General features: G+C 72.4%; 58 protein-coding genes. 38 read left to right on the top strand and 20 right to left on the bottom strand.

The window, feature by feature from the left end:
- Positions 1 to 114: 114 nt before the first annotated feature.
- Entirely contained in the window at positions 115 to 555 is a 441-nt protein-coding gene (locus tag FS825_RS17135) for an OsmC family peroxiredoxin (protein WP_144715405.1), read from the bottom strand.
- 253 nt (positions 556 to 808) lie between these two features.
- Here FS825_RS17135 and FS825_RS17130 point away from each other — a divergent pair, with 253 nt between their 5' ends.
- Together FS825_RS17130 and FS825_RS17125 are read left to right on the top strand one after the other, a co-directional pair.
- Positions 809 to 1,852: an NAD(P)-dependent alcohol dehydrogenase gene (locus FS825_RS17130; RefSeq protein WP_144715403.1), complete on the top strand. Its 1,044-nt coding sequence runs from the start codon at positions 809 to 811 to the stop codon at positions 1,850 to 1,852.
- A 106-nt stretch (positions 1,853 to 1,958) separates the two neighbouring features.
- The gene (locus FS825_RS17125) at positions 1,959 to 2,300 is read left to right on the top strand and encodes a hypothetical protein (RefSeq protein WP_144715401.1); all 342 of its coding nucleotides are present in this window, start codon (positions 1,959 to 1,961) and stop codon (positions 2,298 to 2,300) included.
- Between the two features lie 70 nt (positions 2,301 to 2,370).
- Here FS825_RS17125 and FS825_RS17120 read toward each other — a convergent pair whose 3' ends face one another.
- Positions 2,371 to 4,239 carry a gamma-glutamyltransferase family protein gene (locus tag FS825_RS17120; RefSeq protein WP_144715399.1) on the bottom strand — a complete coding sequence of 623 codons (1,869 nt, stop codon included), beginning with the start codon at positions 4,237 to 4,239 and terminating at the stop codon, positions 2,371 to 2,373.
- A 105-nt stretch (positions 4,240 to 4,344) separates the two neighbouring features.
- Between FS825_RS17120 and FS825_RS17115 the strand changes: the two genes are divergently transcribed.
- The 5 genes from FS825_RS17115 (at position 4,345) to FS825_RS17095 (ending at position 8,362) form a co-directional block, all read left to right on the top strand.
- Positions 4,345 to 4,710, top strand: a complete 366-nt coding sequence (locus FS825_RS17115; protein ID WP_144715397.1) for an ArsR/SmtB family transcription factor — start codon at positions 4,345 to 4,347, stop codon at positions 4,708 to 4,710.
- A complete protein-coding gene (locus FS825_RS17110; RefSeq protein WP_144715395.1) occupies positions 4,707 to 5,183 on the top strand; it encodes an SRPBCC family protein in 477 nt (158 codons plus the stop codon). The genes FS825_RS17115 and FS825_RS17110 overlap by 4 nt, the downstream gene beginning before the upstream one ends.
- 153 nt (positions 5,184 to 5,336) lie before the next feature.
- Positions 5,337 to 6,530 carry a peptidoglycan DD-metalloendopeptidase family protein gene (locus FS825_RS17105; protein WP_144715393.1) on the top strand — a complete coding sequence of 398 codons (1,194 nt, stop codon included), beginning with the start codon at positions 5,337 to 5,339 and terminating at the stop codon, positions 6,528 to 6,530.
- Positions 6,531 to 6,914: 384 nt separating this feature from the next.
- Positions 6,915 to 7,718 (top strand): sulfite exporter TauE/SafE family protein, encoded by an 804-nt coding sequence (locus FS825_RS17100; protein ID WP_260981298.1) that lies wholly within the window; start codon positions 6,915 to 6,917, stop codon positions 7,716 to 7,718.
- Positions 7,715 to 8,362: a DNA alkylation repair protein gene (locus tag FS825_RS17095; protein ID WP_186377315.1), complete on the top strand. Its 648-nt coding sequence runs from the start codon at positions 7,715 to 7,717 to the stop codon at positions 8,360 to 8,362. The genes FS825_RS17100 and FS825_RS17095 overlap by 4 nt, the downstream gene beginning before the upstream one ends.
- A gap of 6 nt (positions 8,363 to 8,368) precedes the next feature.
- Here FS825_RS17095 and FS825_RS17090 read toward each other — a convergent pair whose 3' ends face one another.
- Positions 8,369 to 8,749: a nuclear transport factor 2 family protein gene (locus FS825_RS17090; RefSeq protein WP_144715389.1), complete on the bottom strand. Its 381-nt coding sequence runs from the start codon at positions 8,747 to 8,749 to the stop codon at positions 8,369 to 8,371.
- 22 nt (positions 8,750 to 8,771) lie between these two features.
- Between FS825_RS17090 and FS825_RS17085 the strand changes: the two genes are divergently transcribed.
- From FS825_RS17085 to FS825_RS17060, 6 genes are all read left to right on the top strand, one after another.
- Complete coding sequence (locus FS825_RS17085; protein WP_144715387.1) at positions 8,772 to 9,671, top strand: aminoglycoside phosphotransferase family protein; 900 nt, start codon at positions 8,772 to 8,774, stop codon at positions 9,669 to 9,671.
- 137 nt (positions 9,672 to 9,808) lie between these two features.
- Positions 9,809 to 10,999, top strand: coding sequence for a zinc-dependent alcohol dehydrogenase (locus FS825_RS17080; protein ID WP_144715385.1), 1,191 nt, complete (start codon positions 9,809 to 9,811; stop codon positions 10,997 to 10,999).
- A 16-nt stretch (positions 11,000 to 11,015) separates the two neighbouring features.
- The gene (locus FS825_RS17075) at positions 11,016 to 12,065 is read left to right on the top strand and encodes an NAD-dependent epimerase/dehydratase family protein (protein ID WP_144715383.1); all 1,050 of its coding nucleotides are present in this window, start codon (positions 11,016 to 11,018) and stop codon (positions 12,063 to 12,065) included.
- Between the two features lie 87 nt (positions 12,066 to 12,152).
- A complete protein-coding gene (locus tag FS825_RS17070; RefSeq protein ID WP_144715381.1) occupies positions 12,153 to 12,479 on the top strand; it encodes an SHOCT domain-containing protein in 327 nt (108 codons plus the stop codon).
- A 9-nt stretch (positions 12,480 to 12,488) separates the two neighbouring features.
- A complete protein-coding gene (locus FS825_RS17065) occupies positions 12,489 to 12,908 on the top strand; it encodes a DUF6314 family protein (protein WP_144715379.1) in 420 nt (139 codons plus the stop codon).
- A 4-nt stretch (positions 12,909 to 12,912) separates the two neighbouring features.
- The gene (locus FS825_RS17060) at positions 12,913 to 13,581 is read left to right on the top strand and encodes a pentapeptide repeat-containing protein (RefSeq protein WP_144715377.1); all 669 of its coding nucleotides are present in this window, start codon (positions 12,913 to 12,915) and stop codon (positions 13,579 to 13,581) included.
- Here the strand turns inward: FS825_RS17060 and FS825_RS17055 are convergent.
- Entirely contained in the window at positions 13,566 to 14,561 is a 996-nt protein-coding gene (locus tag FS825_RS17055) for an NAD(P)/FAD-dependent oxidoreductase (RefSeq protein WP_144715375.1), read from the bottom strand. The genes FS825_RS17060 and FS825_RS17055 overlap by 16 nt on opposite strands.
- Before the next feature lie 67 nt (positions 14,562 to 14,628).
- On the opposite strand from FS825_RS17055, the gene FS825_RS17050 reads away from it, so the two are divergent.
- Positions 14,629 to 15,282 (top strand): helix-turn-helix domain-containing protein, encoded by a 654-nt coding sequence (locus tag FS825_RS17050; protein ID WP_144715373.1) that lies wholly within the window; start codon positions 14,629 to 14,631, stop codon positions 15,280 to 15,282.
- A gap of 4 nt (positions 15,283 to 15,286) precedes the next feature.
- Entirely contained in the window at positions 15,287 to 16,234 is a 948-nt protein-coding gene (locus FS825_RS17045) for a nucleoside hydrolase (protein WP_144715371.1), read from the top strand.
- Between the two features lie 55 nt (positions 16,235 to 16,289).
- Here the strand turns inward: FS825_RS17045 and FS825_RS17040 are convergent, their stop codons facing one another.
- The gene (locus FS825_RS17040) at positions 16,290 to 17,051 is read right to left on the bottom strand and encodes a glycosyltransferase family 2 protein (protein WP_144715369.1); all 762 of its coding nucleotides are present in this window, start codon (positions 17,049 to 17,051) and stop codon (positions 16,290 to 16,292) included.
- A gap of 148 nt (positions 17,052 to 17,199) precedes the next feature.
- On the opposite strand from FS825_RS17040, the gene FS825_RS17035 reads away from it, so the two are divergent.
- From FS825_RS17035 to FS825_RS17025, 3 genes are read left to right on the top strand one after another with little or no spacing between them, the layout of a single operon-like run.
- Entirely contained in the window at positions 17,200 to 18,048 is an 849-nt protein-coding gene (locus FS825_RS17035) for a hypothetical protein (RefSeq protein ID WP_144715367.1), read from the top strand.
- A complete protein-coding gene (locus FS825_RS17030; RefSeq protein WP_144715365.1) occupies positions 18,045 to 18,488 on the top strand; it encodes a phage holin family protein in 444 nt (147 codons plus the stop codon). The genes FS825_RS17035 and FS825_RS17030 overlap by 4 nt, the downstream gene beginning before the upstream one ends.
- Positions 18,485 to 19,057, top strand: a complete 573-nt coding sequence (locus FS825_RS17025) for a DUF3618 domain-containing protein (protein ID WP_144715363.1) — start codon at positions 18,485 to 18,487, stop codon at positions 19,055 to 19,057. Before FS825_RS17030 ends, FS825_RS17025 begins: the two co-directional genes overlap by 4 nt.
- 70 nt (positions 19,058 to 19,127) lie before the next feature.
- Here the strand turns inward: FS825_RS17025 and FS825_RS17020 are convergent, their stop codons facing one another.
- From FS825_RS17020 to FS825_RS16995, 6 genes are all read right to left on the bottom strand, one after another.
- On the bottom strand, positions 19,128 to 20,318 hold the full coding sequence (locus tag FS825_RS17020; RefSeq protein WP_144715361.1) for an aminotransferase-like domain-containing protein: 1,191 nt from the start codon (positions 20,316 to 20,318) through the stop codon (positions 19,128 to 19,130).
- A 10-nt stretch (positions 20,319 to 20,328) separates the two neighbouring features.
- Positions 20,329 to 21,957, bottom strand: coding sequence for a dipeptide ABC transporter ATP-binding protein (locus FS825_RS17015; RefSeq protein WP_144715359.1), 1,629 nt, complete (start codon positions 21,955 to 21,957; stop codon positions 20,329 to 20,331).
- Positions 21,954 to 22,817 carry an ABC transporter permease gene (locus FS825_RS17010; RefSeq protein WP_144715358.1) on the bottom strand — a complete coding sequence of 288 codons (864 nt, stop codon included), beginning with the start codon at positions 22,815 to 22,817 and terminating at the stop codon, positions 21,954 to 21,956. Before FS825_RS17010 ends, FS825_RS17015 begins: the two co-directional genes overlap by 4 nt.
- Positions 22,814 to 23,794, bottom strand: a complete 981-nt coding sequence (locus FS825_RS17005; RefSeq protein ID WP_260981297.1) for an ABC transporter permease — start codon at positions 23,792 to 23,794, stop codon at positions 22,814 to 22,816. Before FS825_RS17005 ends, FS825_RS17010 begins: the two co-directional genes overlap by 4 nt.
- A gap of 2 nt (positions 23,795 to 23,796) precedes the next feature.
- Positions 23,797 to 25,440: an ABC transporter substrate-binding protein gene (locus FS825_RS17000; protein WP_144715354.1), complete on the bottom strand. Its 1,644-nt coding sequence runs from the start codon at positions 25,438 to 25,440 to the stop codon at positions 23,797 to 23,799.
- Positions 25,441 to 25,509: 69 nt separating this feature from the next.
- Positions 25,510 to 26,928 carry an FAD-binding oxidoreductase gene (locus FS825_RS16995; protein ID WP_144715352.1) on the bottom strand — a complete coding sequence of 473 codons (1,419 nt, stop codon included), beginning with the start codon at positions 26,926 to 26,928 and terminating at the stop codon, positions 25,510 to 25,512.
- Between the two features lie 198 nt (positions 26,929 to 27,126).
- Here FS825_RS16995 and FS825_RS16990 point away from each other — a divergent pair, with 198 nt between their 5' ends.
- Genes FS825_RS16990 through FS825_RS16960 form a run of 7 tightly spaced genes read left to right on the top strand, consistent with a single transcriptional unit; the run spans position 27,127 to position 32,347 of the window.
- Complete coding sequence (locus tag FS825_RS16990; RefSeq protein ID WP_144715350.1) at positions 27,127 to 27,558, top strand: MarR family winged helix-turn-helix transcriptional regulator; 432 nt, start codon at positions 27,127 to 27,129, stop codon at positions 27,556 to 27,558.
- A gap of 58 nt (positions 27,559 to 27,616) precedes the next feature.
- Positions 27,617 to 28,258: an MBL fold metallo-hydrolase gene (locus FS825_RS16985; protein ID WP_144715348.1), complete on the top strand. Its 642-nt coding sequence runs from the start codon at positions 27,617 to 27,619 to the stop codon at positions 28,256 to 28,258.
- A 54-nt stretch (positions 28,259 to 28,312) separates the two neighbouring features.
- Positions 28,313 to 29,002, top strand: coding sequence for an HAD family hydrolase (locus tag FS825_RS16980; RefSeq protein ID WP_144715346.1), 690 nt, complete (start codon positions 28,313 to 28,315; stop codon positions 29,000 to 29,002).
- Positions 28,999 to 29,511, top strand: a complete 513-nt coding sequence (locus FS825_RS16975; protein WP_144715344.1) for a VOC family protein — start codon at positions 28,999 to 29,001, stop codon at positions 29,509 to 29,511. Before FS825_RS16980 ends, FS825_RS16975 begins: the two co-directional genes overlap by 4 nt.
- 14 nt (positions 29,512 to 29,525) lie before the next feature.
- Positions 29,526 to 30,008, top strand: coding sequence for a GNAT family N-acetyltransferase (locus FS825_RS16970; protein ID WP_260981296.1), 483 nt, complete (start codon positions 29,526 to 29,528; stop codon positions 30,006 to 30,008).
- A gap of 51 nt (positions 30,009 to 30,059) precedes the next feature.
- On the top strand, positions 30,060 to 30,680 hold the full coding sequence (locus FS825_RS18865) for a TetR/AcrR family transcriptional regulator (protein ID WP_260981295.1): 621 nt from the start codon (positions 30,060 to 30,062) through the stop codon (positions 30,678 to 30,680).
- Complete coding sequence (locus tag FS825_RS16960; protein WP_144715342.1) at positions 30,677 to 32,347, top strand: MDR family MFS transporter; 1,671 nt, start codon at positions 30,677 to 30,679, stop codon at positions 32,345 to 32,347. The genes FS825_RS18865 and FS825_RS16960 overlap by 4 nt, the downstream gene beginning before the upstream one ends.
- 266 nt (positions 32,348 to 32,613) lie before the next feature.
- Here the strand turns inward: FS825_RS16960 and FS825_RS16955 are convergent, their stop codons facing one another.
- Positions 32,614 to 33,636 (bottom strand): LacI family DNA-binding transcriptional regulator, encoded by a 1,023-nt coding sequence (locus FS825_RS16955; RefSeq protein WP_260981294.1) that lies wholly within the window; start codon positions 33,634 to 33,636, stop codon positions 32,614 to 32,616.
- 175 nt (positions 33,637 to 33,811) lie between these two features.
- On the opposite strand from FS825_RS16955, the gene uriH reads away from it, so the two are divergent.
- From uriH to FS825_RS16915, 8 genes are all read left to right on the top strand, one after another.
- The gene (gene uriH, locus FS825_RS16950) at positions 33,812 to 34,813 is read left to right on the top strand and encodes a uridine-preferring nucleoside hydrolase UriH (RefSeq protein ID WP_144715340.1); all 1,002 of its coding nucleotides are present in this window, start codon (positions 33,812 to 33,814) and stop codon (positions 34,811 to 34,813) included.
- Between the two features lie 6 nt (positions 34,814 to 34,819).
- A complete protein-coding gene (uriT, locus tag FS825_RS16945) occupies positions 34,820 to 36,238 on the top strand; it encodes a uridine transporter UriT (protein ID WP_144715338.1) in 1,419 nt (472 codons plus the stop codon).
- Complete coding sequence (locus FS825_RS16940) at positions 36,235 to 37,092, top strand: ribokinase (protein ID WP_144715336.1); 858 nt, start codon at positions 36,235 to 36,237, stop codon at positions 37,090 to 37,092. Before uriT ends, FS825_RS16940 begins: the two co-directional genes overlap by 4 nt.
- Before the next feature lie 45 nt (positions 37,093 to 37,137).
- Positions 37,138 to 38,079 (top strand): Ppx/GppA family phosphatase, encoded by a 942-nt coding sequence (locus tag FS825_RS16935; RefSeq protein ID WP_144715334.1) that lies wholly within the window; start codon positions 37,138 to 37,140, stop codon positions 38,077 to 38,079.
- A gap of 112 nt (positions 38,080 to 38,191) precedes the next feature.
- The gene (locus FS825_RS16930; RefSeq protein ID WP_144715332.1) at positions 38,192 to 39,721 is read left to right on the top strand and encodes a sugar porter family MFS transporter; all 1,530 of its coding nucleotides are present in this window, start codon (positions 38,192 to 38,194) and stop codon (positions 39,719 to 39,721) included.
- Positions 39,718 to 40,536, top strand: a complete 819-nt coding sequence (locus tag FS825_RS16925) for a DeoR/GlpR family DNA-binding transcription regulator (RefSeq protein WP_222126960.1) — start codon at positions 39,718 to 39,720, stop codon at positions 40,534 to 40,536. The genes FS825_RS16930 and FS825_RS16925 overlap by 4 nt, the downstream gene beginning before the upstream one ends.
- Positions 40,537 to 40,665: 129 nt before the next feature.
- Entirely contained in the window at positions 40,666 to 41,715 is a 1,050-nt protein-coding gene (locus FS825_RS16920) for an SIS domain-containing protein (protein ID WP_144715328.1), read from the top strand.
- Complete coding sequence (locus tag FS825_RS16915) at positions 41,712 to 42,641, top strand: ROK family protein (RefSeq protein ID WP_144715326.1); 930 nt, start codon at positions 41,712 to 41,714, stop codon at positions 42,639 to 42,641. Before FS825_RS16920 ends, FS825_RS16915 begins: the two co-directional genes overlap by 4 nt.
- 3 nt (positions 42,642 to 42,644) lie before the next feature.
- Here FS825_RS16915 and FS825_RS16910 read toward each other — a convergent pair whose 3' ends face one another.
- Positions 42,645 to 43,280 carry an antibiotic biosynthesis monooxygenase gene (locus FS825_RS16910; protein ID WP_144715325.1) on the bottom strand — a complete coding sequence of 212 codons (636 nt, stop codon included), beginning with the start codon at positions 43,278 to 43,280 and terminating at the stop codon, positions 42,645 to 42,647.
- A 100-nt stretch (positions 43,281 to 43,380) separates the two neighbouring features.
- Here FS825_RS16910 and FS825_RS16905 point away from each other — a divergent pair, with 100 nt between their 5' ends.
- Positions 43,381 to 43,872, top strand: a complete 492-nt coding sequence (locus FS825_RS16905; protein WP_144715323.1) for a DUF6328 family protein — start codon at positions 43,381 to 43,383, stop codon at positions 43,870 to 43,872.
- Here FS825_RS16905 and ku read toward each other — a convergent pair.
- Positions 43,869 to 44,867: a non-homologous end joining protein Ku gene (gene ku / locus FS825_RS16900; protein ID WP_144715321.1), complete on the bottom strand. Its 999-nt coding sequence runs from the start codon at positions 44,865 to 44,867 to the stop codon at positions 43,869 to 43,871. The two genes, FS825_RS16905 and ku, sit on opposite strands and share 4 nt — an antisense overlap.
- 112 nt (positions 44,868 to 44,979) lie before the next feature.
- Between ku and FS825_RS16895 the strand changes: the two genes are divergently transcribed.
- The 4 genes from FS825_RS16895 to FS825_RS18790 all read left to right on the top strand — a co-directional run bounded on the left by FS825_RS16895 (position 44,980) and on the right by FS825_RS18790 (position 49,232).
- Complete coding sequence (locus tag FS825_RS16895) at positions 44,980 to 45,498, top strand: hypothetical protein (protein ID WP_144715319.1); 519 nt, start codon at positions 44,980 to 44,982, stop codon at positions 45,496 to 45,498.
- Positions 45,499 to 45,532: 34 nt separating this feature from the next.
- A complete protein-coding gene (locus FS825_RS16890) occupies positions 45,533 to 46,423 on the top strand; it encodes an SDR family oxidoreductase (RefSeq protein WP_144715317.1) in 891 nt (296 codons plus the stop codon).
- Positions 46,420 to 48,942, top strand: coding sequence for an ATP-dependent DNA ligase (locus FS825_RS16885; protein ID WP_144715315.1), 2,523 nt, complete (start codon positions 46,420 to 46,422; stop codon positions 48,940 to 48,942). The genes FS825_RS16890 and FS825_RS16885 overlap by 4 nt, the downstream gene beginning before the upstream one ends.
- A 134-nt stretch (positions 48,943 to 49,076) precedes the next feature.
- Positions 49,077 to 49,232, top strand: coding sequence for a hypothetical protein (locus FS825_RS18790; RefSeq protein ID WP_186377313.1), 156 nt, complete (start codon positions 49,077 to 49,079; stop codon positions 49,230 to 49,232).
- Between the two features lie 445 nt (positions 49,233 to 49,677).
- On the opposite strand, the gene FS825_RS18785 is transcribed toward FS825_RS18790, so the two are convergent.
- From FS825_RS18785 to FS825_RS16860, 6 genes are all read right to left on the bottom strand, one after another.
- Positions 49,678 to 49,854 carry a hypothetical protein gene (locus FS825_RS18785; protein WP_186377312.1) on the bottom strand — a complete coding sequence of 59 codons (177 nt, stop codon included), beginning with the start codon at positions 49,852 to 49,854 and terminating at the stop codon, positions 49,678 to 49,680.
- Positions 49,855 to 49,864: 10 nt separating this feature from the next.
- The gene (locus tag FS825_RS16880; protein WP_186377311.1) at positions 49,865 to 50,827 is read right to left on the bottom strand and encodes a sugar phosphate isomerase/epimerase family protein; all 963 of its coding nucleotides are present in this window, start codon (positions 50,825 to 50,827) and stop codon (positions 49,865 to 49,867) included.
- Between the two features lie 150 nt (positions 50,828 to 50,977).
- Positions 50,978 to 51,670, bottom strand: coding sequence for a fumarylacetoacetate hydrolase family protein (locus FS825_RS16875; RefSeq protein ID WP_144715311.1), 693 nt, complete (start codon positions 51,668 to 51,670; stop codon positions 50,978 to 50,980).
- Positions 51,671 to 51,703: 33 nt separating this feature from the next.
- A complete protein-coding gene (locus FS825_RS16870) occupies positions 51,704 to 51,919 on the bottom strand; it encodes a hypothetical protein (protein ID WP_144715309.1) in 216 nt (71 codons plus the stop codon).
- Positions 51,900 to 52,250: a hypothetical protein gene (locus FS825_RS16865; RefSeq protein WP_144715307.1), complete on the bottom strand. Its 351-nt coding sequence runs from the start codon at positions 52,248 to 52,250 to the stop codon at positions 51,900 to 51,902. Before FS825_RS16865 ends, FS825_RS16870 begins: the two co-directional genes overlap by 20 nt.
- A 99-nt stretch (positions 52,251 to 52,349) precedes the next feature.
- Positions 52,350 to 54,821, bottom strand: coding sequence for a phosphoketolase family protein (locus FS825_RS16860; protein ID WP_144715305.1), 2,472 nt, complete (start codon positions 54,819 to 54,821; stop codon positions 52,350 to 52,352).
- Positions 54,822 to 54,992 lie beyond the last annotated feature (171 nt).

Below are 54,992 nucleotides of genomic sequence, written 5' to 3'. Positions count from 1 at the left end.
GGAGGTGCGAGCCCGGACGTCGGCTGGGCGCGTCAATGCGCGGAGCGTACGTGGAGACGGACTGGAGGCGCGGTGCCAGCCGGCACCGCGCCTCCAGTCCGTCAGGTGGTGCGTCTACTGCTCGAGCGTCGCGTGCAGCGTGATGTCGACGCCGGTGAGCGCCTTGCTGACCGGGCACGTCGCCTTCGCGTCGTCCGCCGCCTTGAGGAAGGTCGCCTCGTCGATACCGGAGACCTCGCCGGTGACGGTGAGCACGATGCCGGTGAGCTTGAAGCCGCCGGCGGTGTCCGGGCCGAGCGAGACGTCGGCCTTGACGTCGAGGGCCTCGACCGTGCCGCCGGCTTCGCCGAGGATCGCGGAGAACTGCATGGCGTAGCACGCGGAGTGGGCGGCGGCGATGAGTTCTTCGGGGCTCGTGGTGCCGTCGGCGTCCTCGGCGGCACGCTTCGGGAACGAGACGTCGTACGTGCCGACCTTCGAGCTGGAGAGTTCGACCTGGCCGGAGCCGTCCTGGAGGCCGCCGTTCCAGGCGGTGCGTGCGGTGCGCGTGGGCATGGCCGCTCCTTTCGTGTGGGGAGAGTGCTCCGGGTGGAGCCGTCTCCGAGTCAAGCGGAGAACGACCGTTCTCGCAACGGGCTCACGGGGAAGTCGCAGGTCGACGAGCGTGCTGTGCCCCGACCCGACTTAGGCAACGGGTGTAGTCTTGCCTTCCGGATCGACCCGATCCGATCGCGACGCCGCACCCCTCCTGACGCCCCGACGAGTCGAGTCGACGGACCACGAGTCAGTGAGAAGGAAGCAGGCCACCATGCGCGCCGTCGTGTTCGAGCAGTACCAGACGTCCCCGTCCCTGACGGACGTCCCGAAGCCCACTCCCGGGCCGGGGGAGGTGTTGCTCAAGGTCGCCGGTGCCGGCGCGTGCCACTCGGACGTCGCCGTGTACCGCGAGTTCCAGGAGGGCCAGCCCGGATCCCTGGCGCCGGGCTTCGTGCTCGGCCACGAGAACTCCGGCTGGGTCGAATCGGTCGGCGACGGCGTCACGGGATTCACCCCGGGCGACGCCTACCTCGTCTACGGCCCGGTCGGGTGCGGCCACTGCACGTACTGCTCGAAGGGGCAGGACACCTACTGCGAGAACGCCGCCACGAACCCGTACCTGGGCATCGGCCTCGGGCGCGACGGCGGCATGGCCGAGTACGTCACCGTCCCCGCACGGAACCTCGTGCCGCTCGGCGACGCCGACCCGATCGCCGCGGCACCGCTCAGCGACGCTGCACTCACGCCGTACCACGCGATCAAGAACGCCCTGCCGAACCTCGCGGGCGGCGGCAAGTACGCCCTCGTCGTGGGGCTCGGCGGCCTCGGCCAGATCGCCGTCCAGATCCTCACCGCACTGACCGGTGCCACGGTCATCGCGACCGACATGAAGCAGGACGCCATGGACCGCGCCGCCGCCCGTGGCGCGATCACGGTCCCCGGCGGACCCGACCAGGTCGCCGCGATCCGGGAGATCACCGGCGGCAAGGGCGTCGACGCCGCGTTCGACTTCGTCGGAGCGAGCCCCACGATCAAGACGGCCCAGGCGTCGATGGCCGTCGGCGGACGGCTCACGGTCGTCGGGATCGCCGGGGGCACCACCGAGTGGAGCTTCTTCTCGACGCCGTACGAGTCGACGCTCACGAACACGTACTGGGGCACGATCGAGGACCTGCACGAGGTCGTCGCGATGTACCGCGCCGGGCAGATCGTCCCCGACGTCGAGCGGTACTCCCTCGACGACGCGCTCGAGGCCTACCGGAAGCTCGAGGCCGGCGAGCTGTCCGGCCGTGCCGTCGTGGTGCCCACCGCCTGATCGTCCCGGCGGTGTAATTCGGTTCGGTAACGGTTCCTTCCGCATCGGGGTCTCCGGCGGTAGCGTCAGGCAACGGGCCCGCCGGGGCACCGGGCTGGAGGGGACCATGACCGGGAACGCCGATCACACCGAAGCCGTCGCGCGGCCGCGCAACTCGGGCGACGGGGGGAACGCGGGCTTCACGATGGGGATCCCGTACGAGGCCCCGGAGCGGGGTGCCGGGGCGTCGGACGCCGCAGCGGTCACCCGGCTCGGGTTGGCGTGGCGGATCGTCGCGTCCCTCGTGCTCGCCGCGGTCGGCATCAACGCCGTCGTCCGCATCGTGCTCATCTTGGCGCAGCCCGACGGCGCGTACGCGGGCGCGCTCGGCATGGCCGTCATCGCGATCATCGCCCTCGCCTACCCCGTCGTGAACGTGGTGCGCTGGGTGCGGGCCTCGCGTCGGTAGACGCGACGGGTGACGGACTGGAGGCGCGGTGCCAGCCGGCACCGCGCCTCCAGTCCGTCACGCGGTCGCGTCAGCGGCCCGCCGCGTACCCCTGCGCGCCCCGGGAGTTCGCCGCCGCGCCGACCACGCCCTGCTCCGGGTCCCGCGTCACGCAGGACAGTCGGCCGAGGGACCAGTCGCCGGCACGCGTGACCACGTGACCGCGGGACTCGAGCCCCGCGATGACGTCGTCGCCGAGTCGGTCCTCGACCACGAGTCCCGCCGGCTCCCACGTCCGCGGCCAGAACGACCCCGGGAACGACGTCGTGTGCATCGCCGGAGCGTCGATCGCCTGCTGCGGGGAGTACCCGCCGACGATCCAGCGCAGTAGGAACAGCAGCTGCCACTGGTCCTGCTGGTCGCCGCCCGGTGACCCGAGGGCGAGCACGGGCACGCCGTCCCGGAGGACGAGCGTCGGCGTGAGGGTCGTGCGCGGACGCTCGCCGGGGCGGAGCGTCGAGGCGGTGCCCTCCTCGAGCCAGGTCATCTGCAGTCGGGTGCCGAGGCAGAACCCCAGCTCGGGGATCGTGGGGGACGACTGCAGCCACCCGCCGGACGGGGTCGCGCTGACGATGTTGCCCCAGCGGTCGACGACGTCGATGTGGACCGTGTCGCCGCGGGTCTCGCCGTTCGGTGCGACGAACGGCTCGCCGCGGTCCTCGACGGGCACGGTGGCGGCAGCGACCTGCACGGTCGGTTCGCCCACCCCCTGCGCACGCGCGGTGCCGGCGGCCTCCGCCTCGGCCGCCGTGCGGACCGGCGGCAGCACGTGCTCGACCCAGCGGACGGTCCCCGGCCGGAGCTCCGCGGAGGCGCGCTCGCCGATGAGGGAACGGCGCTCGTCGGTGTACGCGTCGGAGAGCAGCACGTCGAGGGGGACGTCGCCGTCGCCGTAGAACGCCTCGCGGTCGGCGAGCGCGAGCTTCTGCGCCTCGGCGACGGTGTGCGCACCGACCTCGGTGGACGGGTCGAGCAGGGCGTCGTCGAGCGGTTCGAGGAGCCGGAGGGTCTGCAGGAGCGCTGGGCCCTGCCCCCACGGGCCGGTCTTCGCGATCGTGCAACCGCGGAAGTCGGCGGTCGTCGCCGGCTCGTAGGTCGCCCGGAAGGCCGCGAGGTCCGACGCCCGGATCACCCCGGCGTGGTCGGTGCCGGACGAGTGCCGGTGCGGTTCGCGGGCGAAGCGGTCGACAGCCTCGGCGACGAACCCCTCGGCCCACTCGGTCCGGGCTGCGTCGATGCGACCCGACCGGCTGCCGGCTCCGGCACCGGCGGCGACGAGCCGGTCCAGCACCGAGGCGAGCGCCTCGTTGCGCATGGTGTCCCCTGGGGCCGGCACCGCGCCTCCCGGCAGCCACTGCGCTGCGGAGGTGGGCCAGTGCTGCCGGAAGAGGTCCTGAACGGCCCCGATCGTCCGCACGACGGCGGGTGTGACGGGGTGACCGTCCCGCGCGTACCCGATGGCCGGTGCGAGCACGTCGGCGAGCTCCCACGTGCCGTGGTCGCGGAGCAGCAGGAGCAGGGCGTCGACCGCGCCGGGCACGGCCGCTGCCAGGGCACCCGATCCGGGGACGAGGTCGAGGCCCTCCGACCGGTAGTGCTCGGGTGTCGCCTCCGCCGGGGCCGGACCCTGACCGACGAGGACGGTCGGGGTCGGGTTGGTCGCCGTCGCGAACACCGCGGTGAGGTCGCCCCCGGGACCGTTCAGGTGCGGTTCGACGACGTGCAGGACGAACGCGCCGGCGGTCGCGGCGTCGAACGCGTTCCCGCCGCGCTCCAGCACCGACTGTGCGACGGCGGTGGCGATCCAGTGCGTGGACGCCGCTGCGCCGAACGTGCCCCGGATGTCCGGGCGGGTGGTGTGGGTGGTGGGCGGGACGAAGGCGGGGTTCGGCGACGGCATGCGTCCATCCTGCTCCTGCGCACGAACCGCTCTTGCGCACGGGTTGGTGCGGGCCCATACTGAACCCATCAGTTAATTAACCGGAGCGTTCAGTAGGGAGGGGCGATGGAGACCGACCGTGTCGACGCCGTCCTGTCGGCGCTCGCCGACCCCATCCGACGGCGCATCGTCGAGCGGCTCGGGAAGGGCGAGGCGACCGTGTCGGACCTCGCCGCCCCGTTCGACGTCAGCGCCCCGGCGATCTCGCGGCACCTCGGCGTCCTCGAACGCGCCGGGCTCATCACCCGCGAGCGGCACGGCACCTGGCGCACGTGCCGCCTCCGGCCGGAGGCCGTCGACGAACTCGGCGCGTGGCTCGGTGGGCTGCAGCCCGTCTGGGACCGCCGGTTCGACAGCCTGGAGGCGGTGCTCGCCGCCCGCGCGTCCGTCACCCCCGTCACGCACCACCTCGACAACCAGGAGCACTCATGACCGAACAGTTCACCGCCCACACCACGCACCGGTTCGCGTACCCGGTGGCCGACGTCTACCAGGCCTTCGTCGACCCGGCGATGCTCGCGCTGTGGTTCGGGCCGCTCGGCTTCCACGTCCCCGTCGCGACCGTCGAGGTCGACGCCCGCGTCGGCGGCGCGTGGAACCTCACCATGGTGAGCAACGACAACCCGGAGTGGTCCTCGCCCGTCACCAGCACCCTGCAGGAGATCGAGGAGAACCGGGTCATCATCGGGACCCAGGTCGCGCACGGCATCCCCGGCATCGAGGACGGCACGCCGCTGTCCCTCACGCTCGAGTTCGCCGAGGACGGCGACGGCACGATCGTCACCCTCACCCAGGGGCCGTTCCCCGAGGTCATGCGCGACATGAACATCGCCGGCTGGAAGCAGTCCTTCCGCAAGCTCGAGGCGCTGCTCGAGTGCCCGAAGGAGTTCTTCCAGACCGCGTGACACGCCGCTTGCCCCTGGAACTGGGGTTCTCCCCACCCTGTCAAGGGGGTTGTGCACCCCGGCACGGAAAGGTGAACATCGTTCGGCGGCGCGCACCGGGCGTGCTGCCGAACGGTCGCGCAGGGGCACGGCCGGTTCCAGGGCAGGGGATCCATGACCACCACACCGTCGACCGTCGCGCGCGCAGGGCGCCTCCCACGCATCGCGGCAGCCGTCGCAGCACTCGCCGTCGCAGCCGGTGCACTGGTCGGGCTGGCGCAGCCCGCCTCGGCCGCGGCCCCGGTCGTCCACACGGGCTCCGCGCCCGCCGGCACCACGCTCAACCCCGGTGACTCCGTGACCTCGCCGAACGGGCAGTTCCGGCTCGTGCTGCAGGGCGACGGCAACCTCGTCGAGTACGGCATCGGCAACGTGGTGCTGTGGGCGTCGAACACGCCGAACCAACCGGGCGCCGTCGCCGTGATCGGCAAGAACCGCGCCCTCGACATCATGCGGAACGGCAAGCGGCTCGCCCGCTGGTCCGCCGCCGGCACCGCGCAGTCCACGCGCTTCGACGTCCGCGGCGACGGCACCATGGCGCTCTTCGCCGGCACCAGCGCGATCGTCAACTGGTCCTCGTACCAGGACCGCGTCCCGGCCGGGAACGTCATCCTGCCCGGCACCACGCTCCGCGCCGACGCGTCCAACGCGCGGACGCTGACGATGATGGGCAACGGGATGCTCGTGCAGCGGCTCAACGGCGCCGTCGCCTGGCTGACGACCACCACGATCCGGAACTACAACGCGTACACGTCCGTGCAGAAGGACGGCAACCTCGTCGTGTACTCCGCCCAGGGCAAGGCGCTGTGGGCGACGAACACCAGCCGGGCCGGCGCCGGACAGCTGCTCGTCCAGGTCGACAACAACGTCGTGCTCTACGGCAAGACCGACACCCGGTCCTGGTCGACGCGGCCGGTGTCCGGGCTCCTCTGGCCCGTCGAGAGCACCAAGATCTCCGGCAAGTTCGGCGACGACCGGGGCGCCGGGCACGTGCCGCGCTACCACCAGGGCACCGACGCCGCCGTGGGGACGGGCACGCCGGTGTACGCCTCGGCCACCGGGAAGGTCACGAGCGTCGTCGCGAACAACGCCTCGTACGGCAACTACGTCGTCGTGACCTACGGCATGACGACGGTGCTCACCGCGCACCTCAGCGTGCTCCAGGTGAAGCAGGGGCAGGTCGTCACCGCGAAGACCCAGATCGCGAAGTCGGGCAACACAGGGCAGTCGACGGGGCCACACGTGCACGTCGAGGTGCGGCAGGGCGGGACGCTGGTCGACCCGTTGAAGACGCTGCACTTCCGCTGATCGTCTGCGTGATCGGCTGGTGAACGGCCCGCACTCGGTCAGGAGTGCGGGCCGCCCGTCTCAGTCCCTCCGCTCCGGTGTCAGCGCCGGCGGACACGAGGAGCGGAAGTGCCGAGGGTGCATGCGCGAGGGGGCTCGCGTATGCCGGTCCCGAGCGTTCGCGCTCGGGACGTCTCTGGTCCCGTTGGCACTCCACTCGGAGAGCAATTCGAAGCCCATCACCGTTGCTGCGGTGGTGGGCTTCAACCTTGCCCGGGGCAACCACCCGGCGATGTGCTGGCCCCGGCACCAGCCTCGGTGCTGTCCGCTGATGTTCCACGTGCAGACGTCGGCGCTGCACTGCCGCTGACCCGGGCTCCGCGCGGGCGCGGCTAGCCTTGGCGGGTGGAGAAGCGCGGCGGACGGGTGCTCGTGCTGGTGGCGATCGGGATCGTCGCCGGTGTGCTGTCCGGCCTCTTCGGAGTCGGCGGTGGCGTGATCGTCGTGCCCGCGCTCATGGCCTTCCTGCACCTCGACCAGCGCCGGGCCTCGGCCACGTCCCTCGTGGCGATCGCCCCCGCGGCCGTGGTCGGCGCCGTCACCTACGCCGTGCAGGGCGAGGTGCACTGGGCCGCAGCGCTGACCCTCGCGGTCGGGAGCGTCGTCGGAGCCCCGATCGGCGCCCGGCTGCTGCGGGCGCTGCCGCTCCGGGTGCTCCCGTGGATCTTCGTCGGGTTCATCGTGGTCGTGCTCGTCTCGCTGTCCACGTCGGTCCCGTCGCGGGGCGGCGACGTGCACTTCGGGGTGCTCGAGGCGGTCGTCCTGCTGCTGCTCGGGCTCCTCTCCGGCGTGCTGTCCGGGCTCGTCGGGGTCGGTGGTGGCGTCGTCATCGTGCCGGGGCTCGAGGTCGTGCTCGGCGCCGGTGACCTGCTGGCGAAGGGGACGTCGCTGCTGACGATGGTGCCGACGTCGGTCTCCGGGACGGTCGCGAACCTCCGCCGGCGAGCGGTGGACCTGCGCGTCGGTCTGACCGTGGGGATCACCGCCGCCGTGTGCTCCCCGGGAGGCGCGTGGATCGCCCGCCTCGTCGATCCGCAGGTGGGCACCTGGCTCTTCGCCGCGTTCCTGGTGGTGGTCGCGGTGATCGTCCTGGTCCGCGGTCGCCGGGCCGTGCCCCGGTCCGGCGCGACGGACGGGGAGGTCGCGTGACGGGCACCCGGAGCGGCGGACGGGAGTCGGCGGACGCTGAGGCCGTGCTCGCGGCGTTCGCACGGACGTCCGGTGACGTCCCGGCGGCCCGCCGGGTCGCTCGCCGGTTCGCGGACCTCGACGAGGGGGAGCGGTCGGCACTGCTGTGGAGCGAGGACGCCGGCGCACGACTCGTGGCCGTGCTGCTGCTCGTCCAGGCGATGCGCGAGCGGGCGGACCCGGAGCTCACCGACGAGTACCTGGCTGCGGCGAAGGCCGAACGGTTCGAGGACCCCGTGCTGGTCGACCTCGCGGCGGAGGAGCTCGTGGGGGCGCCCCTCGTCGGCGCCTCGACCGGGCCGCTGTTCGCGCTGGCGAAGTCGGACGTGGCGATGGTGCGACGGATCGCCGTCGTCGCGACCCTGGCGTTCGCGAAGCAGGGCGACGCCGAGGTACCGCTCGCCATCGCGGGGCGGCTCGTGCGGGAGCGCAACGAGGTCGTGCAGTCCGCGCTGGGCTGGGTCCTGCGGGACACCGGGAAGCGGGCGTCGGAAGCCGCGCTCGTGGCGTTCCTCGAGCGGAGCGGTCGGTTCCTCACGCCGGCGGCGCGGTCGACGGCGACGGAGCACCTGCCCCCTGCAGAGCGCGACCGACTGCGCGGCTGACGACGCCTAGTCGGTCTGCTCGGTCTGCTCGGACTGCTCGGCGAGGACCGTCGTGAGCGCCACGATGCGTCCGTCGCGCACCTCCACGACGTCGACGCCGCGCACGACAGGGTCACCGACGGGACCGAACCCCCACGCGAGTGCACCGTGGGTGGCGGAGACGTAGCGCCGACCCTCCTCGACGAACTGGAACGCGCCCGGTGCCTGATCGAGGAGCTCGGCGGCCTTCTGCGCGAGGGCGTCCCAGCCGACGACCGTCGCGTCCGGGTCGGTGAAGGTCACGTCGGGCGAGTAGGTGCGCTCGATCGCGGCACGGCGGGACGCGGCGTCGCGGTTCCCGAACACGTCGTGGAGGTTGGCGGTCAACAGCTCGGACACCGTGGTCATGGGCGGAGCCTAACCTGGCGGCATGCACACCGAGGTGCCCCGCCCCCTGATCGACGCCGCACTCGTGGAACGGCTCGTGGCCGCGCAGTTCCCGCGGTGGTCCGGACTGCCGGTGCGAGAGGTCGATCCGCAGGGGTGGGACAACCGGACGTACCGGCTGGGGACCGAGCTGTCGGTCCGACTGCCGAGTGCGGCCGGGTACGTGGCCGCGGTCGAGAAGGAGCAGCGGGTCCTGCCGTACCTGGCGGCTCGGCTCGACGTGGCGGTGCCGGAACCGGTCGGGCTGGGCGTCCCCGACGTGGGGTACCCCTTCCCGTGGTCGGTCCGGCGGTGGATCGACGGCACGGTGGCGCACCGGGCCGTCGATCTCGATCGGGTGCGGTTCGCCGGCGACGTCGGAGCGGTGCTCCGGCAGCTGCGGGCGATCCCGTCCGGCGACGGTCCGGTCGCGGGGGCGCACTCGTTCCACCGCGGTGCCCACCCGTCGTCCTACGCCGCCGAGGTGGTGGCGGCGCTCGACCACCTCAGGGACGCCGTCGACCGCGCGGCCTGCGAGCGGGTCTGGGCGGACGCCACGGCCTCGGCGTGGACGGGCCCCGGTGTCTGGTTCCACGGTGACGTCGCACCGGGCAACCTGCTGGTCGACGACGAGGGGCGGCTGACCGCCCTCATCGACTTCGGCACGTGCGGCGTCGGCGACCCGGCGAGCGACCTCGTGCTCGCGTGGACGTTCCTCGACGGACCCGCGCGAGGAGCGTTCCGCGAGGCCGTCGGACTCGACGCCGACACGTGGGCACGCGCCAGGGGGTGGGCCCTCTGGAAGTCCCTCATCATGCTCGCCGGAAGCGCAGGACCGGGCGATCGCACCGAGCACGGGGCGGTGCTCCGCGCCGTCCTCGACGACCCGGTCGCCCTCCGGTAGCGGTTCGCAGCGTGGCGCACGACAGCGCGCGGAGCGGACGGGGCTGTGAACGCGCCACGGGTCGGGCGGGTACCGACGTGGGGGAGACGAGCCGCGCCTCCCCGGCCGGCTGAGAACCACGACGAGAGGAACGCGACGTGCGCGCACTGACCTGGCAGGGCACCGAGAAGGTGTCCGTCGAGACCGTCCCCGACCCGACCATCCAGGAACCGACCGACGCGATCGTGCGGATCACCTCCACCGCGATCTGCGGGTCCGACCTGCACCTGTACCGGGTCCTCGGCCCGTACATCGACAAGGGTGACGTGCTCGGACACGAGCCGATGGGCATCGTCGAGGAGGTCGGCTCCGGCGTGACGAACCTCAAGGTCGGCGACCGCGTCGTCATCCCCTTCAACATCTCCTGTGGCCACTGCTGGATGTGCCAGCACGGCCTGCAGTCGCAGTGCGAGACGACGCAGGTGACCGAGTACGGCACCGGCGCCTCGCTCTTCGGGTACACGAAGATGTACGGCCAGGTGCCCGGCGGCCAGGCCGAGTACCTCCGCGTCCCGCACGCCGACTACGGCCCCATCGTCGTGCCGGAGTCCGGCCCGGACGACCAGTGGCTCTTCCTCAGCGACATCCTGCCGACCGCCTGGCAGGCCGTGCAGTACGCGAACGTCCCCGAGGGCGGGACGCTCGCCGTCCTCGGCCTCGGCCCCGTCGGACAGTTCGCCGCGCGGATCGGTGCACACCTCGGCTACCGGGTGCTCGCGGTCGACCCGGAGGAGGTCCGACGCGACCTCGGCGCGAAGCACGGCGCCGAGGTGTTCGACCTCACGAAGGACGTGGTCCCGCAGCTCGTCGACCTGACCGACGGGCGCGGCCCGGACGGGGTCGTCGACGCGGTCGGCATGGAGGCGCACGGCAACCCCGTCGCCGGGTTCGCCCAGCGGGCCGCCGGACTCCTGCCCGACAAGCTCGCGCAGAAGGCGATCGAGACCGCCGGCGTCGACCGGCTCGCCGCCGTGCACGCCGCGATCGACCTCGTCCGCCGCGGCGGAACGGTGTCGCTCTCCGGCGTCTACGGCGGCATGGCCGACCCGATGCCGATGATGACCCTGTTCGACAAGCAGATCACCATCCGCGAGGGACAGTGCAACGTGAAGCGCTGGATCGACGACATCATGCCGCTCGTCGAGGACCCGTCGGACCCGCTCGGGACGCTCGACCTCACGACGCACCGGGTCTCGCTCGAGGACGCCCCGCACATGTACGAGGTGTTCCAGAAGAAGCAGGACGGCTGCGTCAAGGTCGTGCTCGACCCGGCACTGGCCGCGGCCTGATGCGGGCGGTGGGCTGATGCGCGTCGCGGTGGTCGGCGCCACCGGGAACGTCGGGACGGCCGTGCTCCGGCGGCTCGCGGCCGCGCGCCTCGAGGGCGCCGGGGACGGCAGCGGCCTGCAGGTCGTCGGAGTCGCCCGTCGCCTGCCGGACGCCCGGGTCGCGCCGTACGACGTCGCCGTCTGGCACGCCGTCGACGTCGGCGGACGCACCGCCGTCGACGAGCTGACCGCGGTGTTCCGCGGTGCCGACGCCGTCGTGCACCTCGCCTGGGCGCTGCAGCCCACGCACGACATCCCCGCGCAGCACCGGACGAACGTCGTCGGGACCGCCGCCGTGCTCGAGGCGGTCGCCCGGGCCGGTGTGCCGCAGGTCGTCGTCGCGTCCTCGGTGGGGACCTACCGGGGCGTGGACGTCGACGGGAAGCGGACGCCGGTCGACGAGTCCTGGCCCGCCGACGGGATCCCGACGGCGACCTACTCCGTCCACAAGGCCGCGAACGAGGCCGCGATGGACGAGTTCGCGGCAGCACACCCGGACATCGTCGTGACGCGGCTCCGGCCCGGGCTGGTCTTCCAGCGCGGTGCCGCGGCCGAGATCCGCGGACTCTTCCTCGGACACCTCGTGCCGATGTCGATCGTCCGCTGGCTGCGCTGGGCCGTCCTGCCGTTACCGCTGCCGTTCGTGTTCCAGGCCGTGCACGCCGACGACGTCGCCGACGCCTACTGGCGGGCGATCGACCGACGAGCCGCGGGCGCGTTCAACATCGCGGCCTCACCGGTGCTCAACCCGCCGCGGCTCGCACGGGCGTTCGGGATGCTCGGTGCGATCCGGGCGCCGATGTGGCTCATCCGCGGACTCGTCACCCTCACGTGGCGCGTGCGGCTGCAGCCCACGGACGCCGGGTGGGTGGACATCGCGGCGCAGGTGCCGGTCATGCGGACGGACCGCGCGCGGTCCGAACTCGGTTGGGAGGCGCGGCACACCTCGGAAGACGCGTTGCGCGAGCTGGTGGCCGGGTTCGCGGACGGTGCGAACGTCGAGGCGTCGGATCCGTTGCGCGGGTGACCCTCGGACCCCGTCGTGAGCGGCGGGGCGAACGTCGGCGCGGATGTCGCTACGCTCGCGGTACCGAACGAGCACGAGGGGGCAACCATGGCGTTCGAAGAGACCGACAACCCGATGGTCCCGGCCGGCTACGACGTCGTCTGGTCGCTCGTCATGATCGGCGGCGTGATCGTCGTCCTCGGGATGATCGCCGTGATCGTGCTCGCGGTCCACCGGTCGACCCGCATGGCGAACCGCGGCCAGAACCCGTTGACACTGACCGAGGACCTCGCGTTCCAGGCGGCGCAGAGCGACGCCCTGGCACCGGCGAGGTCACTCGAGCAGCGGCTCGCCGAACTCGACGACCTGCATGCTCGTGGGGTGATCACCGACGACGAGCACCGCTCGGCCCGCATGGACGCCCTCCGCGGCTAGCCTGAGTGCGTGGTGACACCGACGGACCTGCTCGGGGAGTGGGAGCTGCACCGGCACGTGGACGACCGGCGGGCGGGCGTGGACGGCACCGTGACCGGCACCACCACCCTGACCGCGACCGGCCCGGACGAGGTCCGCTGGGACGAGACCGGGACGATGACGTTCGACGGTCGGACCGTCCCGGTGTCCCGGACGCTCCGGGTCCGCCGCGACGACTCCGGGCGCTGGACCGTGCACTTCGCCGACGGCCGGGTGTTCCACGACTGGGTCTGGGGATCGGAGGTGTCGCACGCGTGTGCGCCGGACGACTACTCCGGCGTGCTCACCGGCGACACGGAGCACTGGACCGTCCGGTGGTCGGCGCTCGGCCCCGCGAAGGACTACGTGCTCTCCAGCGACCTGCGGCGTCGGTCCCACCCGGCAGACTGAGCGCATGGCCCGCTCCTCCTCCGGCACCGACGCCCCCCGCATCACCCTGACCGACCCGACCGAGCTCGAGGACTGGACGCCGGGCCCCGGTGACGTCCTGACCGGCGACCGGGTCGAGGGCAAGCGCATCGACGTGTTCGACCTGGCGGGGGACCGCGTGCCGGACCTCGAGATCGAGGAGTCGGTGATCGGGACGCTCCGCGCGGACGGCGCCGACCTCCGCGGCCTCCGGGTGCGCGACTCCGTGGTCGAGACGCTCGACGCCCCGGTGTTCCGCGCATCGAGCAGCTCCTGGCGGGAGGTCCGGATCGCCGGCGGACGCATCGGCTCCGCGGAGCTGTACGACGCCGGACTGAACGGCGTCGAGTTCGTCGGGATGAAGCTCGGGTTCGTGAACCTGCGCGGGTCGACGCTGACCGACGTGGTGTTCCGCGACTGCGTCATCGACGAGCTCGACATCGCCGACGCCCGACTGCTCCGGGTGTCGTTCGACGGCACGAGGATCCGTGCGGCCGAAGGGTCGAACACCAGGATCGACCACGTCGACCTCCGCGGCGCCGACCTCGACCGGGTGGAGCGGCTCGAGGGCTTCCGCGGAGCGACGATCGGCGCCGACCAGCTCTACACGCTCGCGCCGCTCCTGGCGGCCCAGGCGGGCTACCGGGTCGACTGACCCGTCGCAGTCGCCGTCGCCGCTCGGGCCAGTGCCGCGGCGAGGTCCGCCTGCACCAGGTCCCCGTGCACCGCGGCCCCGGCCTGCGTGCCGGCGGCGGCCGACGCGACCACGGTCGCCATCGGCGCGGCGACGTTCCCGGCTGCGTAGACGCCACGGACGGTCGTCTGCCCGGCCGCGTCGACCGCCAGCGCACTGCCGAACCGGAAGTCGCCCAGCAACTGGTCGGTCGCGGTCAGTCCGAGCCCGGACAGGAACCCGACCCGCGCCTCCACCGTGCTCGCCGCGGCGAGGGCGTCGAGTGCGACGAACTCGCCCGATCCCGTCGAGACCCCGGTGAGCCGGTCGCCGTCCGACACGACCGCCGTCACCGGGCCGGACACGACCCGCACGCCCTGGGCCGCGAACCCCGCGAGCGCGGTGTCGTCGACGAGCGCCGGATCGGTGACGAACGCCGTCACGTCCTCGCTCAGTGCCCGGAACATGAGCATCTGGTGCGCGCCGATCGGCGTCGTCACGAGCACACCGATGCGCCGGTCACGGATCTCCCACCCGTGGCAGAACGGACAGTGCACGACACCGCGCCCCCACTGCTCGGCGAGCCCCGGGACCTCCGGCAGGACGTCCACGGCGCCGGAGGCGACGACCAACCGACGGGCCGTCACGACCGCGCCGGAGTCGAGCGTGACCGAGAACCCGACCGGGTCGACACCGTCACCGTCCGTCGTGGACGCGGCCACGATCCTCCCGTCCGCCACCTCGACGCCGTACGCGGCGACCTCGCTCCGGCCGATGCGCGACAGCGCCGCGGGCGACGCCCCCTCGCGCCCGAGGTAGTTGTGCACGCCCTCCGCCGGGGCGTTCCGCGGTTCGCCGGAGTCGACGACCAGGACGGACCGCCGCGAGCGGCCCAGGATGAGTGCGGCGGACAGGCCGGCGGCTGCTCCGCCGATGACGATGACGTCGTGGTGATCTCGCATGCGGGCATCATCAGCAGCAGGGCGCAGGAGCAGCAAGCCACGTTGCCGGTCTGGCAACATGGTCGCCATGGGCAGCTCAGCACACGACCGTGGCCGGGAGGAACGGATCACCGCACGTACGACTGCTGAGGTCGTCGACGCGGTCGGTCCTCGGCTCCGCGCCCTCCGTGCGCGCCGCTCCGTCACCCTCGCGGCGCTCGCCGAGGAGACCGGGATCTCCGTGTCCACGCTGTCGCGGCTGGAGTCCGGACGACGGAAGCCCACGCTCGAGCTCCTGCTGCCGCTCGCCCGCGCGTACCAGGTGCCGCTCGACGACCTCGTCGGGGCGCCCGAGACCGGTGACCCGCGCGTGCACCTCAAGCCCGAGCTGCACGGGGGTCGGGTGGTCGTGCCGCTCACCCGGCGGACCGGCGGGGTGCGGTCGTTCAAGCAGCTGTTCCCGCCGCGGTCCCCGGGTGGCGAGCCGACCCGCAAGACGCACGAAGGGTACGAGTGGCTCTACGTCCTGTCCGGCCGGCTGCGGCTGCTCCTCGGGGAGCGCGACCTCGACCTCGGCCCGGGCGAGGTCGTCGAGTTCGACACGCACACGCCGCACTGGATCGGCAACGTCACCGACGAGGTGACCGAGGTGCTCTGCCTGTACGGGCCGCAGGGGGAGCGGGCGCACGTGCGCTCGCGGCCGGCGGACCGCTCGGCGAAGCGCTCCTCGGTGCGAGGATGACCGGATGACCGTCCCCACCGTCCCGCTCTTCCTCGACTGCGACACCGGCGTCGACGACGCGCTCGCGCTCACGTACCTGCTCGACGTGCCGCACGTCGACCTCGTCGGCATCGGGACGGTGTCCGGGAACATCGACGCCGCGACGGCGGCGGTCAACACGGCGGCGCTCCTCGCGATGTGCGAGCGCGCCGTGCCCGTCGCCGTCGGCGCGCACGATCCCATCGGCGGCGCGTACCGGGGCGGCGCCCCGCACGTGCACGGAGCGAACGGGATCGGCGGCGTCGACCTGCCGCCGGGCGTCGCGGCCGCCGACGACCCGGCCGCCGAACTGCTGGTCCGCCAGGCGCGCGCGTTCGCGGACGGACCGCGGAAGCTCGACGTGCTCGCCATCGGGCCGCTGACGAACCTCGCCGTCGCGCTCGAGCTCGAGCCGCGCCTGCCGGAACTCGTCGGCACGCTCACGATCATGGGCGGCGCCGTCTGGGACCGGGGCAACGTCTCGCCGACCGCCGAGGCGAACGTCCACAACGACGCCGAGGCCGCGCGGCGGGTGCTCCGCGCCGGGTTCGACCTCGTGCTCGTCCCGCTCGACGTCACACGGCAGCACCGGTTCGACGACGCCGACGCCGCTCGGTTCACCGCGGCCGGCGATCCGCTGCGGGTGGCGCTCGGGACGATGCTGTCGCGCTACATCGACTTCTACGAGACGGTCGACCACGTCCGTCGGGCACCGCTGCACGACCCGCTCGCCGCGGCGATCGCGGCGGGCGAGGTCGGACCGACGGTCCGGAGCACGCCGCTGGACGTCGTCCTCGGCGGTGCCGAGCACGGCCGGACCGTCCCGGCGGCCGACGGGCCGTCCGTCCGGGTCGTCGTGGCGGCGGAGGACAGCGCCGCGGACGTCATCCGCGCCCGCATCCTCGCGGTGGGCCCGTCCCCCGCCCGCGCCTGACGGCGGGCCTGCGCGCCGGAGGGGAGTGCCGGAGGTGCGCCGCGCCTCCCGAAGGTCAGCGGCGGGACCACTCGTCGGCCGCGAGCCGACGCGCCGCGACCCGCGCCCTCCGCGCCCACCGCCGCACCGGGTTCGCCCGACGTCCGTTCACCCGGAACGTGTGGAAGGCCCGGCGGGTCCGGAGGAGCGCGGACGCCGGCCCGGACAGCGGACGCGCGGACACCTGCACCGCGAGCGCCGGGTCGGCCACCACGCGCCAGGCCGGGTCGAGCTGCATGCTGAGGTCGACGTCGTCGTGGACCTCCGGGTCGTCGCGGTGCACGCGGCTCCGGACCGCGAGCCAGGTCTGCCGCCGCATCGCCATCGCCGACCCGAAGAGCGGCGGCCGACCGAGGGCGGCCCGCACCAGGGTGAAGTACGGCCGCATGTAGACCGCGCTCCACACCATGCGGACGAGACGCCCTCCGGTGCGCGGTCGACCCGGGCCGGTCACCGCGACGACCGTCGGGTCGCCGAGGAGTCGCAGGGTGTCGGCGATCCAGCCGGGTGGCGGGACGGAGTCGGCGTCGAGCCGGGCGAGCACGTCGCCGCTCGCGTGGTCGTAGCCGCGGGCGGACGCCCTGGCGATCCCGCGCACCGGTTCGGTGAGGACGACCGCGCCCGCTGCCCGAGCGACCGCGGCGCTGTGGTCGTGGCTGCCGTTGTCCACGACGATCACCTCGTCGACCCGCACGGTCTGGGCGGCGAGGGCCTCGAGACACCGGCGGAGGTGGTCGGCGTCGTCGAGCACCGGCACGACGACGGAGACGGATGGCATCACCCGATCCAACCGGACCGGTGCTGGGGGCCCTGCCCCATCCGCGTTTCGCGACGATCCTGGACCGCACCCCAGGACACAGCGCGCACGTTCGGTTGCGCAAGCGCCCCGACGAACGTCGCGGGCGAAGACAACCGGAAGGCCGACCATGACCACGAACCCACCCGGGAACGACTCCGGGACGCCCATCCACGACCGCACCGCGGCCTCTGAAGGCCACGAGGTCCACCCCGGCGTCACGGTTCCCTCCTTCGCGAGCGGCACGCCCGCCGCGCGCCCGACGGACCCCGACGTCGCGCAGACGTACGACCCGTACGGCGAGACCGCCGCCGAGGTTCCGTTCGACGCGCCGCTCGACGCGATCCCCGCCGACGAGCAGCTGCCGGCAGCACCGACGACCGGCCTGTCCGGCTCCGGTGCCGGCCTGTCCGGCTCCACCGCCGGCATCAACGGCGGCCCGAGCCCGGCCGACAGCGGCTCCGGTTCCGGCAAGGCCGACGCGGCGAAGGGTGCCGCCCAGGACGTCGCCGGTGACGCCAAGGCCAAGGCCTCCGACGTCGCGGGCACCGCCAAGGAGCAGGCCGCGAACGTCGCGTCCGAGGCGACCGAGCACGCCAAGCAGCTGTACGGGCAGGCGACCGAGACCCTCAAGGGCCAGGCCGCCGACCAGCAGCAGCGCGCCGCCGGTGGCCTCCGCAGCATCGGCGAGCAGCTCGGCCGCATGGCCGACAACGACGACGAGCAGGGTGTGGCGTCGAAGGTCGTCCGCGACCTCTCCGGACGCGCGACCTCCGCCGCCGGGTTCCTCGAGAACCGCGACCCGGGTTCGCTCCTCGACGAGGTGAAGAGCTTCGCCGCCAAGCGCCCGGGCACGTTCATCGCCCTCGCTGCCGGAGCGGGCATCCTCGCCGGCCGTCTGACCAAGGCCCTCGCGACCGAGGTCAAGCACGAGAAGGAAGCGGGCGGCGACGCCCCGACGACGGGGAGTGGCGTATGAGCCACACCGTGCCGGGTGGCGCCCCACTCGGTGAGCCGACACCCGAGGAGCGTGCCGCCACGACACCGCTCGGGGAGCTGCTCTCCGAGGTGTCGAAGGACCTGTCCAGCCTGTTCCGGCAGGAGGTCGCGCTCGCCAAGGCGGAGCTGACCGACTCCGCGAAGAAGGCGGGCAAGGCCGGCGGCATGTTCGGCGGCGCGGGACTCACCGCGCTGTTCGCGCTGCTGTTCCTGTCGATCGCTGCCTGGTGGGGTCTCGGCTACCTCGTCGGCAACGCCTGGTCCGCACTGATCATCGCGGTCGTCTACGGGATCGTCGCCGCGATCCTTGCCGTCCGCGGGCGCAAGGAGATCAAGGAGATCAAGGGCGCCCCGCAGACGATCGAGACCGCCAAGGAAGTCCCCGAGACACTCAAGCCCAACACCGGGAGGAAGCCATGAGCACCCCAGACGAGATCCGCGCCGACATCGAGCGCACCCGCGGCGAACTCGGCTCCGACGTCGACGCACTCGCCGACAAGGTCAGCCCGTCCGCCATCGCACACCGCCAGACCGAGAAGGTGAAGAACCGGTTCCAGGGCGTCCGTGAGTCCGTCATGGGCGCGGCCGACTCCGCCCGCTCGAGCGCCTCGGGCTCGGCGTCCGGTGCGACCGGTCAGGCGAAGGACGTCGCGCAGCGCGGTGTCGAGAAGGCCAAGGGCAACCCGCTCGCGGTCGGCCTCATCGCGTTCGGCGCGGGCTGGCTCGCATCGTCGCTCATCCCGACCTCGGACAAGGAGGAGGAGCTGGCCGGTGAGCTGAAGGACAAGGCGGCACCCCTCGTCGAGGAGGTCAAGGAGCAGGCGAAGGACGTGGGTTCGCAGCTCGGCGACTCGGCGAAGGAGCACGCGCAGGACCTCAGCGGGACCGCGAAGGACGCGGCCCAGACGGTCAAGGACGAGGCACAGGGTGCCGCGTCCGACGTCAAGGACCACGCGCAGGGTGCTGCGGACGACGTGCGCAGCAGCTGACGTCACCCAGTGACGGACGGGAGGCGCGGTGCCAGCTGGCACCGCGCCTCCAGACCGTTTCCTGGTCACGTCACAAGCGCGCGACGGCCTGCCCGAGGCGGGTCGCCGCCAGACGGAGGCGCTCCTCGTCGACGTGGCCGTACGCGAGCCGGAGGTGCCGGTCCGCGTCCGTGCCCGGCCCGGACGGGAAGAACCCGCCGCGCTGGTACTCGACGCCCTCGGCACTCGCCGCCGCTGCGAGGGCATCGGCGTCGATCCGGTCGTCCGCGATCCGCGGCCAGAGGAAGAGCCCACCACCCGGGACCGTCACCTCGAAGACGCCGGGCGTCGTGTCCTCCAGGGCGGCAGCGAGCGTCTCCGCACGGGTGCGGTAGAGCGCTCGCGCGCGGTCGAGCGTCCGGTCGAACAGCGTGTCGTCCGCGGTCACGAGCTCGCCGATGACGGCCTGCACGAATGTCGAGCTGTGCGAGTCCTGCCGGCTCCGGAGCGCGACGACGTCGCTCACGAATCGTTCCGGGACGACGATCCACCCGAGTCGGAGCCCGGGGCCGAGGGTCTTCGTGAACGTGTTGACGTGCACGACGTGCTCCGAGTGGTTGAAGGCGTCGACGGGCTCGGGGCCGTCGCCGTACCAGAGCTCCCGGTAGGGGTTGTCGGCGAACACCACGAAGTCGTACCGCTCGGCGAGGGCGACGAGGCGGTCCCGATCGGCCGCCGGCAGCGTGCCCTGCGTCGGGTTGTGGAAGTCCGGCACCGTGTAGAGCGCGCGGGGTCGCGCGCCCGCGTCGAGTTCCCGCTCGAGGGCGTCGAGGTCGAGCCCGTGCGGTCCGACCGGGATCGGCAGCGTCGCGGCGTCGGCCAGCTCGAGCCCGCGGAGGAACAGCGGGAACACCGGGTTGTCGACCGCGACGAGGTCACCGCGCTCGAGGACGACCTGGATCGCCAGGGCGAGTCCGTGGAAGCCGCCGTTGGTGATGACGATGCGGTCGACGGGGACGCCCTCGCGTGCCGCGATCCACTCGCGGATCGGGGAGATGCCGGCGGTGCGCGAGTACTGCAGCGCGGGCAGGCCCGGACGGGACAGCACGCGCGCGGTGGCCTCGGCGAGCTCGGCCCCGGGCAGGACGCTCGGGTCCGGGATGCCGCCGAGCAGCTCGATCGCGTCGGGTCGCGGGTCGCGCAGCGTCTGATCGCCGAACCCCTTCGGCGCGGTGAACGCCCGGATGAGGGACGGCTTGGTGCTGGCGGTGGTGATCGTCATGGCTTCTCCTTCAGCTGGCTGCCGGGACGGCGTCGAGCAGGGTGCGCGTGTACTCGTGCTGCGGGTCGTGGAACACCCGCTCGACCGGTCCGGACTCGACGACCCGGCCGTGCCGCAGCACCGTGACCGTGTCCGCGACCTGCCGGACGAGGGCGAGGTCGTGCGAGACGAACAGGTAGGTCAGTCCGAGCTCCCGCTGCAGGCGCGTGAGCAGCCCGATGATCCCGGCCTGCACGGTGACGTCGAGGGCGCTCGTCGGTTCGTCGAGCACGATCACCTCGGGCCGGAGCACGAGGGCGCGGGCGATCGCGACGCGCTGCCGCTGGCCACCGGAGAGGGCGGTGGGGCGGCGGCGGAGGAAGCGTTCGTCGAGGCCGACGGACGCGAGTGCCTCCCGCACGGCCGCGGCCCGGGAGGCACGGGTGCCGATCCGGAAGCGGTCGAGCGGTTCGCCGACGATCCTCCGGACCTGCCAGGTCGGGTCGAGCGAGGTGAACGGGTTCTGGTAGACGAGCTGCAGCTGCCGACGGACCCGGCGCAGCTCGGCCTTGGAGCGGCCGTGCACCTCGGCGCCGTCGATCGCGATGACGCCGGCGTCGGGGCGTTCCAGGCCGAGCAGCATGCGAACGGTGGTGGTCTTGCCGGAACCGGACTCGCCGACGAGCGCGTGCGTGGTCCCCGACGGGACGTCGAACGAGACGCCGTCGACGGCCCGGACGGTGCGGTCGCCCTGACCGTAGTGGCGCGCGACCCCGGAGACCGTGATGTGGGCGGGGCGATCGGCCCGGGCGCTGGTGCGATGGGCGTCTGCGTCCGCGTCGGCGGACCGGTACCGGTCCGGGCTGAGCGCGGGCACGTCGGCGCGCAGCAGCCGGGCGTACTCGGACTTCGGGGCGCGGAACACCTCGGCAGCGGGCCCCTGTTCCTCGACGACACCGTCCCGCAGCACCACGAGGTCGTCGGCCCGTTCGGCGGCGACGGCGAGGTCGTGCGTGATGAACAGGAGACTGATGCCCCGCTCGGCCCGGAGCTGGCCGAGCAGGTCGAGGATCCGCTTCTGGATCGTCACGTCGAGGGCGCTCGTCGGCTCGTCGGCGACGACGAGGTCCGGCTCGGGCAGGACGGTCAGGCCGATGAGCACGCGCTGGAGCATGCCGCCGGACAGCTCGTGCGGGTAGGACCGCCACACCCGCTCGGGACCGGTGAGTCCGACGCGCTCGAAGACGGCGAGCACGGCGGCCCGCCGCGCCTCGGCGGTGGGGGCGTCGGTGAGCGCGGCCGCCTCGAGCGCCTGCGAGCCGATCGTCCGGACCGGGTTCAGCGCGGTCGCCGGGTCCTGCGGGATGAACCCGATCCGGCGTCCGCGCAGCGCCCGGAAGCGCTGGTCGGGCAGCGTGACGAGGTCGTCGCCCGCGAAGTCCGCCGAGCCGCTGACGGTCGACCCCGCGGGCAGCAGGCCGAGCACCGCCTTCGCGATCGTGGACTTGCCCGACCCGGACTCGCCGATGACGGCGACGGTGCGCCCGCGGCCGACGGTGAAGTCGACGCCGTGCACGACCTCCGTCCCGCCGTACGCGACGGTCAACCCGCGCACCGTGAGCAGCGTGTCCGAGGGGATCCGTTCCTCCTGGACCGTCATGAGCGACCCGCCTTCCGCAGCCAGCGGCTGATCCGGTTCACCGAGAGCACGGTGAGGACGATGACGATCGCCGGGGCGTCCACGAGCCACGGCGCCGTCGGGTACGTCTTGCCGGAGGCCACCAGGAGCCCCCAGTCCGACGCGGGTGGAGCGTCGCCGTAGCCGAGGAAGGCGAGCGACGCGATCACCAGGATCGAGGTGCCGAGGTTGAGCACGGCCAGCGCGAGCACCGACCGGTACGCGTTCGGCAGCACGTGTCGGAACAGGGCGTGCGCACCGGAGCCGCCGACGAGGGACGAGGCCTCGACGAACGTCGAGCCCCGCGCCTTGAGCGTCTCCGCACGGGCGAGCCGGGCGAAGGCGGCGACGGCCGAGATGCCCGTGGCGACCGCGGCGTTGATCGTGTGGAAGCCCAGCGAACTGACGATCACGACGGCCAGCAGGAATCCGGGGATCGCGAGCAGGACGTCCACGACGCGACCGAGCAGCACGTCGACCCAGCCGCGGAGGAACCCGCTGGCCAGCCCGATCAGGCCGCCGACCACCAGGCCGATGGCCACCGCGACGAGGGCGCTCGTCACCGAGGACGCCGTGCCGTGCACCACCCGGGCGTACAGGTCACGGCCGAGGTAGTCGGTGCCGAACCAGTGGGCGGCCGACGGCGCCTGCAGCTTCGTCGCGGTGTCGCCGGTGACGGCGCTCTGGCCGGTGAACAACCCCGGCGCGAGCGACCACAGCAGCACGACCACGAGCACCGCGAACGAGAGCAGCACGGTCGGGGGGACCACGGCGCTGCGGCGGTTGCCCGCCCGCACCGCTGGGGACGTGGTCACCCGGACGGTGGTGAGGTCCGCGCTCATGCCGGCACCAGCTCCGTCGTCGCCGGCGCCTTCGTCGACGCCGCGCGCAGTTCGATCCGGGGGTCGAGCAGCGGCGACACGAGGTCGGCGATCAGGTTCACGACCACGAACACCACCGCGGCCAGGGACACGACGGCCTGCAGCACCGGGACGTCCTGCGTGGTGACGGCCTTCTGCACGACCACGCCGATGCCGTCCCGGCCGAAGATGGTCTCGGTGATCACGGACCCGCCGAGCAGCTCCCCGACGACGAGCGCCACCATCGTCACCGCGGGCAGCAGCGACGGCTTCACCAGGTGCCGGGCGAACAGGCCCGCCTGCGACAGCCCCCGGGAGCGCGCGACGATCGCGTACTCCTGCCGGGACTCGTGGTCGAGGTTCGCGATGAGGACCTCGGCCAGCGGCGCGGACACCGGGATCGCCAGCGTGACGGCCGCGAAGAACGTCGCCGCGGGGCTGTCCGGCTCGATCACCGCGAACGTGTGCAGCTGGAACGCGAACCACGAGATGAGGACCAGGCCGATCACGAAGTTCGGCACGGACAGGAAGAGCGACGGCACCGACCGCAACGCGTTCCGGAGCCAGGCGCCCGGTGCGTACTGCGAGCCGTACGCGATGGCGACCGCGAAGACGATCGACACCAGCAGGGCCGTGCCCGCGAGGACGAGCGTCGACGGCAGCGATCCCGCGATGACCTGGGTGACGGGCAGGTTCGACTGCAGCGAGAACCCGAGCTGTCCGACCACGAACCGGGACAGCGACAGCCAGAGCTGGAGCAGCACGGGCTGGTCGAGGCCGTAGTAGGACACGATCTTCTGGATGTCCTGCTCGCTGAGGCCGCTCTGGGGGTCGCGTAGGGCGTTCGTGACCGCGTCGCCGGGCAGCACGCTGATCACCAGGAAGGTCAGCACGTACGCCAGCAGGACCACGACGACGGCCTGCGCGACCCGCAGCAGCGCGAAGCGGAGGTACGACACGACTACCGCTCGATCCAGGCGGTCGCGAAGTTCGCGTACGCCAGGCCGTTGTACTTCGTCCCGTGCACCTTCGGCGAGATGAGGTAGAGCCGCTGGACGAGCTGCACCGTCGGCACGAAGTAGCCCTGCTCGAGCACGTACTGCTGCAGTTCGGCGGCGACCTTCTTCCGCGCGGTCTCGTCCGAGGCGGTGGCCACGGCGGTGGACAGCTCGTTCAGCTTCGCGTCGCTCGTGCCGAGGCCGAACCAGTCCTCGCCGCCGTTCTGGCTGGTGAGCACCCCGGCGACCGTCCCGACGTCGACGAAGCTACGGGAGGTCTGGTACAGCGGCGGGTTCGCGGCCTGCACGGCGGCGTACCCGGCGACGTCGACGACCTTGAGCCGCACCTTCACGCCGATCTTCGCGAGCTGCTGCGCGATGAGTTCGTCCTCGGCCTGGGTGGACGGCACGAAGGGGTTCGGGGACAGCGTGAACTCGAGGTCCTTGCCGTCCTTCGAACGGACACCGTCGGAGCCGGTCGTCCACCCGGCGTCGTCGAGCAGCTGCTCGGCGCGGTCCGGGTCGTAGGCGAGGAGCCCCGACTCGTCGGCGACCTCGGGCACGTTGCCCTGGATGAACGACGTCGCCGCCTGCCAGTCCGAGGTGTAGACGGTCTTCAGGATCGCCTTGCGGTCGATGCCGATCTGGATCGCCTTGCGGACCGCGGCGTCGTTCGTCGGGAACGCGGTGGTGTCGACCTTGAAGCCGTCGGTGAAGCCGAGGTAGCGCGGCGTCGCCACCGTGAAGCCCTGGGACTTCAGGGAGTCGATCTCCTGCGGTTCGACGTTGAAGGACACGTCCGCCTGGCCGGCGACGACCGCCTGCGTCCGGACCGACTCGTCCTTGATCACCTTGTAGGTCAGGGTGTCGAGGTACGGCGCACCGGTGTGGCCGAGCGCCGCGGGACCCCAGTCGTAGTCCTTCCGCTTCGCCAGGACGTACTCCTCGCCCTCCTTGACCGACTTCACGGTGAAGGGCCCGCTGCCGACCTCCTTCGACAGGTCGGCCTGCTGGTCGATCGGCAGGGCGAGGGTCTTCGGCGACAGCAGGATCGACCCGTGGTAGCCGAGCGTCGGGATGAACCCGAGCGCGGGCGACGAGAAGTCGACCTCGACGGTGTGGTCGTCGGTCGCCTTCGCTCCGACGAAGTTGCTCGACGGGAAGAGCCCGACCTTGCTGATGCCGCGGTCGGTGTCGCCGTGCGCCCAGAGGTCGATGTTGTCGACCACGGCCTGGGCGTCGAGCGCCGTGCCGTCCGAGAACGTCACGCCCTTCTTGAGGTGCAGCGTGAAGTGCTCCGCGTCGTCGGACTGGTCCCAGCTCGTGGCGATCCACGGGCTGGTCTTCCCCGTCGCGTCGACGTACACGAGCTTGTCGGTGATCTCGCCCCAGAGGTTCCCCTCGTAGCTCGAGATCGCGCTCTTGCTCGACACGAAGCCGCTGTCGTAGCCCTGGATGAGGAAGGTGAGGTTGCCGCCCTCGACGGGCTTGCCGTCCGAGGTCGAGGACGCCTGCGAGCCGGACGAGCACGCGGTGAGGACGAGGGCCGCCGCAGCGGCGATCGCGAGACCGGCGAGGTGCCGGCGCCAGCGGGGTGAGTCGGTCATGGGGTTCCTGTCGGATCGGGTGGGGCAGGGATGGGATCGGGGTGGGGTCGGGGCGGTCGGAGGACCGGGTCAGATGGCCTTGCCGGGGTTGAGCAGCCCCGCCGGGTCGAGGGCGTCCTTGAGCGCGCGCTGCGCGGCGAGGTGCCGCGGCGACAGCTCGAGCGCTGCCCACTCGCGCTTCACCGTGCCGATGCCGTGCTCGCCGGTGACGGTGCCGCCGGCGGCGAGGGCGATGCGCACCAGTTCTGTTGCGGCCTCGTCGAGCGCGGCCGGACGGTCGGCGGGGTCGGCGTCGCCGATGGCCCGCGTGATCGCGGGGTGCAGGTTGCCGTCACCGGCGTGCGACACCGCGGACACCCGCACGTCGAAGCGCTCCTCGAGCTCGGCGAACCGGGAGTACACGTCGCGCAGACGGGACTTCGGCACGGCGATGTCCTCGCCGACGAACCACTGCGGTTCGGTGTGCCCTCGGCCGTGCCGGCGCAGCTCCCACAGTCGGTGGCCGTCCTCGTCGGTCTCCGCGGTGACGACCGCGCCGGCTCCGGTCAGCGCAGTGGTCAGGTCGGCGGTCTGCTCGTCGATGCCGTAGCCGTCGAGCTCGACGAGCACGAGGGACGCGCCCCGTCCCCGCAGCGCGGTGCCGCTGAACGCGTCGATGGCGGCGAGGCTCGGTTCGTCGAAGAACTCCACGACGGTGGGCCGGACGGGCGAGCGGGTGATCGCGTCGAGGCCGTCGAGGCCGGCGGAGGTGCTCGGGAAGAACGCCGAGACGGTCCGGCGTGCGACCGGGATCGGCCGGAGCCGCACGATCGCGCGGACGACGATCCCGAGCACGCCCTCGGAGCCCACGAACAACGAGGTGAGGTCGAGGCCGTTGACGCCCTTCACGGACCGGTGTCCGACGGAGACCAGGCTGCCGTCCGCGAGCACGACGTCGAGGCCGAGCACCGACTCCCGCGTCACGCCGTACCCCGCGCAGCGGAGGCCCCCGGCGTTGGTCGCGATGTTGCCCCCGATCGTGGAGATCTCGAAGCTGGCCGGGTCGGGGGCGTAGAACAACCCGTAGGGCTCGAGGTGGGCGTTGAGTGCCGCGTTGACGACGCCGGGTTCGACGACGGCGACCTCGTCCAGCGGGGCGACCTCCACGATGCGGTCCAGGCGTTCCGTGGACACGACGAGCTGGTCCCGGGTCGCGGTGGCGCCGCCGGAGAGGCCGGAGCCGGCACCCCGGGGCACGATCGACACGCCGTGTTCGCCGGCGAGCCGGACGACCGCCTGCACCGCGGCGGCGTCGGTCGGGAACGCGACGGCCGGCCCGTCGCCCTCGACGGGCGCACCGTTCCGGGGCGTGGTGCCGGCGTCGTACCGGTAGGCGCTCGTCGCGCGGCCGGCGGGGCGCACCTCGATGTCCGGGTGCAGCCGTCCGAGCGCGTCGACCAGGTCCGCTGCGCGGTCGGTCCGGGGTGGTGCGGTGGTGGCGGTGGTCATGGGACCCGATGATCGGGTCGGCGGCGCGGGGTCCGCACCCTCGGTGACGGGCCGTGTCCCACCGTTGCGTCGCGTTGCGCCGGGGGCCGCGGATCCGGCCTGGAGGCGCGTCACACTCCGTCGTGCACCGGCCCGTCCGGCACCGCGTTACGTCCGGCGTCGCCGCCGTCGTGCGGCTCCGCCGGTACGGTCGAGACCATGACGACGACGCCGGACGACCTCGCCGAGGAACTCCGTGAAGCGATCGGGCGGATCGTGCGCGCCACCCGGGCGCTCGCGGACGAGCTGCCGCAGGCCCAGAGCGCGAGTCTCGGGCTGCTCGACCGGCAGGGCCCGCTGACGATCGCCGACCTCGCCCGTGCCCGCGGCGTCAAGCACCAGGGCCAGTCGCGGACGGTCGCCGAGCTCGAGGAGCGCGGCTTCGTGGAGCGAGGGGCCTCGGACGGTGACCGGCGCGTCTCGGTGATCCGGCTGACGGAGCCCGGTCGTGCGGCCATGCTCCGCGAGCGCCGGGCCCGTGCCGGGACCTTCGCGGCGGTGATCGACGCGGACCTGTCCGATGCCGAACGTGCGGTGCTCGCGCAGGTGCCGGAACTCTTCCACCACATCGCGGCGCGGCTCGAACGGTGAGCGTCCTCTCATCCGGATCGGACGCGGTGATGTACAACACGGTTGTAGAGTCGTGGGCATGGAGCTGACGAAGTACAACCACGCCACGGTCGTCCTCGAGCAGGACGGCGCCACCCTCCTCATCGACCCGGGGACGTTCACGCCCGAGGGTGCCGACCTCGCGAAGGCAGCCGTCGCGGTCCTCGTCACGCACGAGCACTTCGACCACTTCGACGTCGACGCCGTCCGTGGCGCCCTCGAGGCGAACGACGCACTCGTCGTGCGCGGACCGGCGGCGATCGTCGAGCAGCTCGGTGCCCACGACGGCCGCGTCGCTGCCGTCCAGGCCGGTGACGCGTTCGAGGTCGGCCCGTTCTCCGTCCGGGTCTTCGGTGAGGAACACGCCGTGATCCACGGCGACATCCCGACGATCGCGAACGTCGGCTACCTCGTGAACGGCACGGTGTTCCACCCGGGCGACGCGTACCTCGTGCCCGGTGTCCCGGTGCGGACGCTCCTGCTGCCGACCAGCGGACCGTGGACGAGCACCGCCGAGGCCGTCGACTACGTCCGTGCGGTCTCACCGGAGCACGCCGTGCAGATCCACGAGGCGATGCTCAGCGAACTCGGGCAGCAGTCCGCGGCGCGGTTCCTCGGCCCGGACGGTCTCGGACCGGTCCCGGTGCAGATCCTGCCCGCAGGCGGGTCGATCGCCGTCTGACGGACGCCGGTCGTCCCTGAGAGGCGATCCGTGCCTCCAGGCCAGGGTGGAGGGATGCCGGACGCACCCTCCACCGCTGTCCTGTTCGACATCGACGGCACCCTCGTCGACTCGAACTACGCCCACATCGACGCCTGGTGGCGCGCGTTCCTCGCCCTCGGCGAGTCCGTCGAAGCCTGGCACATCCACCGGGCGATCGGCATGGACTCCGCGAAGCTGCTCGAGGAGCTGCTGCCGGACGCCTCGGACGAGACCCGGGACACCGCGAAGCAGTACCACTCGGCGTACTTCGCCGAGCGCCAGCCGCGGCTCCGACTGCTGCCCGGTGCGCGCGAGCTCCTCCAGGCGGTCGCCGAGGCCGGGCACGCCGTGGTCCTCGCGACCAGTGCCCCGGAGGACGAGCTCGTCCGGCTGCGGGAACTGCTCGACGCCGAGGAGTGGCTCACCGCGGTGACGAGCTCCGAGGACGTCGAGCAGGCCAAGCCGGACCCCGGGATCATCCAGGTCGCGCTCGGCAAGGCCGGCGTCGAGGCCGACGCCGCGGTCATGGTGGGCGACGCGATGTGGGACGTCGAGTCGTCCGGCCGGATCGGCGTGACCTGCATCGGCGTGATGACCGGTGGCATCGGCGGCGACGAACTCCGCGGTGCCGGCGCGGCCGAGGTGTACTACGACGCGGCGGCCGTGCTCGCCGCGCTGCGAGCCGGGGAAGGCCCGATCGCCGCCCTGGCGGACGCCGCGTGAGCGTCCGGGGCATCGACCACGTCGGCGTGACCGTCCCCGACGTCGAGGCCGCCACCGCCTTCCTCGTCGAAGCCTTCGACGCCGAGGTGCTCTACGACACGCTGTGTGCCGACGACCCGCCGAAGGAGGGTCCTGCGACCACGGGTCGCCTCGGTGTGCCGGTGACCGCTCGGGAAGTCCGGATCCGGATGCTCGCCCTGCCCGGTGGTCCCGGGATCGAGCTGTTCGCGTTCGACCACGTGGACCAGGACGGCCCCGCGGTGCCGTCGGACCTCGGCTGGCAGCACCTCGCGCTGTACGTGGACGACCTCGACGCCACCCTCGAACGGGTCGTCGCCGCCGGGGCCACCGCGCTCGGCGAGCCCCGGCCGCTCCCGGGACCCGAGGCCGGCGACCGCAACCGGTTCGTCTACGTCCGGACGCCGTGGGGCAGCACCGTGGAACTCCTGACCTACCCGGACCCGCAGCCCTACGAGGAGCACACGTCGCGCCGACGCTGGCATCCGTGACAGGATCGTCCGTCGTGATCACGATCGAACGCGTTGCCTGGGAGGACCCGAGAGGGGTGGCGCTCCGCGCCACGATGGACGAGGAGATGCACGAGCGGTACGGCGCGTCGAACGACGACGAGGACCCGGCCGTGACGGCGGAACGGGGACGTGCGCTCGCGGTCGACCCCGCCACGATCCTCACCTCGATCCTCGCGATCGACGAGGGCGGCGAAGCGCTCGGGCACATCGCCGTCCGACGGCTCGGAGCGGAGATCGAGCTGAAGCGCCTCATCGTGCTCGCCGCCGCCCGGGGCAAGGGTGCGGCGACCGCACTGCTGGCCGAGGGTGAGCAGGTCGCCCGTGAGCAGGGGGCCGCTCGGCTCATCCTGCAGACCGGCGACAAGCAGCCCGAGGCCGTCGCGCTCTACGAGAAGACCGGCTGGACGCGGATCCCGGTCTACGAGCCCTACGTGGCGACGATGCCGTGGTCGTTCTGCTTCGAGAAGGCGCTCTAGCCCGGACTCCATGACATTGCACTTTCAGGGAGAGAGTGCAATCCTCGTCCGGTGAGCACCACCGAACGCACCCGCGCGCTGCGCCGACGCATGATCGTCGAAGCGCGCCGTTCGACGATCGCGCACGGGCTGCACGGCTTCACGATCGAGCAGCTCTGCGAGACCGTCGGGGTGTCCCGTCGGACGTTCTTCAACCACTTCGCGTCGAAGGACGACGCCGTCCTCGGCATCGAGATCGACGCCAACGACGACACCCTCGTCGAGTACGCCGCCGGACGAGCCGTCCCGGCTGACCTCGACCCGCTGGCGTCGATCGTGGCGCTGGCGATCGAGCAGATGCACCTCGTCGGGATCGACCGCGCCGACGAGGCACTGGTCCGCCAGGTCTTCGAGCGGGAGCCGGCCCTCGTCGCGCGGTTCCTCTCCGCGACCGACGTACAGCTCGCGAAGGTCACGGCGGCCGTCGCGACGCGCTTCGGGTGGACCGACCCGACGGACCGCCGCGCGCGGATCGTCACCGAGGCGACCGCAGCACTGCTCAAGGTCACTGCCGAGACCTACTTCGACGACGCCTACGACGAAGCCGCCGGACCGACGTTCGACGTGCTGCTCACCGAGAACCTTCGCCTGCTGCGGGCGGCCACCACCACCGGACAGGAACCCACCGCATGAGCGCCTCCGCGCCCGGCACGACCAAGCGTGCCCGCCCCGGATCCGACGGCCCACTGCTCCTCACGCAGCGCCGCATCTGGATCATCTTCTCCGCGCTCATCGCGGGGATGCTGCTCTCCAGCCTCGACCAGACGATCGTCTCCACCGCGATGCCCACCATCGTCGGCGAGCTCGGCGGCGTGGCGCACCAGGCGTGGCTCACCACCGGGTACCTGCTCGCGTCCACCGTCGTCATGCCGATCTACGGCAAGTTCGGCGACGTCCTCGGGCGCCGCAACCTGTTCCTCATCGCGATCGCGCTGTTCACGATCGCCTCGGCCGGGTGCGCGTTCGCCGGCGACTTCACGCAGCTCGTCGTGTTCCGCGCGATGCAGGGGCTCGGCGGTGGTGGGCTGATGATCCTGTCGCAGGCGATCATCGCCGACATCGTTCCCGCGTCCGAGCGAGGCAAGTACCTCGGCCCGCTCGGCGCCATCTTCGGGCTCTCGGCGATCGGCGGTCCGCTGCTCGGCGGGTTCTTCGTCGACCACCTCACCTGGAACTGGGCGTTCTACATCAACATCCCGGTCGGGATCGCGGCGTTCTTCGTCGCCTGGTTCGCGCTCACCCTGCCGACCAAGAAGGCCGAGAAGCGGATCGACGTGCTCGGCGTGGTCCTGATGTCCGCCGCGACGACCTGCCTGGTCTTCTTCTCGGAGTTCGGCGGCAGCAAGGACCACGGCTGGGACGCCCCCGAGACCTGGGCGTGGTTCGCCGGTCTCGTCGTCGCCGCGGCCCTCCTGGTCCTCGTCGAGTCCCGCGCCGCCGACCCCGTGCTGCCGATGGCGTTCTTCCGGAACCGCACCTTCCTGCTGGCGACCGGCATCGGCCTGGTGCTCGGTATCGGCATGTTCGCGGCGATCGGCTTTGTCCCGACCTTCCTGCAGATGGCGTCGGGCACGTCGGCCGCGGTCTCCGGGCTGCTCATGCTCCCGATGATGGTCGGCCTCATCGGCACGTCGATCCTGTCCGGCAACCTCATCACGAAGACCGGTCGCTACCGGATGTTCCCCATCGTCGGCACGGTGCTCGTCGCGATCGCGATGCTCGCGATGACCCAGCTCGCGGCGGACACCCCGATCTGGCTCATCTGCGCCTACCTGTTCGTCTTCGGCGCCGGCCTCGGGCTCATCATGCAGGTCGTCGTCCTGGTCGCGCAGAACGCCGTACCCGCGACCCAGGTCGGGACCGCCACGTCGACGAACAACTACTTCCGCGAGGTCGGTGCCTCCCTCGGCACCGCCGTCTTCGGTGCGCTCTTCACCGCGCGACTGACGACCTCGTTGACCGACGTCTTCCGGGGCGCTGGGGGATCGTCGGCCGATGCGGCGGCGTCGGCGGGCAGCATCGACCCCGCGACGGTGGCGAAGCTGCCCGAGGCGGTGCAGGACGGCATCGTGAACGCCTACGCCGACTCGCTCGCGCCGGTGTTCTGGTACCTGCTGCCCTTCATCGCGATCGCGTTCCTCCTCGCGCTGTTCCTGCCGCAGATCACCCTGTCCGACACCGCCGGCATGGTCGCCCGTGGCGAGGCCGTCGGCGGAGCCGAGGCGGACGAGCTCGAGCGCGCCCAGCGCGCCGGCCGCGCGGCCGCCGCGGCGGAGCCCGCGGACCGCGCCGAGCGGTAGCTGCCGCGCCGAGACTCGGCCCGCCGGACAGATCGTGCCCTGCTCGGGCCGGGAGATGTCCGCCTGGCCGAGTCTCGCCGTGATCGTCACCACAGAGCGGACGGGAGGCGCGGTGCCAGCTGACACCGCGCCTCCCGTCCGTCACCGCGCCCGCCCACTTCGCGGAGCCGGCCCGAGACTCGGCGTGAGCGACACTCCTCGTGCTCAGGGCCGCGAGACGAGTCGCCCAGGCCGAGACTCGGAACTGCGCCGCCGAGATTCGGGCGCTACGCGCCCGTACTCGCGCGCCGGACGAGACGCGCGGGCAGCGATGCCGTCTCGGGCGCGGTGCCGTCCAGCATCGCGAGCAGCCGGAGCGCCGCGGCCCGGCCGAGGTCCGCTCCCGGCAGGGCGACGCTCGTCAGCGCCGGCGCCGTCACCGACGACGACGGAAGGTCGTCGAAGCCGGCGACCGCGAGCTCCCCGGGGACCGCGATGCCGAGCTGTCCGGCGACCCGGAGCACCCCGTACGCCAGGGTGTCCGCGGCAGCGACGACCGCGGTGACGCCGTCCTCCTGCCAGGCCTCGATGACGTGTTCGGTCGCGGACGCCGCGGCGTCGATCGTGAGATCGGCGCGGGCGGAGACCTCGGACACGGTGATGCCCGCGGCGGTGCACTCGGCTTCGAAACGCTCCCGCCGGACGCCGAAGGTCGTCGCCCGCGAGGTCCCGTCGAGGTACCCGACGCGCCGGTGCCCCCGGTCGTGCAGGTGCCGCACGAGGTCGTGCACCGCCGGCGAGAGGTCGTAGTTGACGGCCTCGCCGCCGGCTCCGTCGCCGGGGGCATCCCCACCGGGGGCGTCGAGCAGGACGACGGGCACGGAGGCGGTCATCGACTCGCCGGCGGCCGGGGCGTCGACGAGGATCCCGGCGGGGCGGAGCCGTTCGAAGCGCCGGACGTCCGCGGCGACGGGCTGCGCGCCGCGCTCGGTGACCGAGAGGACGAGCTGGAAGCGGTCGCCGACGGTGTCCCGGACGCCGCGGATCACCTCGGCGAAGAACGGGTTCGACAGGTCGGGCGCGATGAGCACGACCAGGTCGCCGCTGCCCCGGGCGAGTGCGCTCGCGGCGTGGTCGACCACGTACCCGAGCTCGTCCACAGCGTCGCGCACGCGGGTGGCGATCGGGGCGGAGACCCGTCCGCGGTCCTTGCCGTTCACGACGAGGGAGACGGTGGCGATGCTCGTGCCGGCGCGCTCCGCCACCATCGCTGCGGTCACACGGCGGCCGGGAGCGGCGGAGGATGGCACCCGTCGATGCTACCGAGCGCGGGTGGGCGCTCCGATCGTCGCCCCGCGACTTGACGTCAAACGCTTGACGTGTTCTGATGTCAAACGCTTGACGCGCCGCGGGAGCTGATCCTCCGCCGCGGATCCCCACCGCGTCGAGCCCTGACCTCATCCCCGAAGAAGTGGAGCGCCCCGCGTGCCCGAGAAGATCATCCTCGACTGCGACCCCGGCCACGACGACGCCGTCGCCATCCTGCTCGCCCACGGCAACCCCGACATCGAGCTCCTCGCGGTGACGACCGTCGTCGGCAACCAGACGCTCCCGAAGGTGACCCGCAACGCCCTCGCCGTCGCCCGCATCGCCGGGATCACCGGCGTGCCGTTCGCCGCCGGCGCCGACCGTCCGCTGCTCCGCGAGATCGAGGTCGCCGGTGACATCCACGGCGAGAGCGGCCTCGACGGACCCGTCCTCCCGGAGCCCGCGTTCGAGCTCGACGCCCGGCACGCGGTCGACCTCATCATCGACACCGTCATGGCGCACGAGCCCGGCACCGTCACGCTCGTCCCCACCGGCGGTCTGACGAACATCGCGCTCGCCGCACGCAAGGAACCGCGGATCGTCGAGCGCGTCAAGCAGGTCGTGCTGATGGGCGGCGGCGTGCACGTCGGCAACTGGAGCCCGGTCGCCGAGTTCAACATCGTCATCGACCCCGAGGCCGCGTCGATCGTCTTCGACGCCGGCTGGGACGTCGTCATGGTCGGCCTCGACCTCACCCACCAGGCGCTCGCCACCCCGGAGGTCGCCGCGCGCATCGCCGCCGTCGGCACCGCCCCCGCCGCCTTCGTGGGCGAACTGCTCGACTTCTTCGGCCAGACCTACAAGGACGCGCAGGGGTTCGACGCGCCGCCCGTGCACGACCCGTGCGCCGTCGCGTACGTCATCGACCCGACCGTCGTCCGCGCCGTGAAGGTCCCGATCCACGTCGAGACCCAGGGCACCCTGACCCTCGGTATGACCGTCGCCGACTTCCGTGCACCCGCTCCGGAGGACTGCCGGACGAGCGCCGCGATGGAGCTCGACCACGGTCGCTTCTGGGACCTCGTGGTCGACGCCCTCGAGCGCATCGGCGAGACCCCGGACACCGGCTGGACGCCCCGCGCGGCCGACACCACCACCATCACCATCACGGAGCACTGACCCCCCATGACCACCACCTCGACGACGAAGTCGAAGCAGTCGATCGCGGCCCTGACCGCGGCGCTCCTCGCCGCGTGCATCGCGTTCCAGCTCAACGCCAGCATGCTCAGCCCCGCGCTCGTGACCATGGCGCGCGAGCTGCACACCGACGACGCCACGATCGGCCTCTCCCAGACGCTGTTCTTCACGCTGGCGGCGCTGTTCTCCCTGTTCCTCCCGCGGCTGTCCGACATCGTCGGGCGCAAGCGGGTCCTCCTCGGCATGCTCGCCGTGATGCTGGTCGGCAGCGTCGTCGCCGCGCTCGCCGGGAACGTCCCGATGCTGTTCGTCGGCCGGATGATCCAGGGCGTCACCGGACCCGTCGTCCCGATCGGGCTGCTCATCCTCCGCAACGAGATCGCCGACCCGAAGCGCTACGGAGCCGCCCTCGGCCTCCTCACCGCGGTGAACGGCGGCATCGCCGGGGTCGACGCCCTCGCCGGCGGCTGGATCGCCACGCACTTCGGCTTCCGCGGCATCTTCTGGGTGATCGCCGTCGTCACGGTCGTCGCGGCGCTCATGGTCGCGGCCTGGGGTGTCGAGTCGAAGCCGTCCGCCGGAACCCGGATGGACTGGTGGGGCGTGGTCCCGCTCGTCATCAGCGTCGGGGCGCTGCTCACGGCGTTCAACGAGGCCGGCAAGCTCGGCGCGGCGAACTGGGGGCTCGTGGTCGGCGGGATCCTCGTCGCCCTGGTCGCCTTCGGCGTCTTCTGGGCCGTCGAGTCCCGCGTCCGCGAACCCCTCGTCGAGACGCGGTTCCTCAAGCGCCGTGCGACCTGGGCCCTCCTCGTCACGACGCTGCTCACCATGACGGGCGTGTTCGCGGTGGTCAACGGGCTGGTCACCTCGCTCGCCCAGAACCCGGACAGCGGCTTCGGGATGGAGGCCGACCTCGCCTCGCTCGCGTTCCTCACGCCGTACGCACTGGTCGGTTGGATCGTGGGGCCGTTCGCCGGTCGGCTCGCGCCCACCCTCGGCTACCGCGCCGTGCTGCGCGTCGGCCTGGTCGGCAGCATCGTCGCCACCGTCCTCATGGCCGTCGTGGGAGTGCACTCGCTGCCGGTGCTCATCGCGGCGACGGTCCTGATCGGCATCACCTACGCCGGCATCGCGAACATCATCCTCAACGGCCTCGGCATCGTGCTGTCGCCGGAGTCGAACCCCGGCTTCCTGCCCGGCCTCAACGCCGGCGCGTTCAACCTCGGTGCCGGCATCAGCTTCGCCGTCCTGCCGGCGCTCCAGATCGCGCTCGGGACCGGCGGGTCCGCGGGCACCGCCGGGTACTCGGGTGGCATGCTGCTCGGGGCCGCGATCACCTGCGCGGCCCTCGCCACCTCCTTCCTCATCCCGCGCCCGGCCTCGGCCGAGACAGGAGCCGCCGCATGACCGGCATCGTCGTCGTGGGCAGCCTCAACGCGGACCTGGTGGTCCGCACGGAGCGCTTCCCGAAGCCCGGTGAGACCCTGCAGGGGTCGGACCTCGCGATCCTCCCCGGCGGCAAGTCCGCCAACCAGGCGGTGGCTGCCGGGAGGCTCGGGGGAACGGTCCGCCTGATCGGTGCGGTCGGCGACGACGGGAACGGTGCACTGCTCCGCGACTCCGTCGCGGCGGCGGGTGTCGACACGAAGCACGTCGCCGTCCGCGAGGGCGTGGCCACCGGCACCGCCGTCATCACGGTCGACGGCGCGGGGGAGAACACCATCGTGATCTCCGCCGGCGCGAACGGCACCCTGACGCCCGACGACGTGCCCGCCGACGCGTTCGCCGACGCCGGCGTGCTCGGGCTCTGCCTCGAGGTGTCGATCGACGTCGTCCTCGCGGCCGCTCGTGCCGCCCGTGCTGCGGGTGTCACGGTGCTCACGAACCTGTCGCCGTTCGGGGCCGTCCCGTCCGAGCTCCTCGAGCTGACGGACGTGCTGCTCGTCAACGAGCACGAGGCAGCCGAGCTCGGCGAGCACGGTGTCGCGCGGTCGATCGTGACCCGGGGCGGCGCGGGGTGCACGGTGCACGACGGCGACGATGACCCGGTGGCGATCGACGCCGTCCGGGTCGAGCCCGTCGACACCACGGGGTGCGGCGACGCGTTCATGGGTGCGGTCGCGCTGCGGCTGGCGGCGGGGGACTCCCTCGTCGACGCGGCGCGGTTCGCCGTGGGGGCCGGGGCGTACGCCGCGACGAAGCCGGGCGCGCAGGCGTCCTACCCGACCACGGCCGAGCTGGAGGCGTTCCTGCGGGCCTGAACCGTGCCTCCCGTCCAGCCCACCGGGGGCCGCTAGCGTGGTGCCATGCGCGTGGGAGTCCTCGACATCGGGTCCAACACCGGCCACCTGCTGGTGGTCGACGCCCACGGTGGGGCTGCGCCGCTGCCGGCGTCGTCGTTCAAGCAGCCGCTCCGGCTCGCCGAGCACCTCGACGACTCCGGAGCGGTGACGCCCGGCGGGGTGGACGCGCTGACGTTGTTCGTCGCCGACGCCGTCCGGGTCGCCGAGGAACGCGGGTGCGAGGACATGCTCGCGTTCGCGACCTCGGCCGTCCGTGACGCCGTGAACTCCGAGGCCGTCCTGGCCCACGTCGAATCGACCACCGGTGTCGAGCTCGCCGTGCTGTCCGGCGGCGACGAGGCGCGTCTGACGTTCCTCGCCGTCCGGCGCTGGTTCGGGTGGTCGGCCGGACGGCTCGCGGTGTTCGACATCGGAGGCGGGTCGCTCGAGGTCGCCGGCGGTGCCGACGAGGCGCCCGACGTGGCGTGGTCGATGCCGATCGGCGCCGCCCGGCTCGCCCGCACGTACTTCGCCGCCGGCAGGCCCACCGAGGACGACGTCCGGCGGATCCGTCACGAGATCCGTGTGGAGATCGCCCGCGACGCCGGGCTCCTGCTCCGCACCGGACGACCGGACCGCGCGGTCGCGACGTCGAAGACCTTCCGCTCGATCGCCCGGATCTGCGGTGCCGCCCCGTCCGGAGCCGGTCCGCTCGTCCCGCGGGTGCTCGACGGCGCGGAACTGCGGCGGAAGCTGCCGTCCCTGTTGACGATGTCGGTCGCCGAGCTCGCGACCCTCCCCGGGGTGTCCGCGAGCCGGGCGCACCAGGTCGTCCCGGGGGCGCTCGTCGCCGAGGCGTGCCTGGACATCTTCGACCTCGACGCGCTCGAGATCTGCCCGTGGGCGCTGCGCGAGGGCGTGATCCTCGAGCGGCTCGACCAACTGTCGGTGCTCGGGACGCCCTAGTCCGGCGGCCGTCGGAGGCGCGTCGGCCCGCGCATCTTAGGTCGCGGATCGTTTCCGTCGTGTGTCCGGTTCGTGCGCGAAAACGCGCACGCTTGCCCCCTTGTCTGCACGAATGCGTGCAGAGAAACTCATGGAGCACCCCCGCTCCTCGCACCAGCCGTCGGCTCGACGACCACTGCGGGAGCGTCCCTCCTCCTCCATGAACGTGACCGGGCAAGGACGACCCCAGATGCAACCCACACCTCGTGTTCCCGCCGAACGCGACCGCATGACGGGATACGTGTACATCGCGATCGCCGTCAGCACGCTCGGCGGCCTCATCTTCGGCTACGACATCGGTGTCTCCGGTGGTGCCGGAGGCTTCGTCGCCGGTGACTTCCACCTCGGCGCCTTCCTGCAGGGCGCGGTCGTCAGCGGATCCACCCTCGGCGGTGCGATCGGCGCCCTCGCCGGCGGCCCGCTCGCCGATCGCTTCGGTCGACGATGGACCCTCCTGCTCTCAGGGGTCCTGTTCAGCCTCGGCGCGCTCGTGTCCGCGCTCGCACCGGACCTGGCGGTCCTCATGACCGGCCGCGTGATCGTCGGCGTGGGCGTCGGAGCGGCCTCGGTCCTCGTCCCCGTGTACATCGCGGAACTCGCGCCGTCCCGGGTCCGGGGCGCGCTCGTCGCGGGCTTCCAGCTCCTCACCACCCTCGGGATCCTGGTCGGGTACGGCATCAACGCCGGTCTGGCATCGACCGAGGCCTGGCGCTGGTCCCTCGGTCTCGCCGCCGTCCCCGGTGTCCTGCTCTCGCTCGGTGTCCTGCTCATCCCGGAGTCGCCTCGGTGGCTCGTCGTGCAGGGCCGCCGCGACGCAGCGCTGCGGGTGCTCCGACGCATCCGCGGCCGGCAGGACGTGGCCCACGAGCTCGAGGAGATCGAGGCCGTGAACAACGAGGACGCGTCCGCGCACCGTGGTCGGTGGCGCGACCTGTTCCGCGGTTGGGTCCGACCGATGGTCGTCGTCGGGATCCTCGTCGCCTTCTTCGCGAACGGGTGCGGGATCAACCTCATCGTGTACTTCGCGCCGCAGATCCTGCAGTCGGTCGGGATGGGCTCCTCCGCCTCCCTGCTCGCCACGGTCGGGCTCGGCGTCATCAACGTCGTGTTCACCGCCGTGGGCATGGCGCTCGTCGACCGGGTCGGGCGGAAGCCGATGCTCCTCGTCGGTGCGATCGGGATGACCGTGTCGCTCGCCGCCCTCGCCGTCCTGCTCGCCCTGCCGGTGAGCAGCAGCACCGCGACCCTGTCGCTCGTCTGCCTCGCGGTCTACATCGTCGTCTACGCGGTGAGCCCCGGCCTCGTCGCCTACGTGGTGATCTCGGAGATCTTCCCCCTGCACGTCCGCGCCAAGGCGACAGCGGCGGCCACGTTCGTGATCTTCGCCACAAACCTGGTCATCGGGGTGTTCTCGCTCCCGCTGCTCGACTCGATCGGCGCCCCCGCGACGATGACCATCTTCGCGGTGGTCTGCCTCGTGTTCGTCGTGTTCTGCCTCCGCATGCCGGAGACGAAGGGGCGGACCCTCGAGGAGCTCGAGGAGCACTTCCGAGCAGGTTCGCCAGCAACGACCGTCGAGGACGGGACCCGCGTCGGCGCATGACTACGATCGAAGCACCTGCACACCACTCATGGGGGTCGTCGATGCCGCAGACGCCGGCCGAGCGCCGACAGGCGATCCTCGACCAGGTGCGCGACAGCGGCTACGTCCGCGCGGTCGACCTCACCACAGCACTGCACGTGGACTCCTCCACCATCCGGCGCGACATGGAACGGCTCGAGCGCGCCGGGCTCATCCGGAGGATGCACGGGGGAGCGTTGCCGGCGGACCCCGCCGACACGATCGACACGCCGTACGAGGTGCGGCGATCCCAGCACCTCGCCGAGAAGACCGCCATCGGCGTCGCGGCCGCGGCGCTCGTGCAGGACGGTCAGACCGTCTTGATCGACAACGGGTCGACCGCGTACCAGGTGGCTGCTGCGCTCGGTGACCACCGCGGCCTCACGGTGGTCACGAACGACCTCATGGTCGCGATGTGCCTGCGGAACCACGGGGTCCACCAGGTGCACGTCACCGGTGGGCTCCTGCTGGACACGGTCTTCACCCTGGTCGGCCCCGTCGCGACCCAGGCGGTCGAGGGGCTCCACGTCGACTGGGCCTTCCTCGGCGCCGAGGGTGTCGACCCCGACGCCGGCATCACGAACATCAACGTGGTGGAGATCCCGGTGAAGCAGGCGATGCTCGCCGCCGCTGAGCGCGTGGCGGTCGTGGCGGACAGTTCGAAGCTCGGGCGCCGGTCGCTGGCAACCGTGTGCGCGCTCGACGAGGTCGACGTCGTGATCACCGACGACGGCCTGCCCGCCGAGGCCCGCGCCGCCTACGGTCCGACGCTCCACTGGGTCCCCGTCAGGTCCTGACGGCTCGCCCGCCCTCCCTCACCCCTCTCCCCTTCCCCCGCACGCCGTGAACGCGGCCGCTGCGCCGATCCACCGATCCACCGATCCACCGATCCACCCCGGGAACGACCCGGGAACGAAGGAACCACCATGACCGACGGCACCGCCGAGACCTCCTCCTACATCGACGACATCCGGGAGCAGCCCGCCGCGCTGCGTCGGCAGGCGGACGCCCCGCTGCCGAGCGCGTTCGGAGACATCGACCTCCGTGACCACGACCGGATCGTCCTGACCGGCATGGGGTCGTCGGACTACGCCGCGATCCCCATCGAGCGGGCGCTGGGCGCTGTGGGACTGCCCGTCGTCCGGCTCGATGCCGGACAACTCCTCGACGTGCCGCAGCGCGTGACCAACCGCACCCTGCTGTGGGCGACGTCCCAGTCCGGGCGCAGCGGTGAGGTCGCGGCGCTCCGGGACGTCCTCTCGGGGTCGAACAAGCCCGCGTTGACCATCGCCACCACCGACGACACCACCAGCCCGCTCGCCGAGATGGCGGACGTGGTGCTCGAGCTGCACAGCGGTCCGGAAGCGACGGTCAGCACGAAGAGCTACCTGAACACCCTGGCCGCCCAGCACCGGGCCCTCGCCGTGATGACCGGCGCGGCGGTCGGCCCCATCGACGACGACATCCGTCGCATCGCCGACGAGGTCGCCGACCTGCTCGCCGAGTGGCCGGACGCCGATGCGTTCGCCGAGCAGGCGTGGAACGCGCCGCGCGCGCGGTTCGCGTACATCGGCATCGGCGACGACGCCGCCACGGCGCTCACCGGCGCACTCATCACCAAGGAGTCGAGCAAGGTGCCGGTCGAAGGGTTCGTGGGTGGTGCGTTCCGACACGGACCGTACGAGCTCGCCGGTCCCGGGCTCACGGCGGTGCTGTTCGGTCCGGGCGGCCAGGACGACCCCTTCCTCCCCGGACTCGCTCGGGACCTGACCGCCTCCGGTTCGACGGTCCTGACCGTCGGGCCACGCGCCTACGCCGGGACCACGCTCCTCGCCACACCGGACCGGGACAGTGCCCTCGCCCGGCTGGCCGTCGGTTCCGTCCGGACCCAGCTGCTCACCCTGGCCTTCGCCCGGGCGACGGGCGAGGTCGCGGGTCGGTTCCGGTTCGGCCAGAAGGTGACGGCGGCGCTGTGAACGCCCTCGCTCCCTGCCGGGTCGGGGTCGACCTGGGCGGCACCGGGTCGCGAGCGGTCGGGGTCGTCGACGGCCGGGTCGTCGCGTCGCGTGACGTCCGGAGCGCCGAGCTCGGCGCCGGGACCGAGGCCGAGCGGGCAGACCGGCTCGCGCAGCTCATCCGGGAGGTCGTCCCAGCCGGCGCGGAGCTCACCGCGGTCGGCATCGGGGCGAGCGGTCCGGTCGACGTCGAGGCCGGTGTGATCCACAACGGGGCGACACTGCCGTGGTTCACCGGGTTCCCGGTCGTCGCCGCGCTCCACGATCGACTGGGGGTCCCGGTCGGCATCGACAACGACGCCGTCGCCGCCGCGTACGGCGAACTCAGCACGATCAGCGGGCCGGCCGACCGGTTCCTCATGGTGACCCTCGGCACCGGGGTCGGCGTGGCCATGCTCGTCGACGGGCAGCCGGTGCGCGGTGCACACGGGGCACACCCGGAGGGCGGCCACATCCCGATCACGAGCGACCCCGAGCGGTGCTACTGCGGACTGACCGGGTGCTTCGAGCAGGCGGCCTCCCGCACCACGCTGCAGCAGCGGTTGAGCGAGGCTCTGGGCGGCGCGGAGACCGGACCGGGGCTCATCGCCGACGCGATGGCGATCGCGGCGGACGACGAGCGCGTCCGCGCCGTGTTCCGTGACTACGCGGTCGCGGTCGGTCGCGGACTCGCAGCACTCCACACGCTCTGGCAACCGCGGGTCACCGTCATCGGCGGCAGCGCGGCGATCTGCCTGCCGCTCATCCGCGAGGACCTCCACCGGGCACTGGCCCGGTCGGAGGACTACCACGTCGAGGTCGAGCTCCGCGCGGCTGCGCTCGGAGACGACGCCGGAGCGGTCGGGGCAGCGATGTCGATCGCACCGAGTCCCGTCCGACCGGCGTGAGCGTCAGCCGCCCGGGCGGGACTCCGCAGGCTCCCGAGGGGCGCGGGGCGGTGCCAGCAGCCACGGACGGATCATCCGCGTGACGAACGGCAGCACCCAGAACGTCATGATCGGCGTGAGCACGACGGTCGTGATCAGCACCCGCGGCAGCGCCGGCAGGTGCCCGAACGACGGGACGAGCACCCCGACGAGGACCGTGAACACGAGGTTCACCGGAAAGAACCCGAGCCAGATGCTCACCGCCTGCTTCCACCGCGGTGGAGCGCTCGACGCCGGGGCGTCCTGCGGGGCGTCGAACCAGCCCTCGATGCCGGTGCGCTTCTCGACGCGGGACTCCACCACGAGGTCGCGACCGAGGTCGAGCCACCGCAGCCGGTCGTCGGAGTTCTCCCACGTCGCGAGGGAGTCGTGGTCGGCGAACCGGTAGAGCATGTGCCACTCGCGGCTCGTCGCGTGCGACCGGACCCACCCCGAGCCGAGGAAGCCCGGGTAGCGGTTCGCGAGGTTCACGCCCGACTGCACCCACCGGGTGACGTCCGGGATGCGCTCGGGTTCGACGAGGCGGGTGATGGACACGGTGACGGGTGGGCCGCTGAGCGCTCGTGGCGTCGACGCGGCCCCAGGCTCTTCTGGAGTCATGTCCCCAGTCTCGCCGACCCGTGTTACCGGCTCGTGTCACCGGCGCGTGTCACTCCGGGGCGTGGAAGCACCGTCGGGCGGCGCTGGGTAGGTTCTGGGCATGAGCGAGGCGGAGGGCGAGACCGAGCGCGGACGGCACGAGACGCCGACCGAGCGCTGGGACCGCAACTGGACGGACATCCAGCAGGAGCTCCGGATCGTGCAGACCGGGACGCAGATCCTCGCCGGGTTCCTCCTGACGCTCCCGTTCCAGCAGCGGTTCACGACGCTCAGCAGCGGCGAGCGCGCTGTCTACCTGGCCCTCGTCGTGCTCGCGGTGGTGGTCACGATCGTGGCGCTGTCCGCGGTCGCGTCGCACCGGCTCGTGTTCCGGCAGCGGCAGAAGCACGACCTCGTGCGGGTCGGGAACGTCATCCTCATCGCCGCGCTCATCGCGAGCGCACTGTTGTTCGCCGGCACCGTGCTGTTCGTGTTCGACGTCGTCGTCGGTGACGTGGGCGGGGTGATCGGCGGGGTCGCGGTGTTCCTCGCGACGGCCGGACTGTGGGTGTCGATCCCGCTCGCCCTCCGCCGGACGAGCCGGGACGGCTAGCTGGCCCGCTTCTTCGCCGGGGTCTTCGCCGGGGCCTTCGCGGCGGGCTTCTTCGCCGACGCGGCGGGCGTCTTCTTCGCGGTCGTCGCCTTCTTCGCCGACGCGGCCGGTGCCTTCTTCGCGGCGGCCGCCTTCTTCGGTGCATCGTCGGACCCGGAACCGGAACGGGAACCGGACCCGCTGCCGGAACGCGACCCCGTGCCTCCAGACCGCTTCTTGTCCACCGACGCACGCAGCGCAGCCATCAGGTCGATGACGTCCCCGCCCTCGTCCTCGTCGTCGTCGGCGCGCTCGCCGAAGGTCTTCTCGGTGTCCACGTCGTCGCCGGCCTCGAGCTTGGCGTCGATGAGCTGCTGCAGCTCCTCCTGGTAGGCGTCGGTGTAGCGGTCGGGGTCGAAGTCGGTGGACATGCTGTCGACGAGCGACGACGACATCCTCAGTTCGGTCGCACTCACCTTGACCGACGCGTCGAGGCTCTTGAAGTCCGCGGCCCGCACCTCGTCGCCCCAGAGCAGTCCCTGCAGCAGGATGACGTCGTCGTTGACGCGGAGGACCCCGAGCCGGGTCTTCTGCCGGAGGGTGAACTGGACGATCGCCAGCCGGTCGGTCTTCGCCAGGGTCTCCCGGAGCAGGACGTACGCTTTGGGGGAGCGGGAGTCCGGCTCGAGGTAGTACGACTTCTCGAACATCATCGGGTCGACCTGCTCGACGGGCACGAACTCGAGCACCTCGATCTCGTGGGACTGCTCCTCGGGGAGCTTCTTGAAGTCGTCCGAGGTGAGCACGACGGTCTTGTCGCCGTCGTCGTACGCGCGCTGGATGTCGGCGTACTCGACCTCGTGGCCGAACTCGCAGACGCGCTTGTAGCGGATGCGGCCCTTGTCCTCGTCGTGCACCTGGTGCAGCGAGACGTCGTGCGTCTCGGTGGCCGCGTAGACCTTGATCGGCACGTTGACGAGCCCGAACGCGATGGAGCCCTTCCAGATCGACCTCATGCGCACATGATGCCCGCGTGCGCCCGGGCCTGTCCCAGTTCGGGGCGGATCGGCAGGTGTGCGGCGGTCCGGACGGGCGTAGCGTGCGGTGACGAACCGGGGGAGGGCTCGCATGGACGACGCAGTCGAGGACGACCGGATGGACGCGGCCGGGTGGTGGCGACTCGCCGGGCTGGCCGCACTCGGCGGCCTCGGGCCGTTCGCCGTCACGCTGCTCGGTCCCGCCCCGCACCCGTGGACGGCTGCCGTGGTCATCGCGCTCGCACTGGTGGTCGTGCTGCCCGTGCTGCAGCTGCGGGCGTGGTGGAGTCGCGGCGGACGTGCGGCCGTCCGGGCCACCCGGCAGTGGGTCCGTGCGGGCCGCGTCCCCGGGGACGTCCCGGACGCGGTGTGGCGTCCTCGCGTGCAGCGGTTCGCGGGCGAACTCCTGCGCAGACGGATCAGCGCGTGGGGAGCGGTCGCGCTCGCCGTGCTGTGGGGTGCGGTCGCGGTGTCCGGCCGGCCGGACGACTGGTGGTTCGCCGTCGTCTGGGCGGTGGTCGCGGTGGCGCAGTCCGCCGCCGACCGCGGCCAGCGGGCGGCGAGCGTCCGACTGCTCGCGACCCCGGCGCGGACGCCGGCGCAGATCTGAGCCCTCCGCCCGCCGGGACGAGCACGATGGGTCCATGAGCCAGCTCGACAAGCAGGATCCCCGCGACCAGTTCCCCCGCCCGCCGTTCCCCGCACAGACCCAGCAGGGATCCGGGCTGGCGAGCGCGATGGACCCGCAACCGGACCACGGCGAGACGAGCTACCTCGGGACCGGCCGGATGCCCGGCTACCGGGTCCTCGTCACGGGCGCCGACTCCGGCATCGGTCGGGCGGCGGCGATCGCGATGGCGAAGGAGGGCGCGGACGTCGCGCTGAACGCCCTGCCGGAGGAGCGCGACGACCTCGAGGCGGTCCGGGACGTCGTCGGCGACCTCGGGCGGAAGGCCGTCCTGCTGCCCGGTGACCTCACCGACGAGGCGTTCTGCGAGGTGCTGGTCCGCGACGCCGTGAGCGAGCTCGGCGGCCTCGACGCGCTCGTGCTCGTCGCGGGCCACCAGCAGGTGCACGCGGACGTCACCGAGCAGAGCACCGAGGACTTCGACCGGACGATGAAGGTCAACCTCTACTCGCTGTTCTGGCTCGTCCGGGCCGCGGTGCCGCACATGGCCCCGGGCAGCGCGATCGTGACGACGAGCTCGGTCTCGGCGTACCAGCCGCAGGACCGGATGATCGACTACGCCGCCACCAAGGCCGCGATCATCACGTACACGAACGGTCTGGCCCGGCAGCTCGCAGCGAAGGGCATCCGCGCGAACACGGTCGTCCCCGGACCGGTGTGGACGCCACTGCAGCCGATCAGCTACCCGGGAGACGAGATCGCGGCCTACGGGCAGGACACACCCTTCGGGCGCCCCGCGCAGCCGGTGGAGCTCGGGAGTGCGTACGTCTACCTCGCCGGTCCGGAGTCGTCGTACACGTCGGGCACCACCCTCACCGTGGCGGGAGCGACCGGGGTGGCCCTGTGAGCCCGTCGGCGCGGAAGACGGTCGTCCTCGTCGGCGACCGCCGCATCGCGCTGACGAACACCGACAAGGTGCTCTACCCGGAGACCGGCACCACCAAGGGACGGGTGATCGAGTACTACGAGCGGGTGGCGCCGTGGATGATCCCGCACGTGAAGGACCGTCCGGTGACCAGGAAGCGCTGGGCGAACGGCGTCGACGGCAAGGTCTTCTTCGAGAAGAACCTGCCGGACTCCGCGCCCGACTGGGTCCGGCACCACACCATCCACCACTCCGAGCACGACAACGAGTACCCGATCGTCGACGACCTGCCGACGCTCGTGTGGATGGCGCAGCAGGCCGCGCTGGAGCTGCACGTGCCGCAGTGGCGGTTCGGTCCCCGCGGCGGGCAGCAGAACCCCGACCGGCTGGTCCTCGACCTCGACCCCGGCGAGGGGGTCGGCCTGGCCGAGTGCGTGGAGGTCGCGTTCGCCGCCCGGGAGCTCCTGCACGGCATGGGCCTCGACCCGTACCCCGTGACGTCCGGGTCGAAGGGCATCCACCTGTACGCAGCGCTCGACGGGCGGGCCACCACCGCGAACGTCTCCGACGTCGCCCACGAACTCGCGAAGGCACTCGAGCAGGACCTGCCCGACCTCGTGCTCTCGTCGATGAGCCGTGCGGAACGGAAGGGGAAGGTCTTCGTCGACTGGTCGCAGAACAACGGCAACAAGACGACCATCGCGCCGTACTCCCTGCGTGGACGGGACCGGCCCACCGTCGCCGCGCCGCGGACCTGGGACGAGCTCGGCGAGCGCGGGCTCGCGCAGCTCACGATGGACGAGGTGCTCGAGAGACTGGAGGCGCGGGGCGACTTCCTGCACCCGGTCGCGTCCGCCTCGTTGGCCGTCGGACGCGACGACCACGGTCACTGGGACAGCGACCGGACCCAGCAGGCCAACGCCGCGGAACAACCCGGCCGAGACCGACTCGCCGCCTACCGCGCCAAGCGTGACGCGTCGAAGACCCCGGAGCCAGTGCCGGAGGACGCACCGACGGTCCGGAAGGACGGCATCCCGACGTTCGTGATCCAGGAACACCACGCCACCAGGGACCACTACGACTTCCGGCTCGAGCACGACGGCGTCCTCGTCAGCTGGGCCCTGCCGAAGGGGGAACCGACCGACCCGGGCAAGAACCACCTCGCCGTGCAGACCGAGGACCACCCGCTCGAGTACGGCGCGTTCGAGGGGACGATCCCGAAGGACGAGTACGGCGGCGGCACGGTCACGATCTGGGACGACGGCACCATCGACGTCGAGAAGTGGCGCGAGGGCGAGGAGGTCATCGTCACGCTGCACGGTCGCACCGGCGGCACCCGACGCCTGGCGCTCCTGCACACCCGGGGGCGCGGTCGCGGTCGGGACGGCGACGAGAAGAACTGGCTCATCCACCGCACCAAGGACCAACCAGACCGCCTGGCGGACGGCGGCGACGCGGCGGGGACGAGCCGCGCCTCCCGTCCGGGTGCCGCACCGGGGGACGGCGCTCGCCGGATCGCCGGGACCGCCACGGCGGAGACCGCCCCGTCGGACCGGCGGACCATGCAGGCCTCGCTCGCGAAGGGGGAGCCGACGCTCGACCCGGCGGACTGGGCGTTCGAGATGAAGTGGGACGGCATCCGCGCGCTCGCGACCGTCCGGGGTGGGACGGTGACGCTCCGCAGCCGGAACGACAACGACCTGACCGACCAGTACCCGGAGCTGCAGGAACTCGGCGAGCGCGCGGGCGTCGACGGGGTGTTCGACGGCGAGATCGTGGCGCTCGACGATCGTGGACGGCCGTCGTTCCAGCTCCTGCAGAACCGGATGGGGCTCACCCGGAAGCGCGAGGTCGACGCCGCACGGGAGGCGACGCCGGTCCGGTTCCTGCTGTTCGACGTGCTCGAGGCGGACGGCCACGAACTCACGCGCCTCGGGTACGAAGCCCGACGGCAGGCGCTCGCGACCGTCGTCGACCCTGGCGGCGCGATCGACGTCCCACCGGCCCACGACGGGGACCTCGCCAGCGCCATGTCCGAGTCCGCCGAGCGGGGGCTCGAGGGGGTCGTGGCGAAGAAGCGCTCCTCGAAGTACGCCGAGGGTCGGCGCTCCGAGGCCTGGCTGAAGCTCAAGCACCACGCCACGCAGGAGGTCGTCGTCGGCGGGTGGAAGCCGGGGAGCGGGCGTCGAGCCGGCGGGATCGGGTCGCTCCTGCTCGGGGTGCCGGGGCCGGACGGCCTCGAGTACGTCGGCAAGGTGGGCACGGGGTTCCGGGACCGCGACCTCGACGAGATCCAGGCGGTGCTCGGCGCGCTCGAACGGAAGACCTCGCCGTTCGTGGACGTGCCCCGGCCGGACGCCCGCGACGCGCACTGGGTCTCCCCGAAGCGCGTCGGCGAGGTGGAGTTCGCCGAGTGGACGTCGGACGGACGGCTTCGACAGCCGTCGTGGCGGGGCTGGCGGGTCGACAAGGACCCCGACGACGTCACCCGGGAAACCTGAGCATGCATCCGCATCGGGTCCGCCCGCGGCGAACTTCCGTCCCCCGTTCCGCTCGTGCGCGGGGGACGTTTCCGCCGTGACCGCCGTCGATCGTCCGCGGGCTGTTACCTTCGCCGGGACGAGAGGGGACGAGCATGAGCGCGAGCAAGTACCTGCCCCCGTTCACAGCGGCGGAACGGGGCACGGTCGGAGGGGACCGACCGGCGAGGGATCCCGAGGAGCCCGTGCGTCCGGTGGCGGGGACGGAAGCGACGTACGCCGACTTCCTGGGGGACGAGGTCGACGAGTGACGTCCTCCCCGGGCACAGCGCTGCTCGGGGAAGGCGACCCGTGCGCCGGATCAGGGAACGCACGGGCCGCCGTCGGAGCGCCGTGACCGGACGTTCAGGGATGACCGGCCACGGCGCGTCACGGACCGGGCGTGCTGAGCACACCCGGTGGCTCCACATGGGAGACGAGTCCAGGAGCCGGATCGTCACGCGCGGACCGGAGAGCTTCTTCCCGCGGCGCTGATCAGCGCCGGCGGGGACACGGCTGCGCGCGGTGTGCTCTTCCGTCGGTGCGGCGCGGCGCGGTGCGGTGAGCGCGTTTGCGAGCGCGCACGTGCGCGTGCGCATCCGCGGCGCACGTGTCCGCGACGCGGTGCTGGAGACCGAGACCGCGCAGATCGGCCGGCTGCCCTCGGTCGTGACGGTGCGGGTCGGCAGGGGTCAGGTCAGGTCAGGTCAGGTGAGGTCACGGCGCGGGAGCGGGACCGTCCGCCGGAGCGGAGTCGTCGGCGACGGGGAGGTCCTCGGCGATCAGCTCGTCCTCCTCGGGCTCGGTGACGTCGGCCGCGGCGGCCTTCGCCTCGTCGATGGACTCCTGCGAGCGCCGGAGGAGGTCGTCGTCGTGTGCTGCCTGGTCGGTCATGCCTGCGACGCTACGCGGGCGTTCCTGTGTCGGCGTCACGTCGCCGCTCGTTCCGCGCCGGGGCAGTCGGCGGCTCGAAGTCGACCGCGGAGGTCGGGGCGGGAGTCGTCGGCATCGCTGGTGCTGCGGGCGCGCCGAACGCGTCGGCAGCATCGAGCACGGCCCTGGTCGCCGCCGCGGCCGTGCGGAGGGCGTCCCCGATCGGCATCGCACGGTGCGCAGCGGTCCGGACCTCGACGCCCCACGGCTCGTCGAAGCCGAGGTCCCGCACGGTCCGGACGAACCCCGGGAGGTCCCACGCACCGGCACCGGGCAGGTGCCGGGCTTCGCGGGACTCCTCGGCCAGTGTCATCCCGGCGGGTGTGTGCAGCAGCCCGTCGCTCAGTTCGACCGCAGCGAGCGCGACCGGGGCGACGCCGGCTCGGATGGACGCGAGCGTGGACCCGCCACGGAGCGCGTGCATCGCGTCGACGAGGAGTCCGCCGTTCGGGTGTCCCGCGGCCGTGACGAAGCGGGAGGCCCGCTCGACGGTCGGCAGGTTCGACCACGGCTCGGGCTCGAGGACCAGTTGCGCGCCCACCTTCGCGGCCTGCCCGGCGAGATCGACCCAGTCGTCCATCATCGCCGCGGGCGAGGTGCCTGGGAGCGTGGTGTCCGCGTGCACGACCACCTGCCAGGCGCTCAGGGTCGCTGCCGCCTCGAGCAGGACTCCGCGATCGGCGTCCTGGTCCGCGGTGCGGTCCTCACTCGACCACCACAGTTCGAGCGGACCGAGCTGGACCCAGACGATGCCGGCCGCGTCGAGCACGCGGCGGAGCGCGGCGAACCCGATGGTGGCCCGGACCTCGTGCAGATCACCGAGGGAGAGGGAGAGTCCGGCGAACCCGGCGTCCCCGACGGCACGGATCCGCTCGGTGACGGGTTCGGTGCCGGCCCACGTCCAGGACGTCGCGAGCAGGTCGTGCTCCTGCACGGCGTCACCTCCGGTGTCCGGACACGTCCGCTCGCCCCGCGCGACCGCGTGTCCCGTTCGTTGGACGCCACGGGCCCCCGCCGGCGTCGAGACATTGCTACTCGCCCAGCCTGCGAGCGTTCCCAGTCCGCCGTCATCCGCGCGAAACGGTCAGACGATCGTGGTCGTCACCGAACCCACCCCGTCGATCGCGCCGACCAGGACGTCGCCGCGGTCGAGGGGCCCGACGCCGTCCGGTGTCCCCGTCATGAGCAGGTCGCCCGGGGCGAGCTCGACGAAGCGGGACAGTTCCGCGATCGTCTCGGCCACCGACCAGATCTGGTCGGCGAGGTCTCCCGCCTGCCGGAGTTCCCCGTTCACGCGGAGCTCGATCCTGCCCGTGGTCGGGTCGGTTCCCGTCTCCGGCCCGGCTGGCACGATCGCGCCGATCGGAGCCGAGGCGTCGAAGCCCTTCGCCAGGTCCCAGGGGCGACCGAGCCGCTTCGCCTCGGCCTGCAGGTCCCGCCGGGTGAGGTCGATCCCGACCGCGTAGCCCCACACGTGCGCAAGGGCGTCGGCGACCGCGATGTCGCTCCCACCGACACCGATCGCCACGACGAGCTCGACCTCGTGCTCGAGGCGGGCCGTCATGGTCGGGAACGGGGCGCCGGCACCGTCGACCACGACCGCATCGGCCGGCTTCGTGAAGAAGAACGGCGGCTCGCGGTCCGGGTCGTGGCCCATCTCGCGGGCGTGTGCGGCGTAGTTCCGTCCCACGCAGAACACCCGGCGGACGGGGAAGCGCCCACCGGTCGAGGTCGGGACGGTCGGGAGGGTCGGGGCCGGGATGACGAGCTCGCTCACCGGTCCAGCGTGGCACCGGCTCGCGGCGGCCGCTCAGCCCTCGGAGATCGAGGCTTCCCAGCGGAGCTTGCGGGCCCGTGCTCGTTCCTCGCGCTCGCGCCACTCGATCCGCATCTCCTCGAGCAGTTCCACGTCGCCCGCCGCCCGCACGAGCGGGCCGTAGTGCGGGTGCGCCAAGAGGCTCGGTGTCCGGCGTTCCATCCGATCGAGTCGAGCCTTGAAGCTCACGTCATCTTCGTCGGAGATCATCGTCCGATCCTTCCTCTCGTTCTCGGCGCCTGCGCGCGGCCGTCGTTTCGTGGTCGTCGAGTGACCGTTCGACCCACTTGTCGTCGTCGGTGGCCCACGCTCGGGTCATGAGCGCTTCCACCATCAGGACGGCCGCGTCACGCTGCCGTTCGTCGCCGGACAGCGCCCGCTCGACCACCCACGACCAACGCTGCCACCAGTGGTCGCGGTGCCCCAAGAACTCTGTGTTCCGCCGCGCCCGACGCCCCTCGGACACCGTGACGACGACGCTCGCCACGGCCACCAGCGCGCCGAAGCCCGACACCGCCGCGCTCGTCCATCCCGTGTCCATGACCCCACCGTGACGCACGAGGACCGGCCACGCTGCGAGCGTGACCGGTCCTGTGGACGGTGATCCGCGCCTCCCGTCCGTGGAGGAGCGACCGTGGGGTCAGTTGCCGGGCGCGGCCGCCTCGGTCTCGCCCGCACCGGGGTCGCCACCCGTGCCCTCGGACGTGTCGTCGTCCTGGGGCCACCCGGAGAAGTGCCAGTCGCTCACCGACGGGTGGTCCTCGCCGCGCGTCCAGGCGAACGTCCGCGCGGCCTCGCGCGCTGCGGAGAGCCGGTCGAGCAGGTCCGCGTGCACCGAGGCGTCGACCCGCGTCAGCGCGTCGTGCGCGAGCGCGTACCGGTCCATCTGGTTGCGCATGAGCATGTCGAACGGTGTGGTCGTCGTGCCCTGCTCGAGGAACCCGTGCACGTGCAGGTCGTCGTGCCCGTGTCGCCGGTAGGTGAGCTGGTGCACGAGCGAGGGGTACCCGTGGAACGCGAAGACGGTGGGCGTCCCGGGGAGGAACAGCTCGTCGTACCGCTCGTCGGCGACGGGGTGCTCGTGCTTCCGCGGGTCGCCGAGCGCGAGGAGGTCGACGACGTTCACGACCCGGACGCCGACCCCGGGGGCGTGCTGGCGGATGATGTCCGCGGCGGCGACCGCCTCGACGGTGGGGACGTCCCCCGCGCAGGCGAGCACGACGTCGACACGTCCGACGTTGTCCTCGGTGCCGGCCCAGTCCCACACCCCCATGCCCGCTGCGACGTGGTCGATAGCGTCGGGGAGCGACAGGAAGACCGGCTCCGGGTGCTTGCCGGCGACGATGACCTCGATGCGGTCGGTCGTCTCCAGGGCGTGCGCTGCGACGGCGAGCAGGGCGTTCGCGTCCGCCGGCAGCTTGATCCGGACGAGGTCCTGCTGTTTCGACGCGACGACGTCGAGGAAGCCGGGGTCCTGGTGCGAGAAACCGTTGTGGTCCTGCCGCCAGACGTGCGACGACAACAGGATCGACAGGTTCGAGACGGGCGCGCGCCAGTCGATGTCCGTCGCCGACTCCAGCCACTTCGCGTACTGGCCGACCATCGAGTCGATGATGTGCGCGAACGCCTCGTACGTGTTGAGGATGCCGTGCCGCCCGCTGAGCACGTAGCCCTCGAGCATGCCCTCGAGGAGGTGCTCGGACAGCACCTCGGTCACCCGTCCGTGCGCTCCGAGGTGCTCGTCGCCGACGCCGCGCTGCGCCCGCCACACACGGCTGGTGACGTCGAAGACGGCGTCGAGCTTGTTCGAGACGGTCTCGTCGGGGCCGAACAGTCGGAACGAGGACGGGTTCCGCTCGATGAGCGCGGCGAGCCAGGGGCCGAGCGTGCCGGTGGCGCTGGCGCTCTCGCCGACGGGGACGCCGAACTCCTCGAGCCCGGGCCGGTCGAGCGCGGTGCGGATCCGACCACCGTTCGCGTGCGGGGTGGCGCTCATCCTGCGGTCACCCGTCGGTCGGATGGTCGTGAGGATGCCGATCGGCTGCCCGGCGTCGTCGAAGAGCTCCTCGGGACGGTAGGAGCGCATCCACTCCTCGAGTTGGCGGCGGTGCTCCTCGTTCTCCCGGACCGCGGGCAGCGGGACCTGGTGCGCGCGGAACGTCCCCTCGACCTGTTCCCCGTCGACCTCCTTCGGGCCCGTCCAGCCCTTCGGGGTCCGGAGCACGATCATCGGCCACCGGGGACGGAGGTCGGCCGCACCGGCGGGCTGTCCGGCGGCGGCCCGCTGCGCCTGCGCGCGGGCGGCGGCCTGGATGTCGTCGATCGTGGCGAGGGCACGGCGGAGCGCCCCGTCGAAGAGGGCGTGGACGGCGAAGGGGTCGTCGCCGACGCGGCCAGAGTCGACCACGATCGGCTCGTACCCGAGGCCGCGGAAGTACGCGTGCAGGTCCTCGTCGGGGATGCGGGCGAGGATCGTGGGGTTCGCGATCTTCCACCCGTTGAGGTTGAGGATCGGGAGGACCGCACCGTCCGACACCGGGTCGAGGAAGGTGTGTGCCTGCCACGAGCCGGCGAGCGGTCCGGTCTCGGCCTCGCCGTCACCCACGACACACGCCACGACGAGGTCCGGGTTGTCGAGCGCCGCTCCGTACGCGTGCGCGAGGGAGTAGCCGAGCTCGCCGCCCTCGTTGATCGAGCCCGGCGTCTCCGGCGCCGCGTGCGAGGGGATGCCGCCGGGGAAGGAGAACTGGCGGAAGAACGCCTGCAGCCCGGCCGGGTCCGGGGTGATCGCGGGGTAGAGCTCGCTCCAGGTCCCCTCGAGCCAGGCGTTCGCGTTCATCGCCGGGCCGCCGTGTCCCGGACCGCAGATGTACAGCAGCTGCCGGTCGGTCTCCGCGATGAGGGCGTTGCAGTGCGCGTAGACGAGGTTGAGCGCCGGCGAGGTCCCCCAGTGCCCGAGGAGCCGCGGCTTGACGTCGTCGGGGCTGATCGGGCGGTCGAGGAGGGGGTTGTCGAGCAGGTAGATCTGCCCGACGGTGAGGTAGTTCGCGGCGCGCCACCAGGCGTCGATCGCGCGGATCCGGTCGGTGCTCGTGGAGGATGCGGGGGCCATGCCCCCACGGTACGAAAGGGCGGCGCTGTCGGGCTCAGAAAAGATTCCAAACCGTTCCGGGAGGGGTGCCGAATGAGTGTCACAAGGGCAAACGCCCGGAGCGCTCACCGGCCGCAGGTAGCTGGTTCTCCACCCTCGCACGGGGTGTGTTCGGCGTGCTCACAGCAGAGA

The sequence above is a fragment of the Curtobacterium pusillum genome (assembly GCF_007680845.1).
GTDB lineage: Bacteria > Actinomycetota > Actinomycetes > Actinomycetales > Microbacteriaceae > Curtobacterium > Curtobacterium pusillum_B.
This window is presented reverse-complemented; position numbering and strand designations above follow the sequence as displayed.

What these genes read in the sequence shown, in the direction of transcription:
- FS825_RS17135 (WP_144715405.1), bottom strand. Translation starts at nt 555, where the DNA reads ATGCCCACGCGCACCGCACGCACCGCCTGGAACGGCGGCCTCCAGGAC.
- FS825_RS17130 (WP_144715403.1), top strand. Translation starts at nt 809, where the DNA reads ATGCGCGCCGTCGTGTTCGAGCAGTACCAGACGTCCCCGTCCCTGACG.
- FS825_RS17125 (WP_144715401.1), top strand. Translation starts at nt 1,959, where the DNA reads ATGACCGGGAACGCCGATCACACCGAAGCCGTCGCGCGGCCGCGCAAC.
- FS825_RS17120 (WP_144715399.1), bottom strand. Translation starts at nt 4,239, where the DNA reads ATGCCGTCGCCGAACCCCGCCTTCGTCCCGCCCACCACCCACACCACC.
- FS825_RS17115 (WP_144715397.1), top strand. Translation starts at nt 4,345, where the DNA reads ATGGAGACCGACCGTGTCGACGCCGTCCTGTCGGCGCTCGCCGACCCC.
- FS825_RS17110 (WP_144715395.1), top strand. Translation starts at nt 4,707, where the DNA reads ATGACCGAACAGTTCACCGCCCACACCACGCACCGGTTCGCGTACCCG.
- FS825_RS17105 (WP_144715393.1), top strand. Translation starts at nt 5,337, where the DNA reads ATGACCACCACACCGTCGACCGTCGCGCGCGCAGGGCGCCTCCCACGC.
- FS825_RS17090 (WP_144715389.1), bottom strand. Translation starts at nt 8,749, where the DNA reads ATGACCACGGTGTCCGAGCTGTTGACCGCCAACCTCCACGACGTGTTC.
- FS825_RS17085 (WP_144715387.1), top strand. Translation starts at nt 8,772, where the DNA reads ATGCACACCGAGGTGCCCCGCCCCCTGATCGACGCCGCACTCGTGGAA.
- FS825_RS17075 (WP_144715383.1), top strand. Translation starts at nt 11,016, where the DNA reads ATGCGCGTCGCGGTGGTCGGCGCCACCGGGAACGTCGGGACGGCCGTG.
- FS825_RS17070 (WP_144715381.1), top strand. Translation starts at nt 12,153, where the DNA reads ATGGCGTTCGAAGAGACCGACAACCCGATGGTCCCGGCCGGCTACGAC.
- FS825_RS17060 (WP_144715377.1), top strand. Translation starts at nt 12,913, where the DNA reads ATGGCCCGCTCCTCCTCCGGCACCGACGCCCCCCGCATCACCCTGACC.
- FS825_RS17055 (WP_144715375.1), bottom strand. Translation starts at nt 14,561, where the DNA reads ATGCGAGATCACCACGACGTCATCGTCATCGGCGGAGCAGCCGCCGGC.
- FS825_RS17050 (WP_144715373.1), top strand. Translation starts at nt 14,629, where the DNA reads ATGGGCAGCTCAGCACACGACCGTGGCCGGGAGGAACGGATCACCGCA.
- FS825_RS17045 (WP_144715371.1), top strand. Translation starts at nt 15,287, where the DNA reads ATGACCGTCCCCACCGTCCCGCTCTTCCTCGACTGCGACACCGGCGTC.
- FS825_RS17040 (WP_144715369.1), bottom strand. Translation starts at nt 17,051, where the DNA reads ATGCCATCCGTCTCCGTCGTCGTGCCGGTGCTCGACGACGCCGACCAC.
- FS825_RS17035 (WP_144715367.1), top strand. Translation starts at nt 17,200, where the DNA reads ATGACCACGAACCCACCCGGGAACGACTCCGGGACGCCCATCCACGAC.
- FS825_RS17030 (WP_144715365.1), top strand. Translation starts at nt 18,045, where the DNA reads ATGAGCCACACCGTGCCGGGTGGCGCCCCACTCGGTGAGCCGACACCC.
- FS825_RS17025 (WP_144715363.1), top strand. Translation starts at nt 18,485, where the DNA reads ATGAGCACCCCAGACGAGATCCGCGCCGACATCGAGCGCACCCGCGGC.
- FS825_RS17020 (WP_144715361.1), bottom strand. Translation starts at nt 20,318, where the DNA reads ATGACGATCACCACCGCCAGCACCAAGCCGTCCCTCATCCGGGCGTTC.
- FS825_RS17015 (WP_144715359.1), bottom strand. Translation starts at nt 21,957, where the DNA reads ATGACGGTCCAGGAGGAACGGATCCCCTCGGACACGCTGCTCACGGTG.
- FS825_RS17010 (WP_144715358.1), bottom strand. Translation starts at nt 22,817, where the DNA reads ATGAGCGCGGACCTCACCACCGTCCGGGTGACCACGTCCCCAGCGGTG.
- FS825_RS17000 (WP_144715354.1), bottom strand. Translation starts at nt 25,440, where the DNA reads ATGACCGACTCACCCCGCTGGCGCCGGCACCTCGCCGGTCTCGCGATC.
- FS825_RS16995 (WP_144715352.1), bottom strand. Translation starts at nt 26,928, where the DNA reads ATGACCACCGCCACCACCGCACCACCCCGGACCGACCGCGCAGCGGAC.
- FS825_RS16990 (WP_144715350.1), top strand. Translation starts at nt 27,127, where the DNA reads ATGACGACGACGCCGGACGACCTCGCCGAGGAACTCCGTGAAGCGATC.
- FS825_RS16985 (WP_144715348.1), top strand. Translation starts at nt 27,617, where the DNA reads ATGGAGCTGACGAAGTACAACCACGCCACGGTCGTCCTCGAGCAGGAC.
- FS825_RS16980 (WP_144715346.1), top strand. Translation starts at nt 28,313, where the DNA reads ATGCCGGACGCACCCTCCACCGCTGTCCTGTTCGACATCGACGGCACC.
- FS825_RS16960 (WP_144715342.1), top strand. Translation starts at nt 30,677, where the DNA reads ATGAGCGCCTCCGCGCCCGGCACGACCAAGCGTGCCCGCCCCGGATCC.
- uriT (WP_144715338.1), top strand. Translation starts at nt 34,820, where the DNA reads ATGACCACCACCTCGACGACGAAGTCGAAGCAGTCGATCGCGGCCCTG.
- FS825_RS16940 (WP_144715336.1), top strand. Translation starts at nt 36,235, where the DNA reads ATGACCGGCATCGTCGTCGTGGGCAGCCTCAACGCGGACCTGGTGGTC.
- FS825_RS16935 (WP_144715334.1), top strand. Translation starts at nt 37,138, where the DNA reads ATGCGCGTGGGAGTCCTCGACATCGGGTCCAACACCGGCCACCTGCTG.
- FS825_RS16930 (WP_144715332.1), top strand. Translation starts at nt 38,192, where the DNA reads ATGCGTGCAGAGAAACTCATGGAGCACCCCCGCTCCTCGCACCAGCCG.
- FS825_RS16925 (WP_222126960.1), top strand. Translation starts at nt 39,718, where the DNA reads ATGACTACGATCGAAGCACCTGCACACCACTCATGGGGGTCGTCGATG.
- FS825_RS16920 (WP_144715328.1), top strand. Translation starts at nt 40,666, where the DNA reads ATGACCGACGGCACCGCCGAGACCTCCTCCTACATCGACGACATCCGG.
- FS825_RS16910 (WP_144715325.1), bottom strand. Translation starts at nt 43,280, where the DNA reads ATGACTCCAGAAGAGCCTGGGGCCGCGTCGACGCCACGAGCGCTCAGC.
- FS825_RS16905 (WP_144715323.1), top strand. Translation starts at nt 43,381, where the DNA reads ATGAGCGAGGCGGAGGGCGAGACCGAGCGCGGACGGCACGAGACGCCG.
- ku (WP_144715321.1), bottom strand. Translation starts at nt 44,867, where the DNA reads ATGAGGTCGATCTGGAAGGGCTCCATCGCGTTCGGGCTCGTCAACGTG.
- FS825_RS16895 (WP_144715319.1), top strand. Translation starts at nt 44,980, where the DNA reads ATGGACGACGCAGTCGAGGACGACCGGATGGACGCGGCCGGGTGGTGG.
- FS825_RS16890 (WP_144715317.1), top strand. Translation starts at nt 45,533, where the DNA reads ATGAGCCAGCTCGACAAGCAGGATCCCCGCGACCAGTTCCCCCGCCCG.
- FS825_RS18790 (WP_186377313.1), top strand. Translation starts at nt 49,077, where the DNA reads ATGAGCGCGAGCAAGTACCTGCCCCCGTTCACAGCGGCGGAACGGGGC.
- FS825_RS18785 (WP_186377312.1), bottom strand. Translation starts at nt 49,854, where the DNA reads ATGACCGACCAGGCAGCACACGACGACGACCTCCTCCGGCGCTCGCAG.
- FS825_RS16870 (WP_144715309.1), bottom strand. Translation starts at nt 51,919, where the DNA reads ATGATCTCCGACGAAGATGACGTGAGCTTCAAGGCTCGACTCGATCGG.
- FS825_RS16865 (WP_144715307.1), bottom strand. Translation starts at nt 52,250, where the DNA reads ATGGACACGGGATGGACGAGCGCGGCGGTGTCGGGCTTCGGCGCGCTG.
- FS825_RS16860 (WP_144715305.1), bottom strand. Translation starts at nt 54,821, where the DNA reads ATGGCCCCCGCATCCTCCACGAGCACCGACCGGATCCGCGCGATCGAC.